Origin of the sequence: Volucribacter psittacicida (assembly GCF_004339025.1) — a bacterium.
In the GTDB taxonomy this organism is placed as follows: domain Bacteria; phylum Pseudomonadota; class Gammaproteobacteria; order Enterobacterales; family Pasteurellaceae; genus Volucribacter; species Volucribacter psittacicida.
This window is the reverse complement of the sequence record NZ_SMFT01000001.1, coordinates 173,015-230,685: the sequence shown is the minus strand read 5'-3', so window position 1 is coordinate 230,685 and position 57,671 is coordinate 173,015. Positions and strand designations below refer to the sequence as shown.

Sequence of the window (57,671 nt, the reverse complement as noted above, 5' to 3'; positions counted from 1 at the left end):
TGCACAAGAAATGCTAAATTTAGTAGCTTAATCCAATTTACTATATGGCATAAAAAATAAAATCCCTTATGAAAAATATCATAAGGGATTAATATAATTGATAAAAATTAGAAACTATAAGTTAAACCTGCAAAGTAAACAACAGGATCTAATTTAATTTCAACTTCATGCCGAACATTTGGTGCTGTATTAAATTTTGCAGTAGTTTTAATTCTTGTGTACCAAAGAGCGGTATTTAAATAGATATTGTCCGTTAATTTAATATCAATCCCTGCATTAATAACAGGTGCAAAGGAATGTTTATCCACAGAAACATTAGTGATAAGTGAATTAGTAGATTTAGCATTAAAGAAACGGGTATAGTTTAAACCTGCGCCAATATAAGGACGGCTACCCGCATCTTTATCTAAGAAATAATATTGTAAATATAGGCTAGGAGGAAGTTGTTTCACCTTTACTACTTCACCTAGATTACCTAGACCTACAACGCCAGCGCTCACTTTATGAGTAAAAGGTGTTGCACCTAATAGCTCCAAACCAATGTTATCTGTAAACATATAAGTCGCCGTTAAGCCCACTTGTGCATTATTATTCACATTAAGATTAATATCAGCATAAGGTGTTTTGGTTTCAGAAGTTGAGTTAGCATCAACAAAAACACCACCTAAACGAACATGCACACTTCCTGCTTCGTGAGCATTGGCAATGCCTGTAAATAATGATGCTGCAATTCCTAAGGCTAATATTGATTTTTTCATAATGATAATCCTCACTTATTTTTATTTAAGACAATGAAATTTAACCATACAAACTCTATGGTTAATTGCGGAGCTAATATACCCCATTTGAGTTATTAAAAATGTGATATAAGTCAAATTTATGAAATTTACTTAAATTATTTTTCTTGCCCTAGCATCATAAAAACAAAATCCAATAAAATTACAAATTTGATCTTAATCAAACGCTGATTTTTATCAGATTTAAGGCTATAATGCCCCATTTACTTTCATTGTATTGAGAATAGGAAAATGCAAATTAATTTTACCCATATTTTTCAAGATAGTTGGAATTTCATACGCAATCAACGTGTATTTGCTATGAGTTTTGCTATATTTTTCTTTTTATTAACCTTTACTACCCAAGCATTACTCGACACAATGTTGCCAGCTATTATGCAACAACTCCAAAATCAAAATGTCTCCCTTTCCTCGGAGCTACCTGCAAGTATCAATCAAACGGCTTCATTAATGACAAATTCAAATATTATGTTGATTTCCTTAATCAGCCAAATTATCAATAGCCTACTCTCTACTTGGGCATTAATTGCTATTCATCAAATTAGCCAGCATAATCAGTTTTCTTTCGCTCAAACCTTTACTCTCAGCATAAAATATTTTCTTGCGGTGTTAATTTTAAGTGTTTTAGTCATCTTTCCCTTACTTTATGGGGCGATTAATCTATTATTAGGCTCTTTATTGGGTTTAGTGCTTACCTTATTAGGAATCTATATATTCCTCCGTTTATGCCTATCGCCGTTAATTTATCTCTTTGAAAATAAATCATTTTTTTCTGCAATCCAATATTGCTGGCAACAAACCAATAAACGTTTAGGCACCTTGGCTATTTATTGTCTAATTGTGTATGTACTTTTTTCATTAATCGCTAATCAACTAGCAGGATTAAATCAAAATCTATTTATTCAAATCATTACCACTGCGTTACACAGTATCATTACTGTTTTTTCCTTGGTATTTAGCTATCGTTTTTATCATCTTTTTATTCATCAACGTTAGGATAAACTATGAAACAATTACTTGAATTTATCCCTTTAATTTTATTTTTTGCCGTTTATAAACTTGTTGGCGTACAACAAGCGGCGATAACCCTTGTGATTGCCACAATCATACAAATGATTATTCTAAAAATAAAATACCAACATATTGAAAAACAACAAAAAATTATGGCTATTGCAGTCGTCTTTTTTGGCTTATTGACCGCTTATTTTAATGATCTTGAATTCTTAAAATGGAAAGTAACTGTTGTTTACGCCATTTTTGCACTGGCATTAATCATTAGCCAATTCTTATTTAAAAAGCCTTTAATTCAACAGCTCTTGGCGAAAGAAATTCAACTCCCACAGTCAATATGGAATCGTCTAAATCTTGCTTGGGCAGGCTTTTTTCTCTTTTGTATGCTATTAAATATTTATATAAGCCAAGCCCTATCCGATGATCTCTGGGTTGATTTTAAAACTTTCGGTATTCTTGGTTTAACCCTGATTGCCACCTTTCTTACAGGGATTTACATCTACCGTTATTTACCCAAAGATCAACACAACAATACCAATAAAGAACAATCTAAATAGGAATATTTATGAGCCAGATAGATAAACAAAATCATCAACCCCGTACCCCACAGGGTAGCCTATTATTGCGTACCCTTGCTATGCCTTCGGATACTAACGCGAATGGTGATATTTTTGGTGGCTGGATTATGTCTCAAATGGATATGGGCGGTGCGATTCTTGCTAAAGAAATTGCTCATGGTCGCGTTGTTACTGTTTCTGTTGAAAGTATGAATTTTATAAAACCTGTTACCGTCGGTGATGTAGTATGTTGTTATGGAAAATGCCTTGCAGTAGGACGCTCCTCAATAAAAATTAAAGTAGAAGTTTGGGTTAAAAAAGTCTCTTCTGAGCCTTTTAATGAACGCTATTGTGTTACTGACGCTGTATTTACCTTTGTCGCTATTGATGAACAAGGTCGCTCTAGAGCAGTACCGAGAGAAAATAATAAAGAGTTAGAACAGGCTTTAGCCCTATTATAATGACGTTTTCTATTAAATTATTTTAAAGTGGAACAACGACTATAGTCGTTTCAATTTAAAATAAGACAAGGCGGTACGTCGAAAACAGTACAAGTAGTACGGCAAGACGTACCAACGCTGTATTATTTTAAAGTGGGACGACTATATAAAAAACACAACTTAACAAAAGGAAACATTATGTACTACATTATTTTTGCCCAAGATAAAGCAAATAGCTTAACACAACGTTTAGCCGTTCGCCCTCAACATCTCGCACGTTTAGAACAATTACAACAACAAGGTCGCTTATTAACCGCAGGCCCCTTACCTGCGATTGACGATGAAAACCCCGGCGAAGCAGGTTTCACAGGATCCACCGTTATCGCACAATTTGACAACCTCGATCAAGCACAACAATGGGCCGAAAGTGATCCCTATGTAAGTGCTGGCGTTTATGAACAAGTTATTGTCAAACCTTTCAAAAAGGTTTTTTAATCTACAAAATATCGCCACCAGATATTTGGTGGCGATAACTTAATATTTTTTGGTGTAACGGGCAAAATACTGGCTAATAATACCATCAAATTATTAAAAGTTATTTTTATTAAAAAATCATTTAAAAACAACCCCTTACAAATTGCATTTAATCCATTGTGATTAATTACTACTTAAGTTCACTAAATAAGCTTTCTAACCAATTTATTGTTTTTTCAATATTTAATTCTCGTATAACGCCCTATTAATCCTTTATATAAAATGAATAAGCCCTGTGGCGTATAATTATTCAGCCGTTGATAAAATAAGTCTAAATTTTTGAGGTCAAATCAGATAAGAGCTTTTTCTAGGGGAATATTTCTTTGCCTACTTTCTTTACACGAGCAAAGAAAGTAAGTCGCCAACGGCGAAAACCATTAACGAAGACGGAGAAATAACAGCAAAAAATCTCAAAACCAACCGCACTTTGTACCAAATAACATCACCTACTCATCTCCCAACCAAAATCACTGACACAAGTTCACTCTCAACCAATTTTTTGTTAAAATCGCTCCAATTTTTTGGCAATAAAATAATTTACACATAATGACAAGTAACTATCAAGCACAAGATATTCGTGTTCTAAAAGATCTTGAACCCGTTCAATTACGCCCGGGTATGTACACCGATACCACTCGTCCTAATCACCTTGGACAAGAAGTCATTGATAATAGCGTGGACGAGGCATTAGCGGGCTATGCTAATAAAATTGAGGTAATCTTGCATAGTGATCAATCCCTTGAAGTAATTGATAATGGACGGGGAATGCCCGTGGATATTCATCCTGTTGAGGGGGTTTCTGGCGTTGAACTGATTTTATGCAAATTACACGCTGGAGGAAAATTTTCTAATAAAAATTATCAATTCTCTGGCGGATTGCATGGTGTTGGGATTTCTGTGGTCAATGCCTTATCTGAGTTTGTTCGGGTTACCATTAAACGTGATGGGCAAATTTATCATATTGAGTTTGCTAACGGCGTAAAAACCAAAGAGCTTGAAATCATTGGCGCTTGTGGACGGCGTACCACAGGCACCACTGTGCATTTTAAACCTAATCCTCATTATTTTGATTCTGCTAAATTTTCCGTAAGCCGTTTACGTCATTTATTGCGAGCTAAAGCCGTACTTTGTCCAGGTTTACACATTAAATTTATTGATAAAATTAACCATAATGAAGAACAATGGCTTTACCAAGATGGCTTAAGCGATTATCTCAGCGAGGCAATAAATGGTTTCACCACATTACCTGAAACACCTTTTATAGGGAGTTACACTGGCGAGAAAGAAGCCGTAGATTGGGCATTATTGTGGTTACCTGAGGGCGGCGAGCTGATTGGAGAAAGCTATGTCAATCTTATTCCGACTCCATTAGGCGGTACCCATGTGAATGGTTTACGCCAAGGGTTATTAGATGCCATTCGTGAATTTTGTGAATTACGCAATTTGTTGCCTCGTGGGGTGAAACTCACGGCTGATGATATTTGGGATCGTTGCGCTTATATCCTTTCAATAAAAATGCAAGAACCTCAATTCGCAGGGCAAACAAAGGAGCGTTTATCTTCTCGCCAAGCGGCTGTTTTTGTCAATGCTGTGGTAAAAGATGCCTTTAGTTTATGGCTTAATCAACATGTTCACATCGCTGAGCAACTGGCAGAATTGGCGATTAATTCGGCTCAACGCCGTTTGCGTGCAGCGAAAAAAGTGGTGCGAAAAAAACTTGTGAGTGGCCCAGCTTTACCGGGGAAACTGGCTGATTGTAGCCAACAAGATATTGAACGAACCGAATTATTTTTAGTGGAAGGGGATTCTGCTGGTGGCTCAGCGAAACAAGCCAGAGATCGTGAATATCAAGCAATACTCCCCTTAAGAGGTAAAATTTTAAACACTTGGGAAGTGTCTTCTGAACAGGTTTTAGGTTCGGAAGAAGTCCATAATATTGCCATTGCCTTAGGCATTGATCCCGATAGCGATGATCTTTCGCAGTTACGCTATGGTAAGATCTGTATTTTGGCTGATGCGGATTCTGACGGTTTACATATTGCCACCTTGCTTTGTGCTTTATTTTTACGCCATTTCCCTAAATTAGTCCAGCAAGGGCACGTTTTTGTGGCAATGCCACCGCTCTATCGCATTGACTTAGGCAAAGAGGTTTTTTATGCCCTTGATGAAAGTGAGAAAGAGGCGATTTTAGCTCGCTTAGCAAGGAAAAAAGGTAAGCCTAATGTACAACGTTTTAAAGGCTTAGGGGAAATGAATCCGTTACAATTACGGGAAACCACCATGGATCCAAATACACGCCGATTAGTCCAGCTCACCTACGAGCAAGATCAAGAAACCCTTGAGTTAATGGATATGCTATTAGCCAAAAAACGAGCAGAAGATCGTAAAACCTGGTTGCAAGACAAAGGTGATCAATTAGATTTAACCTTATAACTGAACACTTTTGGCATTAATAATCATTGAATAAACAAGTTAAAGATAAAATTAATTATGACAACCCAGATAAACTATGACGGCATTGAGCAAATGCCATTGCGCACATTTACCGAGAGTGCTTATCTAAACTATTCTATGTACGTCATTATGGATCGTGCCTTGCCCTTTATCGGCGATGGGCTAAAACCTGTTCAACGACGTATTGTTTATGCCATGTCTGAATTAGGGCTTAATGCCACAGCGAAATATAAAAAATCTGCTCGTACCGTTGGTGATGTGTTAGGTAAATTCCACCCCCATGGCGATAGTGCTTGCTATGAAGCCATGGTATTAATGGCACAACCCTTTTCCTATCGCTATCCATTAATTGATGGACAAGGCAACTGGGGGGCGCCTGATGATCCTAAATCCTTTGCGGCAATGCGTTATACGGAATCTCGCTTAGCCAAAATTGCAGAAATCCTCTTAGCTGAACTTGGACAAGGTACAGTAGATTATCAAGCCAACTTTGACGGTACATTAGCCGAACCACAATATTTACCTGCTCGCCTACCCCATATTTTATTAAATGGCACAACAGGTATTGCAGTGGGTATGGCAACGGATATTCCTCCCCATAATCTGAACGAAATTGCTCAAGCCACCATCATGTTATTGGACAATCCTCAAGCGACCCTCGAGGATCTCTTAACCCTTGTGCAAGGCCCTGATTACCCGACTGAAGCGGAAATTATTTCTAACAAAAACGATATTCGCAAAATTTATGAACAAGGTCGTGGCTCCATTAAAATGCGTGCGGTGTGGAAAAAAGAAGAAGGCGAAATTATTATCACCGCCTTACCTCATCAAGCCTCGCCTGCAAAAGTTATGGCACAAATTGGCGAAATGATAACCAATAAAAAATTGCCAATGGTAGAAGATATTCGTGATGAATCAGATCACGAAAACCCTGTGCGTTTAGTCATCGTACCACGTTCTAATCGAGTAGATATTGAGGCTTTAATGAGCCATTTATTTGCCTCTACGGATTTAGAAAAAAGCTACCGTGTCAATATGAATATGATCGGTCTAGATAACAAACCTGCGGTAAAAAATTTAGTACAAATTCTCAATGAATGGCTAGATTTTCGCCGCACAACGGTAACGAGACGCTTACAATATCGCTTAGAAAAAGTGCTAGGCCGATTGCATATTTTGCAAGGTTTAATGATCGCCTTTCTAAATATTGATGAAGTGATCCAAATTATCCGTTATGAAGATGAACCAAAATCCGTCTTAATGACAAGGTTTAACCTTTCCGAACAGCAAGCCGAAGCGATTTTAAACCTACGTTTACGCCATTTAGCCAAATTGGAAGAACAAGAATTACAAGCAGAACAAGATAATTTAGCCAAAGAGCGGTCAAATTTAGAAAAAATTTTATCCTCGCAACAACGCCTTAATCAACTGATTAAACAAGAAATTCAACAAGATGCTAAAACTTACGCCAGCCCACGCCGTTCGCCATTAATTGAACGTGCGGAGGCGAAAGCCATTGCCGAAAGTGATATGACGCCAGCGGAACCTGTTACCGTTATCTTATCCGAAATGGGTTGGGTACGCTGCGCCAAAGGGCATGATATTGATGTGCAAGGCTTAAACTATAAAGCGGGCGATAAATACCTTGCCCATGCTTATGGGAAAAGTAACCAACCTGTGATTTTTATGGATAGCACAGGTCGCAGCTATGCTTTAGAACCCTTAAGTTTACCTTCCGCTCGCTCACAAGGCGAACCGCTAACAGGAAGATTAACCTTACCGACCGGGGCTTGTATCGAACAGGTCATTATGGAAAATGAACAACAACCATTATTAATGGCATCTGATGCAGGCTACGGCTTTATTTGTAAACAACAAGATCTCATTACTCGTAATAAAGCGGGTAAAGCGGTTATTAATTTACCTGATAATGCAAAATTATTGCCACCATTAAAAATTGAACAATATCATTCATTATTAGTCGCCTTAACTTCGGCAGGAAGAATGTTAATCTTCCCTATACAGGATCTGCCTGAGTTAAGCAAAGGAAAAGGCAATAAAATTATCAATATCCCAGCGAAATCAGCTCAACAACGCACAGAATTATTGGTGAAATTATTGCTAATTTCAGAACAAGCTCAACTCGTTTTCTATTCAGGTAAACGCAAAATCACCTTAAAACCTGAAGACTGGCAAAAATTCCGCACAGAACGAGGACGAAAAGGCGGACAACTACCAAGAGGCTTACATAGTTCTGCGACTATTGAAGTTGTTGAGGCAGAATAATAGGTAATAAAAAATCCCAAGGATCAGTTGGGATTTTTACTAAATAATTATCTCATTCTTTTTGTACAAAAAAAGAAAATAAGCTACTTCTTTGATAAAAGGATAAGCTCTGGCAAAGGCAAGATATTACCTACTCAAACAACCCCAATAACTCCGCCACCGTATAAAAAGAGCCAAAGATAATAAGATAATCCTGAGCTTGGCTATTTTTTAACGCCATTGCTAGTGCTTGTGTCATAGTTTCCACACAATAGCTATCAACCTTAGCGAGAGATTGTAAGTTTTTCTGTAACTGTTGGGCTGACTGCCCTCTTGTCCCTTGCAAACTCAAGCAATACCATTGATCGAGCACTGGTAATAAGGGTTTAAAAATACCTTGGCTGTCTTTATCTTGCAAAATACCACAAATGGCGACAATTTTGCTGTTCCTGTGTTGTGTCTTTATTGCTTGTAATTTTTCTGCCAAGTAACGAGCTGCGTGGGGATTATGTGCGACATCTAAAATTATTTGTGGTAAATCTTGTTGAGCAAATTTTTGTGCTAATCGTTGTTGCTGTTTAGCCGTTAAATATTGAAAACGCCCTGTTAATTGGACATTTTGTAATGCCTGATAAATGACGTTGTCTGGAATAACATAAGGCAGATAACTTAATACCGCTAATGCGGTGGCGGCATTAGCTAAAGGAATTTGGCATAATGGTAAATGTGCTAAGCGAGTATGCTGATTTTGCCAATACCAAGTATTGCCTTGTTGTTGAAAATGCCATTGTTGATCACGACAAGCAAGCTTACAACCTAATTGCTGGGCATAGTTTAACATTGACTGCGGAATATCTTTTTCACCAATGACCACAGGTTTGTTAGCACGAAAAATCCCCGCTTTTTCAAAACCGATTTGTTCTCTTTCTGCCCCTAAAAAATCCGTATGATCAATATCGATGGATGTGATAACTGCAATATCCGCATCAACGATATTGGTTGCATCTAAACGTCCGCCTAATCCCACTTCTAAAATCACAACATCAAGTTTAGCTTGCTTAAACAAATGCAGAGCGGATAAGGTAGAAAACTCAAAATAGGTTAGCGATTGATTTCGGTTTTGTTCAATAAAAGCAAAGGATTGGCTATGTTGTTGATCCGATAATTCTTGTTGCTCAATGCGTACTCGTTCATTATAACGTATCAAATGTGGCGATGAATAAACACCCACTTTTAAACCAATATCTGATAACAATTTTTCCAGTAAACGACAAGTTGTACCTTTGCCATTGGTACCGCCAACGGTAATCACGAATGGCGCTGGTTTTAATAAATCTAATTGTTTTGCTACAGAGGCTACACGATCTAAGCCGAGATCAATAGGCTTATAATGTTGTTGTTCTAAATAACAAAGCCACTCATTGAGTGGCGAATTTGCGTTTAATTGTGAATATTGCATAATTTTCCTAATGGTTAAATGCGTCTTGCTTGCCAATAAGCCTTACGCCAATAAGGGCTATTAAGGGAAGAATAAATCACGCCACCTTTGGTTGAGGCGTGTAAAAATTTATCCTCTTTCACATAAATCCCCACATGATAGCCGTTTGGCCCTCGTCCTGTTTTAAAAAAGACCAGATCGCCTGTTTGTATTTCGTGTTTAGCCACTGCTCTGCCTTGTTTAACCTGTTCTGTGGTCATTCGTGGTAATTGAATACCAAAACGATGTTGAAAGGTAACTTGGACAAAACCAGAACAGTCAATACCTTGACGGCTATTGCCACCAAGGCGATATCTTGTGCCAGCCCACTCCCGTTGTTGTTCACTAAGTAATGCAATGGTCATAATGGGATCATTTAATGATCCCTGATAACTCATAGGATTATTCTCCGAATAATCTTCATGATTTGACGATGAACAAGCCACTAAGGTAGAAAGAGCGGTCAAAAAAGACAATAATTTTAAATAATTTCGTCCTTGCCTAAGGTATTGCATAGAATTCTCCGTCATAAAATAGAGAGGCGTTTTACTTTAAAATAAGACAATATTGGTACGCCTCTCTGCACTATTTGTACTGTCTTCGGCGTACCATCTTGTTTTATTTCAAATCAAAACGACTATAAAACGAGGATATTTTTGCTGAGTAAAGGAAAATTAACCTTTTTGTTTTTCTACTCGGCTACGCAATTTTTGCCCCGCTTTAAATACCACCACTCGGCGAGCAGAAACCGCAACACTTTCTCCCGTTTTAGGATTACGCCCCGGGCGAGAAGCCTTATCCCTAAGTTCAAAATTACCAAATCCTGATAATTTAACATCAATACCAGATTCTAATGCGGTACGAATTTCCTCAAAAAAACTTTCCACAAGTGCTTTTGCTTGACGCTTGCTGAGATTAAATTTTTCCATTAAATTCTCAGCGATTTCTACTTTTGTTAATGTCATGGCTTAATCCCTCAAATAGGCGTTAAAACGTTGTTTTAATTCGGTAACCACTTGGCTAATGACAGCATTAATTTCTTCGTCACCGAGAGTTTTTTCACTATCTTGAATAATTAAACTTATTGCTAGGCTCTTATGCCCTTCTGCAACCCCAGTGCCTTGATAAACATCAAATAAGTTAATTTGTGCCAATTTCTCTCCAGCCACCTCACGACAAACTTCGAGGACATCAGATGCCGCAATATCTTGTTGCACAACCACCGCTAAATCTCGGCGATTTGATGGGAAACGTGAAATTTCTTTTGCATTAGCAACATCACGATGAGCAATGGCTCTTACAATGACTTCACAGGCAAAGACTTTGCCATTTAATCCCAACTTTTGGGTAATGCTTGGGTGGATTTGCCCAATAAAACCAATTTCTTGCCCCTCTAACATAATGGCAGCAGATTGTCCCGGGTGGAAAGCCGGATAGGTTTTTGCCACAAATTTCACTTTATTTGCCACACTGGTTAAGGCCAAAATATTTTCTAAATAGCCTTTTAAATCAAAGAAATCGGAATTTTCTGATTTACCTGTCCAATGCTCATTTAATCTTGCGCCAGTCATAATTGCCGAAAACACAAGCTCTTGGCGAATACCAAATTCCGCTTGGCTATCTGGGATAAAGCGTAAACCTGTTTCAAATAAACGCACACGATTTTGCTGGCGATTTTGGTTATAAAGCACAGCCTCTAATAATCCCGTTAATAATGAAACACGCATTGCTGACATTTCTGAGGAAATAGGATTTGGTAAGATCCAAGCAGGCTGTTCTGGGTGCAATAATCGTTGAACCTTTGGATTAACGAAACTATAAGTAATGGCCTCGTGGAAATCATTTGCCACTAAAGCCGTTTTGATTTGTTCAATATCAACATCAGATTCACGATGTTGCCCCATGGTTAAATGGGCTAATGGTGCTTGATTAGGAATATTGTTATAGCCATAAATACGAGCGACTTCTTCAATCAAATCTTCTTCAATGGCAATATCAAAACGCCATGAAGGCGAAGTGATCGTCCAAGATTCATCAGCGTATGATGGCTTAAAGCCTAAACGTTCAAAAATATCGGTTACGGTTTCAGTAGCGATATGATGGCCTAACACCTTATCTAATTGACTGCGGCGTAAGCTCACTTGATGAGAGGTTGGTAAATATTGTTGATTAACCACTTCACAAATTTCGCCTGCTTGCCCACCACAAATCTCAATAATCAAGGCTGTTGCTCGCTCCATCGCTTGATGTTGTAAAGTAAAATCAACACCACGTTCAAAACGATGTGAAGAATCTGTATGCAAACCATATTGACGAGCTCGTCCTGTAATGGCTAATGGGGCAAAGAAAGCGGATTCTAATAAAATATCTTGAGTTTCGCTATTCACGCCACTCTCTTTACCACCAAAGATCCCCGCCATTGCTAATGGACCTTTCTGATCAGCAATAATTAAGGTGTTAGGTTGTAAGCTCACTTGATTGCCGTCTAAAAGGGTTAATAACTCGCCCTCTTTTGCTAAACGCACTTGCACAGGTTGGGCAACTTTAGCGGCATCAAAGGCGTGCATTGGTTGACCTAACTCTAATAACACATAATTGGTAACATCCACAATTGGATCAATGGAACGAATACCACAACGGCGTAATTTTTCTTTTAACCATACAGGCGAATGAGCTTTAACATTCACGCCTTGAATGGCACGCAATAAATAACGTGGGCAAGCCTCTGGTGCTTGTACCTCAATTTGTACCTTTTCACTCGAACTCTGCTCACAGGCATTAAAGTGCGGTGGATTTAGCGAAAGTTTATTAGCGACACCAAGCTCACGAGCGATACCTGAAATACTTAAACAATCGGCACGATTAGGCGTCAAGCTAATTTCAATGCTCTTATCATCAAGCTGTAAATATTGGCGTAAATCCGTACCAATAGGGGCATCAACTGGCAATTCAATAATGCCATCATGATCCTCTGTGATACCTAGTTCACTATAAGAACAAAGCATACCTTCGGAAGGTTGTCCACGCAATTTGGTTTTCTTGATCTTAAAATTGCCAGGCAGCACTGCACCATCAACGGCACAAGCCACTTTAAGCCCTTGACGACAGTTTGGGGCACCACAAACAATATCTAATAATCTTTCACTGCCCACATTGACTTTGGTAACCCGTAATTTATCGGCATCAGGGTGTTTTTCACAAGCGACTACCTCGCCAACGACTACACCTGTAAACTCGCCAGCCACATTGGCAACATCATCAACTTCTAAGCCAAGCATAGTAATTTGTTCGCATAATTGTTCGGTGGTCATTGCTGGATTAACCCACTCACGAACCCATAACTCACTGAATTTCATTTATCTCTCCACCTAAAATTATTTAAATTGTTTTAAAAAGCGTAAATCATTTTCAAAGAATGAACGCAAATCTGTGACATTGTAACGCAACATCGTTAAGCGTTCCACGCCCATTCCAACGGCAAAACCTGAATATTCATTTGGATCAATGCCCACATTGCGTAGCACATTTGGATGCACCATACCGCAACCTAAGACTTCCAACCATTTACCATTTTTCCCCATGACATCAACTTCCGCAGAGGGTTCAGTAAAAGGGAAATAAGAAGGACGGAAACGCACTTGTAAATCTTCTTCAAAAAACGCACGCAAGAAATCATGTAACAAGCCTTTTAATTCGGCAAAGTTGGCGTGTTTATCCACAAATAACAACTCAATTTGATGAAACATTGGTGTATGGGTTTGATCATAATCATTACGATATACTCGCCCCGGCGCAATAATACGGATAGGCGGTTTTTTGTTTTCCATTGTACGAATTTGCACGCCAGAAGTTTGGGTACGCAATAATAATTCAGGATTAAACCAAAAAGTATCGTGATCCGCTCTTGCAGGGTGATGTTTTGGAATATTTAAGGCATCAAAATTATAATAATCACTTTCAATTTCTGGGCCTGTTTCAACGGTAAAACCTAATTCGGAGAAGAATTTCACCACACGGCGAATTGTAATATTAACAGGGTGTAGCCCACCAATTTCCACCTTACGCCCCGGCAAACTGACATCAATTTTTTCTTGAGCAAGTTTGGCATCTAACTCCGCTTTTTCCCATTCCGCTTTCTTGGCATTCCATAATTCTTGCACTTTTTGCTTGGCTTCATTAATTTTCGCCCCCACTTTTGGACGCTCTTCCGCCGCCACATCACGCAAGCCTTGCATTAAGGTAGTGAAATGCCCTTTTTTACCAAAAAACTCAACGCGAATTTCCTCTAACGCCGCTAAATTTTTATCCGCAATGGATTCTATTGCCTTATGTGCTTTATCAACGATCTCTTTTAGGTTTTGCATACCTGTCCTCTAAATAATAAATGATCTACGACAAGAAAAAAGCCTCCAAAATGGAGGCTTACAGTTTGAATCTTTAGGTTAACAAACTGATTGCCTCAATGACTTTATCAAGCCAAAAAGCCAAAATATCTATTGCTAACCTTATCAAAAATTCCTGTTATATTCATAGTCTCGTTTAAGATTTTATAAAATTGCTTTAATGATAATACTAAATAATTAAAAAATCACGTTTTTTCTATTAAAGAAAGAATTTGTTGTGCAACTTCTGGTTGTTGCCAATGCTCCCCTTGCTGAGGTAAACAACTTACTACGATGGGCTGCCCTAAATATTCAAAGGCGAGTTTAAAAGCGTGCAAATAAGTGCGGTCTGTTTTTACTTTATTTCCATATAGGCTATCTCCCAAAATAGGACTGCCTAAACTTTTCATTGCCACTCTAATTTGATGAGTTTTGCCTGTTTGTGGCTTTAGCACAAATAAACGTAAACAAGGAACAATGCTTAAGCTATAAAAACGGGTAATAGCAGGTTGCTCTCGACTTCTCAATAATTTCCAAGCTCCTGCTCTCGCTTTTTTCATATCGCCAATAATGGTTCCCTGTTTTTTATGCGGTTTATGATCCGATAATGCCAAATAGGTTTTATGAATACGATGCTCCGCAAATAAACGAGAAAGCTCCCTTGCCGCCTCAACATTTAAGGCAAAAATTAATAAACCTGAGGTTATCTTATCTAAGCGATGAACCAACCATAACTTTTCTTTTCCTAATTGACGAGCTAACAAAGTGGTCAGACCTGTTTCTTGATCATCTTTATGCACGCTGATTGCACAAGGCTTATTAATTATAATAAAATCCCGATGTGAAAATACAATGTCAAACATTTAATCATTAATCTTATTCGTTGTAATAGTTGGCTAAGCATAATATGAATATTTCCTTTGAGCAAATCTTTGATTACCTTGTTCCCTACATTATCCCTGTTATTATGTGGACATTAACCGTTACCATTACCTTTCGCTTAATTACCAAAAAGCAATCGGTGTCCGCTACCCTCTCTTGGTTAATGATCGTCTATCTTATCCCTATCGTTGGTATTTTGGCTTATTTAGTTATTGGGGAAATTAATTTAGGCAAAAGACGAGGTAATAGCTTTAAAAAGCTCCAGCCTAAATTTATGGCTTGGTTTGAACAATTTAAAACCTGTGGACATTTAATCAATACCAACAATAATTTGCTATACAAGCCTATTTTTGAGCTTGCCCAAAATCGCCTCGGTATTCCTTGTGTACTAGGTAATGAATTGCATATTTATGACACCCCTGAATCCATTATGCAAAGCATAATCCAAGATATAAACCAAGCACAAACCAGTATTAATATGACCTTTTATATTTGGTTTAATGGCGGTATGGTTGATGAAGTCATGCAGGCATTAGTTAAAGCTCGCCAGCGTGGCGTTGCCATTCATATTTTATTAGATTCTGTGGGCAGCCGTGCTTTCTTTAAAAGCCAAAATTATCAGTATATGCGACAACAAGGTATTGAAATTACCGAAGCGTTACATGTCAGCCTATTACGGGTTTTCCTACGCCGTATTGATCTCAGACAGCACCGCAAAATTATTGTGATCGATAATCAAATTGCTTACACAGGAAGTATGAATATGGTTGATCCAAGCTGTTTCAAACAAGATGCCCATGTGGGTAAATGGATCGATATTATGGTACGCATTACAGGGCCGGTGTCTTCACTACTTAATGCCCTGCATGCGTGGGATTGGGAAATTGAAAGCGAAAAAGCCCTGCCATTAATTCTTCCAGCCTGCCCAGAGATAACCAATAGCCAAAGCCATTCACACGCTGTCCAACTGATCGCCTCGGGACCGAGCTTTCCTGATGATCTTATGGCACAATCCCTGTCCTTAGCCATTTTTTCCGCACGCAAAAGCATTACCATTACCACACCTTATTTTGTACCAAGCCATGGCATTGTTGAAGCATTACGCATTGCTGCCTTGCGAGGGGTTGAAGTGAATTTAATCATTCCAAAACGCAATGACTCAGTTATGGTCAAATGGGCAAGTCGCAGTTTCTTTGATGAATTATTATCCGTTGGGGTAAAAATTTACCAATTTGAAAAAGGCTTACTGCATACAAAAAGTATGCTAATTGATAACAAACTGGCATTAGTGGGGACAGTAAATATGGATATGCGTAGCTTTATGCTTAATTTTGAAGTCACTATGGTGGTTGAAGACAAAAGTTTTGCCAATGAAATTGCGATATTACACGAAAATTATCTACAAACAGCCTCCCTACTTGATTATCAGCAATGGAAAACTCGCTCCCTTTATTCACGCATTGTAGAAAAAATCTTTTTCTTATTTAGCCCATTGCTTTAAACGCTATGTTTCACTTAGCAACAGGAACAACAAAGGTTATGACAAAAACATTAACGCTATATTTAGTTCGCCATGGACGCACAGAATGGAATGAACAAGGCTTATTACAAGGGGCAAAAAATTCTCCCCTTACCCCTCAAGGCATTGAGGGAGCCAAACGCACAGGACAAAAGCTCAAACAAATTGATTTTACCGCAGTTTATACTAGCCAATTACAACGCACCATTGATACTGCTCAATATATCCTAGCAGGCAAAAATAGCCCCATTATCCCCCTTGCTCAACTCAATGAACAGGATTTTGGTGCTTGGGAAGGACAATCCATTGCGGAACTCAAACAAACCGAAAACCAAGAATTTTATGCTATGCAACATCAACCAGAGGCTTATCAAGCCCTAAACGGCGGCGAAACCTACGCTCAATTAGCCCAACGTGTTGAACAAGCAATCCAACAAATTACCCAAAATCATCAACAAGGCAATATCCTTATTGTTTCCCATGGGCATACCCTACGTTTATTACTCGCCCTCATCAACAATATCCCTTGGCAACAACACCGCGACCCAGAACTGAGTGTATCCCTTGCCAATACGGCTATTAGTATTGTTAAATATCAAGAAAATGAAAATCATCGAGGGTATGTTATTGAATCGGTTAATGATATGGATCATTTATAATTTTTTCCAATTTAAAGTAAAACAAAATAATATTATAAATAGGTAGCAATAATACTGTGATCAAATTCTCATTTCTTAATAAAACTCTCTCTTATGCTTATATTTCCTCTTTTTACATTTGCAAATAATAAGTATTTCTATTATTGTTATTGCAGTGTTATCAAAATGTAGTGATAGCCCATCATATCCAAAGTGAGACAGCTATCCTATTAATTATCTTATATAAGAGGTTCATATAATGATTATTTCATCAGCCAATGATTATCGCAAGGCGGCACGCCGTCGTGTTCCCCCATTTATGTTCCATTATGCCGATGGTGGTTCCTATGCAGAACAAACATTACAGCGTAATGTCAGCGATCTTGCGAATATTGCGTTACGTCAACGTGTACTCAAAGATATGTCCGATCTCAATACAGAAATAGAATTATTTGGTGAAAAACTCTCAATGCCTGTAGCACTTGCACCTGTTGGCGCTTTGGGTATGTATGCGAGACGTGGCGAAGTACAAGCGGCGAAAGCGGCTGATAAAAAAGGCGTTCCCTTTACCCTTTCTACCGTATCCATTTGCCCGATAGAAGAAGTTGCTCCCGCCATAAAGCGCCCAATGTGGTTCCAATTATATGTATTGCGTGATCGTGGCTTTATGAAAGATGCATTACAACGTGCAAAAGCGGCGGGTTGTTCAACATTGGTCTTTACCGTAGATATGCCAACACCAGGGGCAAGATACCGTGATATGCATTCAGGTATGAGCGGTCCTTATAAAGAAATTCGCCGAGTATTACAAGCCGCCTTACACCCATTTTGGGCTTGGGATGTTGGGATAAAAGGCAAGCCCCATACCCTTGGCAATGTTTCTCATTATATGGGAAAACAAATTGGATTAGATGATTATATCGGTTGGCTCACCCAAAACTTCGATCCTTCTATTTCATGGAGAGATTTAGAATGGATTCGTGAGTTTTGGGACGGCCCAATGGTAATTAAAGGTATTCTTGATCCTGATGATGCCAAAGATGCGGTGCGTTTTGGCGCTGATGGTATTGTAGTGTCTAACCATGGTGGTCGCCAATTAGACGGTGTTTTATCCAGTGCGAGAGCCTTACCTGCTATTGCTGATGCTGTTAAAGGTGATATAAAAATTCTTGCGGACTCTGGTATTCGCAATGGACTTGATGTGGTACGAATGATCGCCTTAGGTGCTGATGCTTGCTTATTAGGCCGTGCATTTGTTTATGCCTTAGGTGCCGCTGGACAAGCTGGTGTAGAAAATATGTTTGATATTTTCCATAAAGAAATGAAAGTCGCGATGACATTAACCAGTAATCAAAAAATCAGCGATATTACTGCTGATGCCTTAGTGGATTTGAAATCGCTCTAATACCTAATAAGGCATAGGTTTCTATGCCTTGTTTAAATTAATTATTCCATAACAGGGATAACGCAATACCCCACATAATAATCCCAATCAATACTTCTAATATTTTCCAAGATTTCGGGTTTGCAAACAAAGGACGCAACATTTTAGCGCCATAACCTAAACTGAAAAAGAATAGGAATGAAGCCAGCATTGCTCCCACCGCAAAAGCATATTTCGCCATAAATTGCGTAGAAATGGCACCAATTAAAATCACCGTATCTAAATAAACATGGGGATTAAGCCAAGTAAAAGCCAGGCAAATTAAAATGATTTTACCTAGCTGTTGATGTTCTTGTCCTTGTGCTTGTAGGCTATTGTTATGCTTTATCGCGGTATGAAAACTTTTTAATCCATAAACGAAAAGGAATAACGCCCCAAAATAACGTGCTATTTCAACAATCAAAGGATATTGCTGAATAATTCGCCCAAAACCAAACACCCCTAATGAAATCAAAATCGCATCGGAGCAGGCACAAATCAAACACACCGTAAAAACATATTGGCGTTTGATACCCTGTTTAAGAACAAAGGCATTTTGTGCACCTATGGCAAGAATTAAAGACAATCCTACACCGAAACCAGAAAGTAAAGCAGATAAGGTCATAACCATCCTTAGGTAAATAACAATAATAAATGTTACAAAAAATTAACAAAAATGAGAAGATAATCAATGATCGAAAGTGCTAAAAATTTTATCAAAACGTACCGCACTTTTAATAATAGAAAAAATCTGCCCAATATAGGCAGATTTTATTTCTATTCCGTTATTTTAAAATTGATTTATTTTGCATTTTCTAATTCAGCTTCTTGTTCCTTATCTAAAGGTTTAAGGAATTTAAAGAATGCAAAAGTAACAATAACTGTTATTGCAAAAGCCACCCAAACAGCAACATCATAACTTAGATGTAAACCGATAGGCGCATAAGCGATGTAAGTTGTACATACCATCGTCATAAACATCGCAGGTAACGTACATACCCAATGGAATTTTTGATAACGATATAAATAAGCGGCAGCTGTCCACATCATTATCATTGCGGTAGTTTGGTTTGCCCAACCGAAATAACGCCATAATACTTGGAAATCCACACGAGAAATAATAAAGCCAAGTACAAATAAAGGAATGGCGATCATTAAACGTTTGGAGAATGAACGTTGTTCTAATTTAAAGAAATCCGCAATGAGTAAACGTGCTGCACGGAAAGCTGTATCTCCAGAAGTAATAGGCAATACCACCACCCCTAATACCGCAAGAATACCACCAAATAAGCCTAACATACCGATAGCTGAGTCATAAACCACTTTCGCAGGCGTACCTACATTAATCGCTTCATTAATGGCTTCTGGACTTTCATAGAAACTTAATCCAACCATACACCAAATTAAAGCAATCACCCCTTCCGCAATCATCGCACCATAGAAAATAAAGCGAGCTTCACTTTCATTTTTCGCACAACGTGCCATTAATGGAGTTTGTGTCGCATGGAAACCTGAAATCGCACCACAAGCAATAGTAATAAATAGCATTGGCCAAATTGGTAAGTTTGAGGTATTCATATTTTTAAAGAAATCCGTAATACCTACTTCCAAGCCCCAAAAACCAACATCTGGGAATAAGGTTCTAAAGAATGAAATATCATTTAAAATAAACCCAAAGAACATTCCAAAGGTCATAAAGAGCAACAATGCACCAAATAATGGATAGATACGTCCAATAATTTTATCAATTGGTAATAAGGTCGCAATAATGTAATAAATGAAAATAATCGCTGTCCAAGTTACCAAAATTGTGGCAGATCCTGAAGTCACTTCTTCATTAACAGCATTAGAACTTAAACTTCCTGCCCCTAATAATTCAGAAGTAATACTACTTAATAAGTTAGCAGGGCTTGCTACAAAGACCACGCCGACAAGAAGTAATAAAACAATGGCAAAAACATTCATAAAATGTTTTGCAGGTTGACCAATATATTTTCCCGTTAAATAAGGAATATTCGCCCCTTTATTGCGAATACTTAACATACCACAAAAATAGTCATGTACCGCACCAGCAAAAATACAACCAAATACAATCCATAACATCGCCACAGGCCCATATAATGCCCCCAAAATAGGGCCAAAAATAGGACCTGTACCAGCGATATTTAATAATTGAATTAACCAGATTTTCTTTTTAGACATTGGCACATAGTCAATGCCATCAGACATAGAATGAGCGGGAGTTAGGCGTTGAGGGTTGATTTTAAAAATTTTCTCTATTAAACCACCATAAAGAAAATAGCCAGCCACTAATAGCCCTACACAAAATAAAAACCATAACATAATAAAAACCTTAATAAAAACACTCCTAATTGAAGCAGGCGCATTTTAGCAGATTGTTATTTTATGTAAATAACTGCCATAAGGTATCCGTTAAAAACTGTGATCCATTACAAATATTTTTAGTATTTTTTGTTATTTTTTGAACAACAAATATTAGCTATTTCAATTTAAGATAATGATAAAAATTAAGGCATGAAAAATCATGCCTTAAATACTTTTTACACATTTTTTACAAATAGAGATTACCATTGGTAACCAATACTTGCTGCAACACCACTATCTCCACGCGTATTGGAATTCACTGAAAACTTAACGCCCAATTTACCATTATCGGATAAGCGAGAATATCCTACCGCAATCGCACTTTGCCCTTTATAAGCCCCTACCCCAGCGGATACCATAGATTTTCCTGGATGAGTGGCTTGATATAAACCAGACATTGCCATTGCACCAGCAATACCACCTCGTAAATCACGATCAACCTGATCAATATGACCCGCTAGTTGATTAATCGCTTGAGCATTACGGATAACCTGCTGATTTGTTGCGTGTAATTGACTACCATTTACAGCATCAGTACTGTTTTCTGATAACTCCCCTGGGGCAATATTGGTGATTTTCTTATTTCCAGCATTAATGCCAGACTCATTAATCGCCACATTGCCCACAGTAACAGAAGTAAAGCTAACGTCTTTTGCCGTAGCAACTCGATAAGTCTTACTACCATCTGTATTGCTGATTGTCGTAACCTCAATATTATCGCCTTGAGTAACCTTGGTGGTTGCCGCTGCAACGGCATCATTGATATTATCATAACCAGTGCCACCAATATTACTCATCGCAATATTGCCTTCTTCATTCATTGCAGCATTCCCCCCTAATAAAGTAATCATATCATCAGAAAAATTATAGACTTTATTAAGCTGACGACCATTTACCGCATCAGTGCTTGTTGCCGAAATATCACCAGCTTTGACACCAGTAATTTTATTATTGCCGTTATTTAAACCCGTATCTGTCAAACTTACCGCATTTGCTCCGCTACCCATGGTTATACTATTATTCGTAATCGTTGTGCTACCTGCCTTAAAGGTATTTGCGGATACACTGGTTAAACCTGTTAAATCTTTGGCTAATTTAACGGTTAAGGTATCAGAACCATTGGACACTACCCCAATATTATTATCGCTTAATTTGGTTTTATCGGCTTGTCCGCCGATAATTTTAGTTTCATTGCCCAAGGCTTGGGTAAATTTATTACTAGATGCGTTGCTATCTTGCACATCACCTGAATAAACTGTACCTTTTTCAATAGTAGCTTTATTAGTCGCAATATCTGCTTTGTTAGTTGCAATATCCGCTTTATTAGTTGCGACATCTGCCTTATTGCTCGCAATATCCGCTTTATTGGTTGCGATATCTGCCTTATTGCTCGCAATATCCGCTTTATTAGTCGCAATATCCGCCTTATTAGTTGCGATATCTGCTTTATTGGTCGCAATATCCGCCTTATTAGTTGCGATATCTGCTTTATTGGCCGCAATATCCGCTTTATTGGTTGCAATATCCGCCTTATTAGTTGCGATATCTGCCTTATTAATCGCAATATCCGCTTTATTGGTTGCAATATCCGCTTTATTAGTCGCAATATCCGCCTTATTAGTTGCGATATCTGCCTTATTAATCGCAATATCCGCTTTATTAGTTGCGATATCTGCCTTATTACTCGCAATATCCGCTTTATTGGTTGCGATATCTGCCTTATTGGTTGCGATATCTACCTTATTGCTCGCAATATCCGCTTTATTGGTTGCGATATCGGCTTTATTAGTCGCAATATCCGCCTTATTGGTTGCGATATCTGCCTTATTGGTCGCGATATTTGCCTTATTAGTTGCGATATCGGCTTTATTGGTCGCAATATCCGCTTTATTAGTTGCGATATCTGCCTTATTGTTTGCAACATCAGTTTTTAAGTTAACAATATCAGTTGCATTTGTGTTGGCTTTAGTTGCCGTATCCGTAATCATTTGTTTCGTATCTGCTGATAAGGAAACAGTATAGGTTGTTACATTGTTACTATCAGTTTGCGAACTAACCGTAATATCTGAGCCTGCCTGAACCGCTGCGCCTTTCGCATTAACCGTATAAATGGTTTGTCCATTTGTGCCGGCTTCAGCGGTAACGCTTTGAATATTGGTTCCTGCTTTTACTTCTGTTTTTGCCGCAGCAATAGCTTCATCAACCGTATCTTTTCCTGTCCCCCCAATATTGCTCATGGTAATGCTGCCATCTGTAGCAACCTCTGCATTACCGCCTAATATAGAAACAGTATCATTGGCAACATTCCCCAAGGTATTGGCTAAAGCAAATAATTGGCTACCATTTACAGCATCCGTAGAAGTAGCGGTTACTCGCCCTGCGGCGACATTAGTAATACGGCGAGAATTAAAGGAACTATCGCCATTGCTATTGCCTAAACTTAAGGTGCCTGACACCCAAGTACCGCTATTAAAATCATAATTTAAACCGTTAATTGTGGCATTTTCTACAGGATCTGGAAAACCTGTATCTGTATCCAATGGCTCCGTTTGTGAACCTGCCCCTAAGGCAATATCAAAATCATTATATGCCATGGCTCCTGAGCCAATAGCCACCGTACGTTTTACATTGCCACGATTATAATTGGCTCTATTACCAATACTGACATTATCATTGCCTGAAATATTTTGTCCTGCACTTACCCCTAAAGCAATATTATTACTGCCCGTTGAGTTTACGCCTGCACCATAGCCCACAGAAATCCCATTTTCCCCTGCGGCTTGGGCATTAACACCTGCCGCTAATGCTTTCTTGCCAGTAGCTCCACCTTTAGCATCAACAGAACCTGCATTCGTAGTAGCATCGCCTGCTGCTTGATTGGCTTCGCCTGTATTCACATGGAAATAATTAGTACGGTTAGCCGCTGTTTCCGCTGCTGTTTTGATTTCTTTAAGTTGTCCATAATTTACTGCATCTGTATCCGCCGTCCCTGCTGCCACGTTGGTAATTTTATTACCGCCGTTATTTAACCCTTGATTGGTTAAACTGACGGTTTCCTGACCATTACTCATAAAGCTAATGCCTTCACGAGTGTACAAACTAGATGTATCAATATTACCATCAGACAAATAAATTTGATTTCCTGTAATATCTAAGCTATTACCTAGATTATCTTCAAAACCAGCACTGCTCAACCCTGCTAAATTCTCAGATAATTTCACTGTGAGTTGATTGCCATCAGCCACCACGCCAATATTGTTATCCGTTAAGTTACTATCCGCTCCCCCAGCAATTTTCAAGGTTTCTCCGAGTTTACGTTTAACATCAGTACCAGTATCACCTGCAAAGGTTAAATCTTTATTGGCTAACTCATTTAATTGTTTGACATTCACCGCATCTGTATCTGCTGTTCCTGCTGCCACCTTGGTAATTTTATTACCGCCGTTATCTAAGCCTTCAGCACTTAAGCTCACAGGATCTTTGCTGGAATTAGGATCGATAAATAATGTACGCTCTGCACTGCGAATAGCCATTAGCTGATTTGCATCCGTCATTGTGGTTGCCGCTGCGGTAATAGACGTTTCATTACCCGCCCCATCAACAAAATTAGCACTGGTTAAATCCACTAAATCTTTCGCCAATTTAATGGTTAAAGTATCTGTACCATTAGAAACGACACCGATATTGTTATCACTTAATTTTGTTTTATCTGTTTGCCCGCCGATAATTTTGGTTTCTGCACCCAAGGCTTGGGTAAAGGTATTATTGGTTTCACTTGCTACATCGCCTGAATAAACAGTCCCTTTGTTACTTAGCGAAGTGTTAGCTTGATTAATCATCTCAGCGACATTGCTTGCGGTGGCAAAGTTATTGCCCGTTTTATCGGAAGACACGACACCATCTTTGGCAGATAACGTCGCCGTATTCACATCAAAGCTCACATTGGCATTATTGCCACTTGCCTGTACATTGGCAGTAGTTCCTGTGCCATTAACAAAATTCACTTGATTGCCTGCGGTAATGGCTTTCACCTTTTCACCGCTATGATTACCAATATTCCAGCCTTGTTGAAGTGCGGTGATATTTTCAGAATTTTTATTGATATTTTGTGTATGATTTGTTACCTCAGTTTGTAGCTGACTAATATTGGTTTTATTGTTTGCTACATCGCCTTGCAAAGCGGTAATATTGTTTGCATTAGTCGTTGCTTGATTTGCAGTATCAGTAATTGTTTTCTTAGTTGCTTCCGCTAAAGCAACGGTATAAGTGGTGATATTGTTTTGGCTGCTGGAAGTGATTGAAATATCTGAACCCGCCTCAACGGCAGCTCCTTTCGCATTAACTGTATAAATGGTTTGTCCATTTGTTCCGATTTCAGAGGTAACGCTTTGAATATTGGTTCCTGCTTTTACTTCTGTTTTGGCAGCCGCAATCGCCTCGTGAACATTATTTTTGCCTGTATTACCAATATTGCTCATGGTAATAGTGCCATCAGTCCCTACGGTTGCATTACCGCCTAAAATGGTTGTAGTGCTATTTGCCACATTGCCCAACGCATTAGCCACTAAATATAACTGGCTACCGTTAATGGCATCAGTTGAAGTGGCACTAATACGCCCTGCTGCCACATTGGTAATCGTGCGTTCTACGCCCGTTTTACCGATACTTAAGGTACTATTAGGATTGCTGCCTGAAAAACCACTATAGCTAATGCCATTAACCGTAGCTTGGCTTGTACCTACCGCATCACTGGTTTCTGAATTTGCTCCCAAGGCAATACTGTTGGCTTGGGAGGCTTTGGCATTGTTTCCTATCGCAATACCATCAGCTTTATCAACAGTTGCCGTATTCCCCATAGCAATGGCATTATTTGCCGCTTTATTTACCGTGGCACTTTTACCCATGGCAATGGCTTGTTTTGAATCAGTTATTTGTGCTGAATTACCTATAGCCATAGAATCTATACTACGATCAACACTAGATACTTTTTGAGAGGCTTTTTTGATCGCCGTTGTATTACCTGTTGCACCATCAGCAAAAGTAACCGTTGCTCCTGTACTCAGAACTTTCGCCCCCGTGCCCAAAGCAAGCGTATCATTCGCATTGGCTTGTGATGATTGCCCAATGGCAATCGCTCGTGTTCCCATACTTAATGCTGAATTCATGATGGCTAAAGAATCATCATTATAAGCACTGGCATCTTGCCCAATGGCAATTGCACGAGTTTTAGCCGCCACTGAATAAGCACCTAATGCAGTGGTCTCTCCCCCAAATGCTCTTGACCCACTACCAAACGCCGTAGATTGTGAACCTACTGATAAAGCATCGCCACCAATCGCTGTAGCGTAATTGCCTCGTGATTTTGCTTGATCACCAATGGCTATATTGCCACTTAACTGCTCTTTAGTAATAACCGTTTTACCGGCTTTCTGAGCATCCGTTGCAGAAAATACCGCCTCTGTTCGGCGATCGTAATAACCCGGATTTGCTCCAGAACCAATAGCAATATTATTTTCACCTAAAACATTGGTACCCGCAGCACGCCCTAATGCCACATTATCCTTAGCGACCTCTCCCAAATTCTGCCCAGCACTGGTGCCAATAGAAATATTAGAAATTAATCCCGTTTCAGTAGCATTTTTACTTCCTTTTCCTGCACCTTGACCAATGCTAATTGAACCCTGTGTAGGTGCATTACTTTCCGCACCAATAGCAATAGCATTCTCACCTGCCGCCGTAGCCCCACTGGTTTTAACGCTATCGGTTTCCGTAGAGCCAATCTGTACCGCTGCTTGCACTTGAAAAGAAGTCAATAATAATGCTATTGCGGATAAATGAAAAATTCGTTTTATTTGCTTATTAGGCTGATCCGTATGATGATCTGAATGGCAAGAAGATTTGATACAACCTTTACCAAGTTCAGAAGTAACGATGAATTGTTGAAAAGCTCTACTCCAAATAACTTTAAATACTTTATTCATATAAATATTACCTTAAAAATTTATACATATTCACGATATGCAACAAACATTAAATAAACAAAAATTAATCAGTTGACATAAAAAATGAGCATTTTATATAAATCACGACAGTATGCAAGGTAGGACCTCTTACCCCCCCCCCCGACAATAATCGTTAAAAACTATTAAAAAATATACAAAAGTAAAATAAATAACTATTTATCGGAAAAATGATAGATTTAAATTATCAAAAACAAGATATAATAGGTTTTATAAATCACTAAGATAGATAAAAACACATAAAATAAACATTCTTATGTTGAAATAAACAAGGGTATTTGAAGGATAAAATACGATATGATTCTTTTAATAAAAAAGAGCGGTCAAAAAAATTTTATTTTTAACCGCTCTTTTTATCAAAGGAATAACATTAAGCTTTAATTAAATTCAAAAACTACATTTTCAACCACTTATTAGTCAGTGTACCCGCAACCATTGCGCCATTTACATTTAATGCGGTTCTTCCCATATCAATTAGGGGTTCAATAGAAATCAGCAAACCAACTAATTCTAATGGTAAACCTAAGGTGGAAAGTACAACAATTGCGGCGAAGGTCGCTCCACCGCCAACGCCTGCAATACCAAAGGAGGAAATGGCAACAATAAGAACTAATGAAGCAATAAAATGTAATGTAAAGGGATCGATACCGACCATTGGGGCAATAATGACAGCTAGCATAGCTGGGTAAATTCCAGCACAGCCATTTTGTCCGATTGTTGCACCGAATGTGGCGGAGAAGTTTGCGATCACTGGGCGATTACCCAATTTATGAGTTTGCGTTTCAATGTTTAAAGGAATTGACGCTGCACTTGAACGTGAGGTAAAAGCAAAGGTTAAGGTTGGTAAACTTTGTTTAAAGTAATGCAATGGGTTGATGCCTGAAATGGCTAATAATAATCCCTGTACAATAAACATCAGAATAATCGCAGCATAAGAGGCAAGAATAAAATTGCCTAAATTAAGAATATCTACCCATTGAGATGTGGCTGCCATACGGATCATTAAGGCTAAGACGCCATAAGGAGTAAGGCGTATTACAAAGCGAACAACACGCATAATTAATTGATTTAAACTCTCTACCCCTTGAGCAATACGTTCACCAAGTTGTGGATTTTCTTTGCGTAGGCTTAAACTGGCGACCCCAAGAAAAGCGGAAAAGATGACAACGCTAATAATTGAAGTTGGGTTTGCACCTGTTAATTCTGCAAAAGGATTACGAGGGATAAAGGAGAGCAACATTGCAGGCAAGGTAAGCCCTTGTACTGTATCCACTCGGCTTGCTACTCGTGCCTGTGCGGCAGCTTCACGTTCTCCGCCCGTTAATGTCATACCAAGATGAGATAAATCAAAGAGATAAACCATTGCGACAGCAATTAATGCGGAAATTGCAGTGGTAATGAGGAGAACACTTAATACACTAATGCTGATTTTACCTAAGGCACTGGCTTGTTCTAATTTGGTCATTGCCGAGAGAATAGAAATAAAAATTAATGGCATAACAATCATTTGTAATAGACGTACATAGCCATTCCCCACGAGATTGATCCAATCAAGTAAGATATTAAGATGAGATGGAGCGGTGGTTTGTAAATAGATGCCGCCAAGCATACCGATAAGCATAGCGATAAAAACGCTTAAGCCAAGTTTTGCAGTTTTACGATAAATATAGCCTATGAGGATTAGGGCAAAAACAAATAAAATGAGGTTTAGGATTAACATTAAATACTCCATTAAACATAACCTTGAAAAAATGACTTACATTAAATAACTTTATGACGTTAGACAAATGACTTTTAGCTATGAGTTATAAATAAATATGCTATAAGGTTAATCTATAATCGCTCCACATAAAAATGCTCATAAAAATAGCCACAATAAAAAGTGGCTATGATCTGGTTTTATAGTCGTTTCAATTTAAAATGAGACAAGGCGGTACGCCGAAGACAGTACAAGTAGTACGGCGAGACGTACCAACGCAGTATCATTTTAAAGTGGGACGACTATATTTAATCAAGAACGATTATTCTATCCATTTAATAACATCTTCTGTGGCTTGGCGTGTTTTTTCTCTTGGTTGGTGTAGCCGATAGCCAAATAATGCCATCACACTAATACGGAATTCATCGCCGTTATATAGGTCTTGTTCCACGAGCAGATCATTGAGTTTATCATAAGGAAAGCCTTCCACTGGCGTGGAGTCAATGCCAATCATAGCCGCACTGGTCAGCATATTTCCTAAAGCAATATAGGTTTGTTTGGATGCCCAGTCATAATAAGCCCGTTCATTGCCCACAAGATTAGCTTCATTGCTAGCATATTGACGATAAAATTCCTGTCTTAATGCCACCACATCATCAGGCAAGTGATGAACATCTTTCATCATATGAGTAATATACTCGCTGTCGGCTAATAGGCTTGCTTGTTTTCTGGCTAAGATAATCACAACGTGGCTACAATCATTGATTTTATCTTTGAGTCCCCACGCATTGTCATGGAGCAATTGCTTAATCTTAGGGTTTTCAATCACCAAAAAACGCCAAGGCTCAAAACCAAAAGAGCTTGGTGATAAGCGGGCGGTTTCTAAAATAAAATCCATATCTTCACGAGAGACTTTTTTGCTTGAGTCATAGGCTTTACAAGCATGACGATAATGATAGGCATTGAGAATATCTTGTTTATTAATCATTGTTTTCTCCAATTAAAAATTTAACATCTATTATAGTGATCTTCTTTTATGAGATAGCGTCCATAATATACCAAAATATGCCATAAAATCTTATGATTTTTACTGATACATCATATCAGTATTATTGATATATTTGACAACATTGCTCTATTAAATGACGCAACCAAATATAAGCAGGATCACGATGCGTACGTTCGTGCCAAACCAAGGTTTTAGTAAATCCTTTAATGGGTAATGGTGGATCAAGATAATAAATATCAGGCAATGATTGCACCAAACGTTTTGGCACCACCGCCAATAAATCGCTTTGTTGCAACACCTCTGGCAAAATCAGAAAATGTTGTGAGGACAACACCACATTACGTTGTTTTCCTAATTCCGCTAATGCCTCATCAGTCACCCCACGAAAATGCCCCCCAGAATAAGAAAATAACGCTTGTGGATAGCGACAAAAATCAGCCAAACTCAATCGATTTTGTTGGGCTAAAGGGTGGTTATTACGCATGGCACACACATATTTTTCCTGATATAAATGACGAAAATGGGTATCCGCTGCCTGAAAATCCGCAGTCGTCAAGGCAAAATCAATTTGTCTTTTTTCCAATTGTTGAGGTACTAAGGCTTCATCAATATTCAATGTTGCTAATTTAATATTGGGGGCTTGGCGATTTAGCTCAATTAAAAAAGGCTTAATAATGGCACGCAAAGAATAATCCGTACAAGCAATGGTTACCACCATCTCTGCTTTAAGGGGATTAAACTCTTCAATTTGGAGTAATTGTTCTACCTCCTTTAAAATATTTTTAATGGGAACAGCTAAACCTAAAGCACGATTGGTTGGCTCAACACCACGTTGTACCCGAACAAATAACGGATCATCAAAACTCTCTCTTAAACGTAGCAACACACCGCTCATTGCAGGCTGGCTAATCGCTAGGCGTTCTGCCGCTTTACTCACACTACGTTCATCAAATAACGCATCAAAGGCTTTTAGCAAATTGAAATCAAGGGTTTTTAAGTTTTTCATAATAAATCCATATATCAGAATAAATGATATTGAATATATTTTATTATGATTTTACTTATATCTGCAAAGGGTTTTATACTGTCGTCATCAAAAGGCTTATCAACAAAGATAAGTGCGGTTGATAAATAAAAAATTTTATAATCATTCCACTTTAAAATGATACAGTGTTGGTATATTTCGCCGTACCGCCTTGTCTCATTTTAAATTGAAACAACGATGACATATTGAGGAAAATATTATGCAACATTCAATTCATTGGCCAGAAGGCTATATTCCAGGTTTTACGGATAATTTTTGTTCTAACGAAGTGATTATTGCCAATGCCGAAATAGAACAAGTTTGGCAATATTTAAATGATACAAAATATTGGCCACATTATTATACTAACGTAAGTGATATTCGTTTCTATCATGATTACCAAGGTACTGAGCTTTATCCACAAGCACGTTTCTTTTTCAAAACCTTTGGTTTTCCTGTTGAAGCAGAAATTACCGAATATATCCCCGCTCAAAATGGCGAACCTGCTCGCATTGCTTGGCATGGTTGGAGTGGCGAACAAGGGGCTGAAGACCGACTTGATGTTCATCACGCTTGGTTAATTGAACAACTTGACGGCGGACGAGTACGCATTCTGACCCAAGAAACACAAAACGGCAATCCAGCAAAAGAATTAGCAAAAACCGTCCCAAACCCAATGATCAACGGGCATCAAGAATGGCTTGATGGGATTGTAAGAAGTGTGAAAATGGGGTTGAGCCTTTAATTAGAAATTAAATTAGAAAGATTTCCTGTCAAAATAACAGGAAATCTTTTATTTGATCTAGAAAATTAAATATTTTGGTTATAGTTTAACAACTCAAAGGCTTTAAAGTATATCAAGTAATGTGTACTACTTTAGCCCTAAAATTTCTTATTTTCTAACCGCACTTATTAGTAATCCACCAACACCTCTTTTTCACTCACTGTGTCGCCGTAAACAGGTAATAAAGTTTTATCATAGGCTTGTTTTAATACGCCTTCTTTACCGAGTTTTTCAATTTCGTTATTAAGCCAGTTGAGTAATTCTGTGTCGCCTTTTTTTACTGCTGGAGCGATAAAATCTTGTTCGCCTAAATGTTTAATGCCGACAACATAACCGGGATTTTCTTTTGCCCAAGCAAATAATAAGGTATTATCGTGGGCTAAGGCATCGCCTCGTCCATCACGCAATGCTTCAAAGGTTTCGGTATTTTGTTCAAATTTTAAGGTTTTAATTTCTGGGTAATTTTTAGTGAAGTAAGTATCGGCGGTTGTGCCTTTATTTAATAATAAGGTTTTATCTTTTAATTGTTCAATATCGGTAATTTCTTTGCCCTCTGGCGAAACAACGCCTAAAGCAACTTGCATATAAGGTTTAGCAAAATCTACCACTTCTTGACGTGCTGGCGTAACAGTGAAATTCGCTAAAATAATATCTACTTTATTGGATTGTAAATATTCCACTCGGTTAGCCGCTTCTACTAAAACAAATTCCACTTTATTTTCATCGCCAAGTAAATCTTTGCCAATGGCTTTAGCTATTTCTACATCAAAACCTTGATTTTTACCTGTTTGATCAACATAACCAAAGGGTGGTTTATCGCTAAATACCCCAATTCTCACTTTATCCGCTTGTTTTAATTGTTCAAGGCGAGAAACTTGAGCGGTATTTTCCGTTTTATCGCCACAACCCACTAACGTGGCAAGTAATCCTGTGGCAAGTAATGCGGTAGCGGTTTTAAATATTTTGTTCATAGTCAACTCCTCTTGGTTCATAATTTAAGATGTTTAAAAAGGCTTTTGCACGATCTGAGTCTGGATTCGTGAAAAAACGTGCTGGACTGGATTGTTCAACAATCTGTCCTTTATCCATAAAGATAATTCGGTTGGCAACTTGTCTGGCAAAGGACATTTCATGGGTAACAATGAGCATTGTCATTCCCTCTTTGGCTAAACCTAGCACCACGTCTAAGACTTCTCTGACCATTTCGGGATCGAGAGCCGCGGTAACTTCATCAAATAACATAATTTCAGGGTTCATACATAAAGCTCGCACAATGGCAATGCGTTGTTTTTGTCCGCCTGATAATTCTCTTGGGTAGGCATTTTTGCGATCATATAAGCCCACTCGTTTTAATAAGCTATCTGCTTGTGCCTCCGCTTCTGCACGTTGGCGTTTTTGGACTTTTAGGGGACCGAGCAAAATATTATCAATTACGGATAAATGGGCAAAAAGTTCATAGCTTTGGAATACCATACCAATATGTTGTCTTGCTTCAACCCAAGAAATATCTTTGCCCAGTTCACCATAGTTTTGTAATAATAGCTGTCCGCTTTGTATGGGTTCTAAGCCATTAATACAACGTAAAAAGGTGCTTTTACCACAACCTGATGGCCCTAAAATGACCACCACTTCCCCTTTTTCAATGGTTAAATTAATACCTTGAAGTGCGGTCACTTTTCCATATTTTTTGACTACATTTTTAACGTCTAATAATGCCATATTAACTTTCCCAGCGTTTTTCTAATCGTTGTGAGAATAAAGAAAGGGGATAACAAATCATAAAATAAAGCAGAAAAATTACCCCATAAATCCATAAAGCCGCTGAAGGATCGGTAAATAACGCGGTTTCAATAATCTGTTGTCCCACTTTAATCACTTCTAATACCCCGATTAACATTGCTAATGAACTGGTTTTTATCATTCGAGTAAATAAATTAATCGCCCCCGGTGTTACGCGTTTTAGGCTTTGTGGTAATAAAATATAAATAAAAACCTGTCTTTGTGTTAAGCCTAAGGCTTGAGCCGCTTCAATTTGATGTTTTTCAATGGAGGTTAAAGCCGCTCGGACTAAGTCGCCCATTTCTGCCGTTCCCCAAAAAATAAACACCAAAATACACACCAATACGCCGTCTAAATGGGTATTAAACCATTTTGCCACACCAAAATAGGTAATAAAAAGTAGCACCAATAACGGAATAATGCGTACAATTTCTAAATATAAACGGCAAAGGGCTTTGATAAATCGGTTTTTACTGGTCATTACTACACCAAGTAATACCCCCAATAAACAAGCGAAAAAGACGGAAATAAACGCAATTTTGGCGGTTACCCATAATCCCATTAACAAACGTTCTAAGTTATTTCCCTCAAACAAAATACTAAGCCCCATATTTTGCTCTCCTTACTCGGCGTTCTAAATAACTTATAAAAATAGAAACTGGCAATAAAATAATTAAATAGAAGACCACTAATAAAAATAAGGCTTCATTGGTTTTATAATCCATACCAATAATTTCTTTTGCCATAAACATTAATTCTGCCACTGCAATAGCGCTAATAATGGAGGTTTCTTTCATTAAAAATAAACAGTTTGCCCCTATTGCTGGCGTGGCTATCGCCAAGGCTTGGGGAAAAATCACATAACGAAAGGCTTGTATTGGGGTAAGCCCAATACTTAACGCCGATTCAATTTGTCCTTTGCTCACCGCTTCTAAGCCCGCTCGTATAGCTTCTGCCATATAGCTGCCACCGAGAAAAGCCAAGCCTATAACCCCACAAGTAAAGCCATCTAACTTTATACCAATTTTGGATAAACCAAAATATAAGAAAAAAACTTGAATTAATAATGGGGTATTGCGTGAAATTTCAATATAAACTTTCGCGAGAGTGGCCAAGAATTTTACTTTGTAAGTGGTTAATACGGCACAAATCACACCGACAATCAAGGAAAATAAAATGCCCCAAAATGCCAAATGTAAGGTAATGAATGTTGCATCAATAAATTTAGGTAAGACGCTGCTAATATATTGCCAGTTCATAATAAACGCAAAAAGTTTTCTTATTGCAAGCCATTATAAACAAGGCATATATAATGAAAAAGAATGAATAGGTATTAATAATAACAAAACAGAATATTAATACCTTTTTATAATATGGTCGTTTTAATTTTTTAATTTAAAGTGGCACAACAATAATACTTAAGTTAATGTTTAATCACAGAATAAACCTTAAATTTTCCTGTTTTCGCCAGAACTTGATGTTGTCCGAAATGTTGATCTAATAAATCAGGATAAGGTAAAAAACTATTCGCCACTAAACGTAATTCGCCTCCGGCAAGCAAAAATTGTTTTGCTTGGCGAATGAGGTTTTCCACCGCAGTATAATCCGTTTCTATGCCATCATGGAAAGGAGGATTGGAAATAATCAAATTAAATTTGCCCTCAATATGGGAAAAAACATTACTGGCTTTCACTTGCCCTTGCAAATGATTTTCCTCAAGAGTGCGTTGTGCGGATGTTAATGCCATAGCGTGAATATCGGTCATTAATAATTCAACTTGTGGGTTATGGTATTGAATAAAACTGCCGATAACTCCCGCCCCACAGCCAAGATCCAAGACTTTACCTTGAATGGGTTGAGTCAGGGTAGAAAGTAATAATTCGGTACCTTGATCAAGGGCTTGACGACTAAATACCCCGGGTAAACTATAAATTTTGAGGGGGGCAAGGCTATGATGTTGATAAATATGCCAATAATCTGCCACATCAGCCCTGACAGGTTGGGTTAAACAAAAATGATAAAGGCTACAACGGCGAGCCGTATCAATTTTGGCAATGTCCCCATAAGGTGCAAGCATTTTTTCGGCGGATCGCACACCTGAACGATTATTGCCGACAATCAGCATTTGTTGCCCTTGGGGCGATTGTGCCAAAAGTTGCATTAATTGAAACTGAACTTCTTGTTTGTTTTTCGTCCAATAATAAAGGATTAATTCCGCTGGTTGAGCGGAAAGATCTTGATTAAAAAAAGAAGAAAAACTGACCGCACTTTTATCTAATTGTGAGCGGTCTCCAAAATAACAAGACCAAAGGCGTATTGATGAAGATTGTTGGGATAATTGTTGAGCAAAATCATCATTGACTGCCCCAGCAAATAACAGAGATTTATGTTTGATAAAATCAAGATGACGTTGTAGTACTTCGCTTTCTAATGACAACACAAGAAATTCCTTAATAGAGAAAAAAGCATAGTATATAGCAAATTCCTTAACAACAATATGGCTTACCTCTTACCCTAAACACATTTTTTGTTTACAATAACCGCCATTATTCCTAAACCTATATGAAATCAAATGAATCATCGGCGTGATATTTTATTACAACAAATGGGGATAACCCAATGGAAACTGCAACGTCCCGAGGTGTTTAAAGGGGCGATTCAGATGAATATTGCGGAAAATATCCGTTTGGTGATCATTAGTGATCAGGCAATAGCCAAAAGTGCGGTGTTATTACAAGATATTTTGCGAGCAATCAATATAGCTGCTCAAGATTGCCAACTTATTGCCTTTTCAAATTTTGCTCATCTGTCAATTAAGCCTGATAGAATTTATTGGCTACTGAGCGATGATCCGCAACAAATACAACAAGCCCAATCCCTTTGCCAACAAGCAACCGCCTTATGGCAATCGCCAAGCTGGCAAACTTTTCGGCAAAATGCACAAGCCAAAAAACAATTATGGCAAAGCATTTATCAAAGCCTTACTGATGATGAATAATATGATGAATAACCACAACGCATTTACCCTTTCTAGCATTGAAGAACAGGATTTTAAGCAACTTTATCAAATTGAACAATTAGCACATCTTGTGCCTTGGTCATTAGGTACTTTAAAAAATAATCAAGGCGAGAATTACCTGAACCTAAAACTGAGCCAACAAAATCAGATTGTGGCATTTGCCATTTGTCAAACCGTATTAGATGAGGCAACCTTATTTAATCTAGCGGTACACCCTGATTGGCAACAACAAGGATTAGGCAAGCAATTATTACAGCATTTATTTCAGCAATTACGCCAACAAGGTATTGCAACCCTATGGTTAGAAGTACGCCAATCCAACCATATTGCTCACCATCTTTACCAGCAAATGGGATTTAATGAGATTGATATTCGCAAAAATTATTACCCCACGCCAACAGGCGAACGAGAAAATGCCATTATTATGGCAATTCATCTATAAAATATGCTTTTTCCCCTTGAAATTTAACAAGTTAATAACCATTATAGGAAAGATTATCAACCTAACCACAAAGGACTTTTTTCGTTATGATGCGTATTCTTTTATTTTTAGCCACCAATATGGCGGTGCTTATTGTTTTCAATATTATTTTGAGCTTAACGGGGATTCAATCACAAGATGCCATGGGGTTATTAATCCTCGCCGCCCTATTTGGTTTTTCAGGCTCATTAATATCATTATTTTTATCCAAAACCATGGCAAAACGTGCAGTAAATGCACAAGTTATTGAAAATCCTAGCAATGAACAAGAACGTTGGCTAGTGAATACGGTACGCCAACAAGCACAACAAGCGGGCTTACCTATGCCAGAAGTGGCAATCTATCACTCCGCCGATGTGAACGCTTTCGCCACAGGCGCGAGCAAAAATAATTCCTTAGTAGCTGTGAGTACAGGCTTATTAAATCAAATGACCCGTGATGAAGCCGAAGCGGTATTAGCACACGAAGTCAGCCATATTAAAAGTGGCGATATGGTAACCATGACCTTATTGCAAGGGGTACTAAATACTTTCGTGATCTTTATTTCTCGCTTAATCGCCCGAGCGGTATCGAGTGGACGTGATGGCGAAAGTAGCAGCGGCACTTATTTCTTAGTAGCAATGGTACTTGAAGTGGTCTTTGGTTTCCTTGCTAGCATTATTGCAATGTGGTTTTCTCGTTATCGTGAATTTAAAGCGGACGCAGGCTCTGCTGAATTAGTGGGCAAAGAAAAAATGATCGCCGCCTTACAACGTCTGCAAAAATTGCATGAACCTGAACAATTAGAAGGACAATTAGCCGCATTTGCTATTAATGGCAAACGTGGTGGAATTGCCTCACTCTTTATGAGCCACCCACCGTTAGAAAAACGTATTGAAGCATTAAGAAATTTAAACCGCTTAAATGGCTAATTCCTCGTGAATAACCTTTACCCCATACTGCGCCAGTATGGGGTTTTAAATAATTATTATTTTGCTCATTAGGACAGCAACCCATGCAACACCATTACCAAGATTTAATCCGACTCTTTAATCAATGCTTTGCAGACCAATACCAAACCAAATTAGTCAAAGGCGGCGATGAACCCATTTATATTCCAGCCCATGCTCAACAACCCTATCACTGCATTTATTTTGCTCATGGTTTTTATAGCAGTGCATTACACGAAATTTCTCATTGGCTTGTAGCAGGTAAAGCTCGCCGACAATTAGAAGATTTTGGTTATTGGTATGAGCCTGATGGACGTAGTGCCGAACGGCAAAGAGAATTTGAGAAGGTAGAAGTCAAACCCCAAGCCATAGAATGGATCTTATCCACAGCGGCAGGCTATCGTTTCTTTGCTAGCCATGATAATTTATCGGGCAACCCCGGCGATGCCAATCCCTTTAAACAAGCCATTTATCAACAAGTAAAGCATTATGCTGAGCAAGGTTTGCCTAAACGCACCGCAATATTTCAACAAGCGCTCTGTGATTTTTATCAAACAGATCCCCATCTTGATTTAAGTAAGTTTGATGTAAGTCGGATTTAAGCTAAAAACTCAATTATTCTATCGTTCTTAATAAAAGACAGGGATTTTTTTAAGGGGGATAAGGAACGTTATTGGCTTTGTATTAAAGTGCGGTGCGTTTTAGAATAATTTTCCCAAATATGAATATTTTCAATCATTATCCCCCAGTCAATTTTTTCAAGTAACCTTTAATAGTCGTACCAATTTAAAATAAAACAAAATGGAACGGCTATAGATTAGTATTACAACAAACTTTACCTTATAATCAACACATTTTTTATCTTTAGAAGGACAAGAAATGAAAGCAAATAGCAAAGCCTTTTTGGTATTATTATTGGGAACATTATCCGCTTTTGGTCCCTTTGTACTTGATTTATATTTACCTGCCTTACCTGACTTAGCAGCATATTTCGCCACGCATACCTCAATGACACAATTAAGTTTAACTTCGGCGATGATAGGATTATCAGTAGGGCAATTATTACTTGGACCGATTAGTGATAAGTTTGGGCGTAAAAAACCCTTAATGCTCTCCTTAGTGATCTATATCTTAAGCTCATTCTTATTGATCTATTCCCCTAATATTGAAAGTTTTATTTTTCTCCGCACTATACAAGGCTTATCCGCAGCAGGCAGTGTCGTGATCTCTCGTGCCGTGGTTACAGATCTCTATCGAGGCAAAGAAATGACCCGCTTCTTTGGATTATTAATGACCGTAAACGGCATGGCACCCATATTATCGCCTATACTTGGCAGCTTCTTGCTCAAATACATTGATTGGCAAGGCATTTTCGCATTCTTAACCCTAATCGGCGTTTTATTATTTGTAATCTGTTTCCGCTTAAACGAATCATTAATTGAACAAAAACGCTTAACCACCAGCACATTTGCCAGTTTTGCTATATTCGGAAAAATCTTCCGTAATCAACTTTTTATCACTTATGTCCTTATGCAATCCATTGCTTTTGCCGCAATGTTTGCTTATATTTCCGCCTCTCCTTTTATATTACAAACCCATTATCAACTTTCAGCCTTCGCCTTTAGCTTATGCTTTGCCGCCAATGGAACAGCATTATTATTAGGTTCTAATGTTGGCGGTCGTATCCGCAATAAACAGGCTTTATTATGGGGAAGTTTAGGCATTTTAATCAGCTGTATTTATCTCACTTTCGCCTTAATTGGTCAAATTAACGTTTGGTTGGTGGAATTAGGATTATTTACCTTATTATTATTTATTGGCTTTATCTTACCAGCCATTTCCGCTCTTGCTATGGATAGCGAACGAGAACAAGCGGCAGCGCCTCCGCATTATTAGGTTTTTTCCCTTTCTTTGCTGGCGCAATAGTATCGCCCTTAGTAGGCTTAGGTAATATTTTTTATTCTACCGCCATCACAATGCTTTTATCAGGTGTCATTACCTTTATGATTTATTTAAGGGTTAAGAAAGAGATTAAGGATTAAAAAACTGTTTTGGTATAGGGTTAAATATACAGTACTTAACATTAAATGCGGTGGTTTTTGAATTATTTCGTCCATTACACTAGTAAGTTGCCAACGACAAAATCCGTTAGCAATAACGGAGAAATAACAGTGAAAAAATAATCCCAAAACCCACCGCACTTTATTTTAAATCAATATCCTCTTATTTTTATAAAGCAAACAAAAAGCCCTCTAATATAGAGGGCTTGATAATATTAATTAAAAATCATTATTTTTTTAGAACCAATACAACAGATTCCCCTGCCACAACTTCGCCAGCTTTCTTTTCAATATGGCTAATTTCGTCCATATTAGAAATAACTACTGGGGTTAATACCGATTTTGCTTTTGATTCTAATAATGGTAAATCAAACTCAATAATGGTTTCACCACGTTTAACCTGTTGTCCTTCTTGGGCAATACGCGTAAAGCCTTCACCTTTTAATTCAACGGTATCAATACCAAAGTGAACAAATAATTCAATCCCTTCGTTTGATTCCATTGAAAACGCATGATTGGTTTCAAAAATTTTACCAATTACACCATCAACAGGCGCAACAATTTTGTTACCCGTTGGACGAATAGCAATACCATCGCCTACAATTTTCTCTGAAAAAACAACATCAGGTACATCTTCAATATTGACAATTTCGCCAGAGAGTGGGGCGAATACTTCTACATCAACGGCTTTATTTTCTTTTGAACCAAATAATTTATCAAATAATCCCATTATTTTTATCTCCTACCAAGTGATATTTGTTCGCATTTTAACGCAAAAAAATCAATTTGTATCTAATTTAATGCTTTTTCTGCTAAAAAATCTGCCACTAATTGTTCAATATCGGCACTTGTTGGTTGGCTTAATGCTTTATCGGCAAGGGCTTTCGCTTCAGCAAACTCAACATTGCGAATTAATTTTTTAATACGAGGAACAGAAATCGCACTCATACTAAATTCATCTAATCCCATACCTAATAGCAAAATAGTGGCTTTTTCATCGCCAGCTAATTCGCCGCACATACCTGTCCATTTCCCTTCTGCGTGAGAAGCCTCGATAACTTGTTTAATTAAAGCAAGTACCGCTGGATTCATTGGGTTGTATAAATGTGAAATCATTTCATTACCACGATCCACCGCTAAGGTATATTGGGTTAGGTCATTGGTGCCAATACTAAAGAAATCTACTTCTTTTGCTAAGAATTTTGCATTCATTGCGGCAGCAGGTGTTTCAACCATTACCCCAATTTGAATATCTTCATCAAAGGCTTTGCCTTCATTGCGTAATTCTTGTTTTAAGGTTTCAATCACCGATTTTAATTCACGAATTTCTTCTACTGAAATAATCATTGGGAACATAACGGCGAGTTTACCAAAGGCAGACGCACGCAATACTGCTCTTAATTGAGCATTAAGAATTTCTCGGCGATCTAAAGCAATACGAATTGCTCGCCAGCCTAAAAATGGATTCATTTCTTTTGGTAAATCCAAGTAAGGTAAATCTTTATCGCCACCAATATCCATGGTACGCAAAATCACTAAGCGTCCGTCCATTGCCTCAACCACTTCTTTATAGGCAATAAATTGCTCTTCTTCCGTTGGGAGGTGATCACGATCCATAAATAAGAATTCGGTACGATATAATCCTACCCCCTCTGCACCATTACGATGTGCTCCCTCGCAATCACGAATGGTACCAATATTAGCAACCACATCAACACGATGTCCGTCTAGGGTAAGAGCAGGTAAATCTTTTAATTTTACTAACTCTGCCTTTTCTTCATTAATTTGTTGTTCCAAGGCACGTAAACGATCGATCTCTTCTTGTGATGGATTAACATAAACGGCATTATTAATGGCATCTAAAATTAAATAATCGCCAGAATTGACTAACGCAGTTACATTATTTGTTCCCACGATAGCTGGCAATTCTAAAGAACGTGCCATAATAGAAGTATGTGATGTTCTTCCGCCAATATCTGTAATAAACCCTAACACTTTATCAAGGTTTAATTGAGCGGTTTCAGACGGAGTTAAATCATAAGCCACTAAAATTGACTCTTCATTAATATCGCCTAAATCCACAATATGCATACCTAAAATATTTTTGATTAAGCGATTACCAATATCACGAATATCGCCTGCACGCTCTTTTAAGTATTCATCATCAATTTCGGACAGCATTGCCACTTGTTGATCAATGACCTTACTTGCCGCCACACCTGCATTCACTTTATGGCTACGCAAATAGTCCAAAATTTCTTCTTCTAATTCTTCATCTTCTAAAATCATCAAATGACCTTCAAAGATGGCTTCTTTTTCTTCCCCTAAGGCTTGACGGGCACGCTCTTTAATCGCTGTTAATTGTTGAACCGCCGCATCACGCCCTGAATAAAAACGTGCAACTTCTGTGTCAATCTGATCTTCTGTAATTTTTTGAAAATCAAGCACAATTTTTTCTTCTTTAAGCACCAAGGCTTTACCGAAAACAATACCCGGAGAAGCTAAAATTCCTGAAATCATTATATGACCCTTTTATGAGTAAAATAAAATGCTTAACGCGAAATACACAAAATAATGCCACAATATTTTGTGGCAACATCATTATTCTAAGGTTGGAATAAGGGCAACAAGATGCTCGACTGCTTGTTGTTCATCTTCGCCTTCAGCAGAAATGGTAATCACAGTGCCTTGCGTTAAGCCTAAGGTTTGTAGTTTAAATAAACTTTTCGCACTGGCACTTTTTCCGCCTGAAGTTACAGTAACATCCGCAGTAAAGGCTTTCGCTTCTTTCACAAATTGCGCAGCAGGACGAGTGTGTAAACCGTTTGGTGCAGTAATTTCAACATCTTTTGAATACATAATGTTTTCCTCTATAAAAATAGTCAATAAAAATTCGTTACATATAGCACAATAGCAAATAAAAAATACCAAGATAAATGGCTATATTTTCTATTTATTTTATGAATAAAAATAAATCCCGTGCCTAGTATGATTATTCCAATAAAATAATCAACAATAATCCAATAAAAATTTGAGCTAGTCCACAAAAAAAAGCCATTATAGAATATTTTTTAGACAAAATTTAGCTTTTTTCCTATATTTTAATCAATCATTCAAGGGATCAAGCACAAAATGACGTTGAGATTTTGTTTCACTTAAACTTGCCACCACACGATGATAATTCTCAAAGCGTATGGGGTGAATTTTCCCTTGTTCCACCGCTTGTTTTAAGGCACAACCGGGATCGGTTTGATGTTTACAATCCCTAAATTTACAAGTACCCAGAAAATATTGAAACTCACGATAGCCTTTAGCGATTTGCTCTTGCTCCAAATGCCATAAACCAAACTCACGAATCCCGGGGGAATCAATTAAGGCTCCCCCTTGTGGTAAATGATATAAACGTGATGAAGTCGTGGTATGTTGCCCTAATCCTGAGGTTTCACTGACTTCGTTCGTCTGTGCATTTACATCAGGTAAAAGATGATTAACCAAGCTAGACTTCCCTACCCCAGATTGCCCAACAAAAATTGAACATCCCTCCGCTAAAAGTGCGGTCAGTTTTTGCATATTTTCCCCTGTTTTCGCTGAAATCAACAGGGTTTGATAACCAATGTCTTGATAAATCTTTAGCTGTTGCTCTACCTCTTCACGTTGTTGATCTGTCAATAAATCCGCTTTATTAACCACAATAATCGGAGAAATTTGTACGGTTTCGCATACCACCAAATAACGATCAATAATATTCAAGGATAATGTAGGCAAGACCGCCGAGACAATAATAATACGATCAATATTCGCCGCAATTACCTTTAAGCCATCATAATAATCCGGGCGACAAAGCTCGGTTTGGCGAGGCTCAACGGCTTCAATAACACCACTAATCCCTTGCAAATGCTGATGACCTTGCCGCCATAATACCCTATCCCCCACAACCACATTGGCTAAAGTACGGCGTAAATTACAACGAAAAATATTCCCTTGTTGATCCTCGACATCCGCATGAGCAAAATAACGTGTAATCACCAAGCCCGGCTGTGGCTCGCCAAGTAAATCATCTTGCCAAAGTTCCTCATATTCACTATTTGAGCGATGACGATGCAAGGTTTTCGCTTTATTAGAACGAATACGCCGTTGTTGGTTTTTAGTGAGTTTTGTTTTTGCCATAGTAAAAATAAATATTCTCTTTGCTAGCACGATCGCAAAAAATCCAAAAGAGCGGTCGTTTTTTTATGTATTTTTGATTAAAATAGCCCAAAATTCGTATAAGGATACACTATGTTACAAGATAAACAAAACCTAATCTGGATTGATCTGGAAATGACAGGGCTTGATCCCAACAAAGAACGCATTATTGAAATTGCCACCATCGTGACCGACAAAGATCTGAATATTTTAGCGGAAGGTCCTGTCCTTGCTATTCATCAACCTGATAGCTTGCTCAATGCCATGAGTGAATGGTGTGTAAAGACGCATAGCGCCAACGGCTTAATTGAGCGTGTAAAACAAAGTAAACTTAATGAGCGAGCCGCCGAACTACAAACCCTTGATTTTCTTAAAAAATGGGTACCTAAAGGTTGCTCTCCGATTTGTGGTAACAGTGTCGCCCAAGATAAACGCTTTCTTTACCAATATATGCCTGATCTCGCCGATTATTTCCATTATCGCCACTTAGATGTCAGTACCTTAAAAGAATTAGCCAGCCGCTGGAAACCAGAAATCCTCGCAGGTTTTAGCAAAAAAAATACCCATCTCGCCCTTGATGATATTCGTGAGTCTATCGCAGAATTGGCGTATTATCGGCAGAATTTTATTAAATTATAGCTCTTTTATCATCCTTTCAATTTAAATAAGACAAGGCGACAGTCCGAATACAGAACAAAGAGTACAGCGAAGCGTACTAACGCTCGCTGTATAATTTAAAGTAAAGCGATTATAAAATCCATCAATCCACCAAAAACAACGCCGCTGCACCTCGCACGCCACCTGAATCGCCGTGTTTGGCTTTTTTAATTAACGGCACATTGGCACTACGCATTAAATGAGGGGGTAAGGCTTTGGGTAGAGCTTGATATAAATAATCAAAATTAGATAAGCCACCGCCTAGCACAATAACATTAGGATCAAGTGCGGTAATAATATTGCCTAAGGAAATTGCCGCTAGCTCAATAAAAATTTTCACAAAATCCACCGCACTTTGTTGCCCTTGGTAGAAATGTTGAATAATTTGTTTTGCCGATAAAGGTTCGCCGACGAAATCACGATACAACATTTCAAAACCACGCCCTGATAAATAATTATCCAAGCAAGCCACATTACCACAACCACACTGATAAATCGGGGCTTTATCCCAGCCTAATAATTTCAAGGCATGATAATTTAGCTGTAAATGCCCCAACTCCCCTGCCATACCTGTTTGCCCAGAATGAATTTTGCCATTAAACACTAAACCGCCACCAAAGCCAGTGCCTAGGATCAAACCTAACACAAAAGGATATTGCTGATTATCAGGATCCCAAGCCTCAGAAAGGGCAAAGCAATTTGCATCATTTTCTGCCCGCACTTCTCGCTCTAAACGTTCCGCTAAATCTTTTAAGATAGGGCGATTATCCGCCGCACGAATATTGGTAATTTCAGCCAAGCCCGTTGTGTGATTAACAAAGCCCGGAATACCTAGCCCCACCGAACCTTGGCAAGCAAATTGCCGATCCGCTTTCTTTACTAATTCCACTATCGCCCTTAGCCATTGTTCATAATCTTCTTTAGGGGTTTCAATACGTTCACTGTGTTGTTTTTCTAGCTGTTGATTAAACACCGCTAATTCAATTTTCGTACCGCCAATATCTAAACCGTATAGCATAAACTCACCTCAAACTAAAAAATTTTTGCTATTTTAACCGCACTTTATATAAATTACATTGTTTTTTGCCTTCATTTTAATAATAGATTTAACAGAATACTTAAATATAGAAAAAAGCATAAGAAAAAATAACAAGAGTAAATCACTAAGGTATATAATGGCTAAATTTCTTTTATCGTTTATCAAACAAATGACAAACAATTAAAAAATAGGATAAATAATGACCAAAATACAACGTGTTACTGAAGCGAATTTACCCACTGAGTTTGGGCTTTTTCGCATTGTGGGCTTTGAGTTTCCTGATACCAAAAAAGAACATATTGCTTTAGTTTATGGCGATATTAGTAATCCTGAGCAACCTGTCCTTGCTCGTATTCATTCGGAATGTTTAACGGGCGATACCCTATATAGCTTAAAATGTGATTGTGGTTTTCAGCTAGAAACCGCTTTACGGCAAATTAGTGAAGAAGGGCGTGGCGTATTAATTTATCATCGAGAAGAAGGACGTGGGATCGGGATTATCAATAAAATCCGAGCTTATGCTTTGCAAGATCAGGGTATGGATACCATTGAGGCAAATTTAGCCTTGGGCTTTGCCGCTGATGAGCGTAATTTTTCTGTTTGCGCTGATATTTTTGAGCTATTGGGGGTAAAAGCGGTACGCTTGCTGACCAATAATCCTGAAAAAATTGAAACCATGAAACAAGCGGGCATTAATGTGGTAGAACGTGTGCCGTTAAATGTGGGGGAAAATCGTTACAATACCCAATATTTAGACACCAAAGCCAAAAAAATGGGGCATTTTATTGTGCATAATCAGCAACAACATTTATTAAATTGCCCTTATTGTCAGGAAGAAATTCCAAAAATTAAACAAAAATAACAAATAATTCTGCTCAATTCCTAACAGGAATAAGTAGTTTTTAATTAACTATAATTAGTTCCATTATAGTCGTTTCAATTTGATATAAGACAAGTCAGCACGCCGAATACAGTACAAAGAGTACGGCGAGGCGTGCCAACACGGTCTAATTTAAAAAAGGGCGGTAGTATTTTTGCCTTTTTTTATTCCTCTAATCCACTTTAAACTTAACCAAACGATTAGCATTGGTCGCAACAGTAATTGAGGATAATGCCATGGCAAGCCCTGCTAGCATTGGATTTAATAAAATACCAAAGAAGGGATATAAAATGCCAGCGGCAATGGGTATGCCTAAGCTATTGTAAATAAAAGCACCAAATAAATTTTGTTTCATATTACGTAATGTGCCTTTTGCTAAAGCTAAACTATCCGCTACGGCATTCATACTAGGACGCATTAGGGTTATTTCTGCGGTTTCAATGGCAATATCACTGCCTCCTCCCATTGCCATACTCACATTGGCTTGAGCTAAAGCGGGGGCGTCATTAATACCATCACCGACCATTAAAACTTGATGCCCCTGTTGTTGTAGCTGTTGGATATGTTGGGCTTTTTGTTCTGGTAATACGCCTGCAATAACCTGATCCAAGCCGAGCTGTTGTGCAATCGCTTGTGCTGTTTTTTCTTGATCACCTGTTAGCATAATTAAATGATAACCTTGCTGATGTAAACGTTTTATCGCCACTTTGCTGTCTTCTCTTAGGGGATCCGCTATGGCAAACAATACAACCAGCGTTTGATCTACACTGAGAAAAACTACCGTTGCACCTTGTGCTTGTTGTTGAGCAATAAAATCTTGGGCAATTTCCGTTGAAATATGATGTTGTTGCAATAATTTTTCATTACCTAGCAATAAAGTATGCTGTGCGACTTGGCCTTTTACTCCCAATCCTTTTAGGGTTGTGAAATGCTCAACAGGCAATAAGGGCTGTTGATTTTCTTCGGCAAACCTCAATATGGCTTTAGCTAAAGGATGATTAGCGGATTGCTCTAAACTTGCTGCTAATTGGATTGCCTTATGTTGTTGAAAATCAGGACTACAATATACTGCGGTAACACGAGGCATACCTTGTGTTAAAGTGCCTGTTTTATCAAAAACAAGGGTATCAACACTTGCTGCTTTTTGTAAGGCATCTGCATCTCTGATTAAAATCCCCCATTCCGCTGCTCGCCCTATTCCTGCAATAATTGACATAGGTGTCGCCAATCCTAAAGCACAAGGACAAGCAATAATCAATACGGTTGTGAATGTAACTAACGCATAATCAGGATAAACAAAATACCAGAGTATGGCGGTAAGTATGGCGATGACTAGCACCGTAGGTACAAAAATACTGGCTATTTTATCAGCTAATTGCCCTATTTGTGGCTTACTACTTTGTGCTTTCCGCACTAATTTGATGATATTGGCTAATTTGGTACGATGACCAATTTCTTGCGCCAAAATGACCGCACTTCCATCATTAACCATTGTTCCTGCCGACACTTTATCGCCTTGCTGTTTTTCTACGGCGAGCGGTTCGCCCGTTAACATAGATTCATCAACCCATAATGTTCCTTGTTGTACAATGCCATCTACCGCAATGCGATCGCCTGTTAACACTCGCAATTTCATTCCTGGCACAACTTGTTCTAAGGGTAAGATTTGCTCTTGGTTATCAAGCAATACACGAGCAGTTTTTGGGGTTAAATCAATTAATTGTTCAAGGGCTTTTGAGGAATGTTGTTTCGCTCTCGTTTCCAACATTTTTCCCAAATTGATTAAACCAATGATCATCGCACTGGCTTCAAAATAAAGATGGCGGCTATCTGCTGGAAACCATTCTGGTTTGAGAACAATCATCAATGAATATAGCCAAGCTGTCCCTGTTCCCAGTGCAACTAAGGTATCCATTGTGGCGGTTTTATGGGTTAAGGCTTGATAAGCACGCCAATAAAAATGACCGCCAGCATAAATCATTACGGCGAAAGTGATAATGGCGATAATGAACCAAAAAACACGATTCTCCGCCGTCAATGCCATTTCGCCAGTCAATAATCCCCAAAGCATTAATCCCCCCCCTAACACAAGGGCAACAATAGCTTGGGATTTTCTTTTTGTTATTTCTTGTTGTGCTTGGCGTTGCTGTTTTTCTCGTCTTATTTGCTCATTTTCAATACATTCTGCACCATAACCCGCTTGCTGCACCGCTTGAATAAGCTGTTCTGCCTTTGCATTTCCTTGGATCAATGCGGTTTGTTCTGCCAAATTAATTTGAACAGATGAGACTTGTGCTACCGCTTCTAAGGCTTTTTGTACCTTAAGCACACAAGCCGCGCAATTAAGCCCGCTTAACAATAAATAAACCTGATCCTTATCTTGCTCTACTACCCTTGGATCAGAATTTATCAAAACAGTATCATGAGGTAGTAGATTATCCTTTGCGTTTTCTTCTCCTGAGATTGATGCCCCATAATCTTGTTGCGTAATCGCATCAATTAATAACTGAGGATCAACATGACCAGTGACTTTTGCGGAAGTCAGCGTTACCTCTGCTTGCTCAACCCCCTCAATTTCCTCAAGGATTTTTTTGACCGCTTTTACACAATGTCCACAAGACAAGCCCGTTAAATTAAGTTGAATAATTGGCATAAAAACTCCTTTCTCTTTTTGTATCGCCGTCCCTCTTTATAGCCCTTTCAATTTAAAATGAAAGGGTACGACCGAGGCATACCAAGGCTGTATCATTTTAAAGTGGGAAGACGATAAATTGAAACAGTTATAATCTTGGTATAAGATAAACCCTCCCCTAAGGTTAAGGTCAAGTTTTTTATATGAATATTACTCAAGTGGCTAAACTCACTCAGCTTAGTCCTAAAGCAATCCGTTTTTATGAGGAAAAAGGCTTAATTACTGCCCCTTCTCGTGCCAGTAATGGCTATCGCCAATATCAACAACAACATATTGCTGAGTTACGTTTATTACATCAAGCAAGAACAGTGGGGTTTTCTCTAACAGAAGCCAAACAATTATTACAGCTTTATCGCAATCCCAAACGCCGTAGTGCGGAAGTCAAGCAATATACGTTACAAAAAATCGCGGATATTGAACAACAAATCCAACATCTAAACCAAATGAAAGATTATCTCCAACAATTAGCCGAACAATGTCCTGGCAATAATGATGAATATTGTCCAATTATTGAAGGCTTAGCTTGTTCTTCTTCGCCATAAAGATCATCTAGCCAAGTCAATGATTTGATCATATACTTAGTGCTTTTATATCACTTATCTTAATCTTGAGTTATGGGAGCATTAACACAATCACATTTTGCGACGGAAAATAAGCAACATTTTACCCATTGCGGTGAATGTGATGCCCTTGTTACTGTACCTCAACATCTCAACAAGCAGCAACGTGCCTTATGCCCACGTTGTCAGCATACTTTAGCAACAGGAAATCATTGGGATTTACGCCGTTGTGCCATTATTGCTTTATCCATATTGATCTTAATGCCTTTTGCCTTAACCTTTCCATTATTAAGCATAGATTTATTGGGGGTATCGGTACAAGCCTCAGTTTGGGGCGGCGTATGGAAAATGGCAACAGAACATTATCCCTATACAGCATTCTTAGTTTTTATTTGTGCTGTGGTTATGCCCCTCTTTTTTGCTTTATTAGTCATTATGTTACGCCTTGCTCAATTATTAAAAATAAAACCGCGTAATCTATTATTAACCATTAACCATATTAAACCTTGGGTAATGTTAGATGTTTATTTGGTTTCATTAGGGGTTGCCGCCTTTAAAGTACGAGAATATGCCAGCTTAGAAATGGATATTTATTTAATCGCATTTGTTTTTATGGCATTGTTGACCACATTATTATTTATCAAAATTGATACAAAAGCCCTTTGGAATGACTTTTATCCACAACAACCGCAACTCGAAGAAATTTGTTTAAAAAAACCACCGCACTTTTGTCATCACTGTGAATACAGTTTTAATCAGCCGAGTTTTGATCGTAAAAAGCGAGAAATTTGTCCCCGTTGTCATCAATCTACTGTTATGGATAAAAATTTAATTTTACAAGGGACTTGGGCAACCCTTATTGCTGGATTGATTATGCTTATTCCTGCCAATTTGTTACCCATATCAACAGTCTATCTCAACGGTGCGCCATCTTCTGATACCTTAATGTCAGGTGTGATTTCCTTTATTGATATGGGCAGTTATTTTGTGGCTTTTGTGGTTTTTACGGCGAGTATTTTTGTACCTATAGGCAAAATTATTATTTTGCTTTATCTACTTTGTAGCGTCCATTTTGAATGGACACATTCCATAAAATGGCAGATGAGATTATTACATATCGTCCATTTTGTGGGGCGTTGGTCTATGCTGGATTTATTTGTGCTTTCTTTAATGATGTCCTTAGTGTCAAGAGGACAAATCATTAGTTTTTCTGTCGGGCCAGCGGCACTTTATTTTGGCATTGCCGTTTTTCTCACTATGATTTCAACTTCACTTTTTGATAGTCGTTTACTTTGGAAAATTTATGACAAACAAACACACAGAAAAAAATGATCCTCAACCATATCAAAATGCCTATATTCGTCAAATTAAACGTATATCGCCATTTTGGTTATTACCTATTATCGCATTATTTATTGGAGCAACCCTCTTCTTTCAAATTATTAAAGAACAAGGGACAACGATTACCATTATTTTTAATAATGGCGATGGATTAGTGGCTGGAAAAACCCAAGTCCGTTACCAAGGTTTACAAATTGGCGAAGTGAAAAAGGTAAATTTTGCCGATGACTTAAAACACGTTGAAGTTACCGCCAATATTTATCCTGAGGCTCGCTCAATTTTACGGGAGCACACCAAATTTTGGATTGTGCAACCTAGTGCTTCTCTAGCGGGCATCTCGGGCTTAGATGCTTTAGTTTCTGGAAACTACATTACCTTACAACCCGGTGATGGCGAACCTGCCGACCAATTTATCGCCGAGAATGAGGGGCCTATTGCCGAAGTTCATCAAGGCGATTTACTTATCCATTTAATCGCCGAAGATCTTGGCTCAATTTCGGCAGGCGCCTCCGTTTATTTCAAAAAAATGCCCGTAGGAAAAATTTATGATTATCGCTTAACACAAGATCAACAAAAGGTTGAAATTGATGTGGTCATTGAAAAAAATTATGCCAACTTGGTGAAAAAAGATAGCCGTTTTTGGAATATTAGTGGTATTCAAGCGGATCTTAGCCTAGCGGGTTTATCCGTTAATGTGGACAGTTTAAATGCCGTTGTACAAGGTGCTATTTCCTTTGATTCGCCAACTGAAAGCCCTGAGGCACAAGCTAATCAACAATATACCTTGTATCCGAATTTACAAGCGGCTAAACGAGGAATTAGTGTAAATGTGAATTTACCAAATATTACAGGTTTAGAAGCTAATAAAACCCTCGTGTTTTATCAAAATATGCCAGTGGGATTATTATCTGAATTAAAAATTAATGAAGATGAAGCGGATCAAAACCGTATTGAAGGAACATTACTTATTGATCCTAATATGGCAAATTTATTACGGGAAAATAGTGAAATTGTACTAAGAGATAAAAAAATAGGGCTTGCAGATTTAGCCAACCTTGATGATTTATTTAAAGGTCGTTCCTTTGAAATTATCCCAGGTGAAGGTAAAGCAAAATACGATTTTGACGTGATCAAACAATCTGAATTATTGCTGAAAAGACCTAATACCCTATTACTCACCTTAACGGCACCAGAAAGTTATGGTATCGATGAAAGCCAACCTATTTATTATAATGATATTGTTATTGGCGAAGTGGTAAAACGTCATATTGATGTTGAGCAAGTTCAATTCCAAATAGCCATTGCTGCGGAATATCGTCATTTAGTGGTGAAAGACAGTAAGTTTATTGCCAGCTCAAACCTTGATATTTCCCTTGGATTAGATGGATTAAAAGTAGAAGCTGCCTCACCAAGTAAATGGCTAGAGGGTGGCATACGTTTAATAAAAGGACAGGCAAAACAGGGAACTGCACTAACAAGTTATCCTTTATATAAAAATCAAAGCTATGCTGAAATGGAAATGACAGGTAATCGGTTAACTCCAAGCATTACATTAACAACATCTGCATTGCCTAATATTAGTGCGGATTCAATCCTGTTATATCGCCAATATGAGGTGGGTAAAGTCCTTGATATTCGTCCAACCTCAAAGCATTTTGAGGTAGATGTATGGATTTATCCAAAATATCGTCATTTATTAACCAATAAAAGCCGTTTTTGGGTAGAAAGCCCAACTCAAGTAGATATTACCCCTAATGGTATTAGCGTCCAGGCCTCTCCACTAGGGCGAGCATTAAAAGGGGCTATTAGCTTTGATAATTTTGCTCAACCTCTCGCTCAGCAAACCCTTTATGCTAACGCCTTATCAGCACGCTCAGCAGGGCAAGAAATTACCTTAATCACAGATAATGCGAGTAATCTTGGTAAAGGTATGAGTTTAAAATATATGGGATTAACCATTGGTGAAATTTCTCAAGTGGATTTTAGCCAGAAAAATAAACGTATTGTGGCTAAAGCCTTGATTCAACCAGAATATTTAGATCTTGTGGCAAGAGAAAACAGTAAATTTAAAATTATTTCCCCACAAATCTCCGCAGGAGGTATTGAAAACTTAGATAGCCTATTACGTCCTTATATTGATATTGAAGCAGGATCTGGCGGGCGAAAAACAGAATTTACACTTTGGCAAAATACACCAACGGCAAGCAAATATAATAATGGCTTTCCATTAATATTAGAAGCCTCAAATGCTATGAACCTCACTGAAGGTGCACCAATATTATACCGAGGTGTTGAAGTGGGTATAATACAAAATATTGAAATTAACAAACAAGGCGATCGTGTGTTAATTCATATTTTAATTAGCAACAAGCACCGCTATTTAGTCCGCCAAAACTCTGAATTTTGGCTAGCATCAGGCTATAACTTTGAACTTGGCTGGCAAGGTGCAGAATTTAATACGGGTTCCATTCAACAGCTACTCAAGGGCGGAATATCCTTCTCCACCCCATCTGGCACAGTAGTTCAACCCGAAGCAAAAGCCAATCAACGCTTCCTGCTAAGACAACAACGCCCAGAACAAGCAAGAGAATGGAATCAGGCGGTAATGCCTTGAGAATAAATTAAATAAATTAGGGCTTAAAAGCCCTATTTTATATAGAGTTTCCGACGAATCTTACGCAACAACAAAAACAACCAAGGCCATAATAAACCACTGACTATTGCGCCAAATATTTCTTGCCAATTAAATACGGCGGTATGTAAAAATAATTCAATAAAAAAAATACCGAAACGTATCAGGATGACAAAAAGGATCATTAATAAGCTCTGTTGCCAAAGGGAAAGATTGCGTAAAATCAAGTGATTGGCACTAATAAGATAAGTAAAAACAGAAAGAATTAAAGCATGAACGCCTAAATTAGAGCCGAGTATAAGATCCCATAAAACGCCTAAGATAAAAGCACTCCCAATGCTAATTTTATTGGGCGTTGCCATTGCCCAATAAGTGAGCACCATAATCAGCCAAGCAGGGCGAAAACTTTGCAAACTTGTTGGCCAAGGCATAATTTCTAATGTGAGTGCGATAATAAAAATACTGAGCAAAATTGCCCATTGCAAAATAAGATTTCCTTTCATTATTGCTCTCCTGTGGTTTGATTCAAGCTATCAAAGGGTAGGTTTTCTTCTACATTTATCGGCACATTTTCAAATTCAGGCGGTTCAACCATATCATTTGGTTCAGGTTCAACCTGTTGATCCAAATTTTGTTTATTTTCATTATTATCTTGGATTTTCTCTTTTTGCTGGGAAAAACGTTGGCGTACTGCATTACGTACTTCTTCTGGCGATAAGGCATTCGCTTTGCGTAAATCTTCATTGGTTGGCCATAACAATAAGACATAACGTAATCGTTCTAATGAGGCAAGTGGTTTAACTGTGACGGTGGCAAAATAATTTTGTCCACTACGAGAAATGCTATTCACTGTTCCTACTGGGTAACCTTCTGGGAAACGTCCCCCTAAGCCTGAGGTAACTAATAAATCACCTTTTTGAATATCAACACTTCTCGGGACATTTTCTAACATTAATTCATCATTACGCCCTGTTCCTGTGGCAATAACTCGCACATCATTCCTTAATACTTGTAAAGGAATACCATGAGTCACATCAGTAACGAGCAAAACTCGGCTAGTATTGGTTCCCACTGAAATCACTTGTCCTACAACACCTTTTTCATCAATAACGGGTTGCCCAACATAAACCCCGTCACTTTCTCCTTGGTTAATCACAACTTGCTGACGATAAACATCGGTTTCTGCGGTTAAAACTTCCGCAATTTTCTTATATTCATCTTGTCGTAGTGGTGAATTAAGTAATAAACGTAACCGTTGGTTTTCAACCTTTAATTGATCCAATAATAATAGTTCTGCATTTTTTTCACGCAACTGTTGGCGTAAAATACGATTTTCTATTTGTAATTTGGAAGTATCCACCAAATTATCGGACACTTCATCAAGGACAGAACGAGGAGAGTTTGCCAAATAATACAAACCTTCAACCGCCGTTTCCATCACTGTTCGCGCTTTTATCATGGTATGATTTTGCCCATCAGAAATCATCAATGCGATAGAGGCTAGCACAGCAAGTGCCAATCGAAGACCTAATGGTGGTGCTTTGGCAAAAATAGGTTTCATAAGCTATCCATTTAAAATACAAAAAGTGCGGTCAGTTTTACCGCACTTTTTTACTTACCTTGTTAAATTACAGTTCATCACTAAAAATATCGCCACCATGCATATCGATCATTTCTAATGCTTCACCGCCTCCTCGTGCTACACAGGTTAATGGATCTTCAGCAATAATCACTGGCACGCCAGATTCTTTAGATAATAAAATATCAATATTGCGTAATAATGCCCCGCCCCCTGTTAGCACCATACCACGCTCAAAAATATCCGCCGCCAATTCTGGTGGACATTGTTCTAATGCAGTACGTACCGCAGTAACAATGCCATTTAAAGGTTGTTGAATGGCTTCTAATACATCACGTGAGGTTAATTTAAATGTTCTTGGCGCGCCTTCCGATAAATTATGCCCATGAACTTCCATTTCAAGGATTTCATCATCATCTTGTAAATAGGCTGACCCCAGCTCTTTTTTAATCCGCTCCGCTGTGGCTTCCCCAATGGAAGAGCCAAAAGTACGGCGAACATAAGCAATAATGGCTTCATCAAAACGATCACCACCGATACGTACAGAAGACGAATAAACCACACCATTTAAAGAAATAACTGCGACTTCGGTTGTACCACCACCAATATCAATTACCATAGAACCCGTTGCCGTTGATACAGGCAATTTAGCCCCAATAGCTGCAGCCATAGGTTCTTCAATCAAATAAACCTCTCTTGCGCCTGCCCCAATAGCTGATTCCTTGATGGCACGGCGTTCCACCTGCGTTGCCCCAGCGGGTACACAAACTAAAACCCGAGGGCTTGGACGCATAAAATTACTACTATGCACTTGTTTAATGAAATATTGCAACATTTTCTCTGTTACAAAAAAATCGGCAATCACACCATCTTTCATTGGGCGAATTGCCACAATACTTTTTGGTGTACGCCCTAACATCATCTTCGCTTCTTTCCCTACCGCCGCAATACTTTTTAACGAGCCCACACGATCTTGGCGAATTGCCACCACAGAAGGTTCATCTAAAACAATACCTTGACCTTTTACATAAATTAATGTGTTAGCTGTTCCTAAATCAATAGAAAGATCATTTGAAAATAAACCACGAATTTTTTTAAACATAATAAGCCCATTAAAAATAAATGATTAAACTAATAAATACTGGCATATTTATAGCCGTTTCAATTTAAAACAAAGCAAAGCGACACCTGAAAACAGTAAAAAAGTACAGTGAAGCGTGCCAATAAGGTATTATTTTAAAACCAAACGACTATACATCAAAAATTGGCACACAATTTACCAAAAAATCACTATTTATAACAGAAAAATTTATGATTTTTCTCTGTAAAATGCTGTAAAAAATAAATTATAATCAAGGCAAACCTAATCTTCATTATTTAGGAGAAAACTCAATGTCAGTTGTATTAGATAATCTCATTGGCTTATTAAAATTAGAAAAAATTGATGATTTCTTATTTCGTGGTGCAAGCCAAGATCTTGGTTTGCGCCAAGTTTTTGGCGGTCAAGTGGTTGCACAAGCCTTATCAGCCGCTATGCAAGTTGCTCCACAAAATAGAATCTTACATTCTTGCCACGCCTATTTTCTTGCCCCTGGCGATAGCCAATATCCCATTATCTACGATGTAGAAACCCTAAGAGAAGGGCATAATTTTACCGCCTTGCGAGTAAAAGCCATTCAACATAATCAAGCAATTTGTCATATCACCACCTCATTTCAAACCCCAGAACAGGGATTTGAACACCAATCTACGATGCCAAATGTTGAGCCACCAGAAGCCTTAACCTCTGAAAATGCATTATTACAGCAACTCGCACCTCTAATCCCAGAACCAATTCGCTCAAAATTTACCGCTGAGCGTCCTTTTGATATTCGTACTAAATATATGAATAACCCTTTTAAAGGGAATATTATGCCAGCAGAACAATTTGCTTGGTTTAAAGCCAATGGTCAAGCCCCTTTAGAGCAAAAAATTCAACAATGTTTACTGGCTTATTTTTCCGATTTTCATTGCCTGTTAACCGCATTACAACCTCATGGTAAAGGATTTTTGGAAGCTGGAATGAAAGTGGCAACCATTGATCATGCTATTTGGTTTCATCGTCCATTTGATCTCAACCATTGGTTATTACACGCCATTGAAAGTAATAATGCTTGTGGTGCAAGAGGGCTAAGTCGAGGGCAAATCTTTGATCAGCAAGGGCGTTTAATCGCCACAACCCAGCAAGAGGGGCTTATTCGTTATCAACAAGCAAGTTAATTTAAATCAACTTTAAAAAACCAACTCTTTTCTATTTTCATATAAACTATACTTTTAATGATGCAGAAACTTGATACGAATTATTTAACAAAGAAATTATTACCTCGTCATATTGTTATATATAAACAAATTAGTTCAACCAACCAATATTTGCTTGAACATATTAAACAATTAAGCAAAGGCACCATTTGTTTAGCGGAACAACAAACCGCAGGGCGTGGGCGGCGTGGGCGACAATGGCACTCGCCTTTGGGTTGTCAAATTATTATGAGTTTATAT

General features: G+C 38.2%; 50 protein-coding genes (2 of these 50 running past the window's edge). 23 read left to right on the top strand and 27 right to left on the bottom strand.

The window, feature by feature from the left end; genetic code table 11:
- Positions 1-31, top strand: the 3' portion of a protein-coding gene (gene recN / locus EV694_RS01050; protein ID WP_132688013.1) for a DNA repair protein RecN. It extends 1,649 nt beyond the left edge of the window; the window shows 31 of its 1,680 coding nt (coding positions 1,650-1,680); its start codon lies off the left edge, out of view; its stop codon occupies positions 29-31.
- A gap of 76 nt (positions 32-107) precedes the next feature.
- Here the strand turns inward: recN and EV694_RS01045 are convergent, their stop codons facing one another.
- Positions 108-758: an OmpW/AlkL family protein gene (locus EV694_RS01045; protein WP_132688010.1), complete on the bottom strand. Its 651-nt coding sequence runs from the start codon at positions 756-758 to the stop codon at positions 108-110.
- A gap of 270 nt (positions 759-1,028) precedes the next feature.
- Here EV694_RS01045 and EV694_RS01040 point away from each other — a divergent pair, with 270 nt between their 5' ends.
- The 6 genes from EV694_RS01040 (at position 1,029) to parC (ending at position 8,079) form a co-directional block, all read left to right on the top strand.
- A complete protein-coding gene (locus EV694_RS01040) occupies positions 1,029-1,793 on the top strand; it encodes a YciC family protein (RefSeq protein WP_132688007.1) in 765 nt (254 codons plus the stop codon).
- A gap of 8 nt (positions 1,794-1,801) precedes the next feature.
- Positions 1,802-2,365 carry a septation protein A gene (locus EV694_RS01035; protein WP_132688004.1) on the top strand — a complete coding sequence of 188 codons (564 nt, stop codon included), beginning with the start codon at positions 1,802-1,804 and terminating at the stop codon, positions 2,363-2,365.
- A gap of 8 nt (positions 2,366-2,373) precedes the next feature.
- Positions 2,374-2,826 carry an acyl-CoA thioester hydrolase YciA gene (gene yciA, locus EV694_RS01030; RefSeq protein ID WP_132688001.1) on the top strand — a complete coding sequence of 151 codons (453 nt, stop codon included), beginning with the start codon at positions 2,374-2,376 and terminating at the stop codon, positions 2,824-2,826.
- Between the two features lie 177 nt (positions 2,827-3,003).
- Positions 3,004-3,300 (top strand): YciI family protein, encoded by a 297-nt coding sequence (locus tag EV694_RS01025; protein WP_132687999.1) that lies wholly within the window; start codon positions 3,004-3,006, stop codon positions 3,298-3,300.
- Positions 3,301-3,885: 585 nt separating this feature from the next.
- Positions 3,886-5,772 (top strand): DNA topoisomerase IV subunit B, encoded by a 1,887-nt coding sequence (parE, locus tag EV694_RS01020; protein WP_132687997.1) that lies wholly within the window; start codon positions 3,886-3,888, stop codon positions 5,770-5,772.
- Positions 5,773-5,829: 57 nt separating this feature from the next.
- The gene (parC, locus tag EV694_RS01015) at positions 5,830-8,079 is read left to right on the top strand and encodes a DNA topoisomerase IV subunit A (RefSeq protein WP_132687994.1); all 2,250 of its coding nucleotides are present in this window, start codon (positions 5,830-5,832) and stop codon (positions 8,077-8,079) included.
- Between the two features lie 130 nt (positions 8,080-8,209).
- Here the strand turns inward: parC and folC are convergent, their stop codons facing one another.
- The 6 genes from folC to EV694_RS00985 form a co-directional block, all read right to left on the bottom strand.
- Positions 8,210-9,517 carry a bifunctional tetrahydrofolate synthase/dihydrofolate synthase gene (gene folC, locus EV694_RS01010; RefSeq protein ID WP_132687992.1) on the bottom strand — a complete coding sequence of 436 codons (1,308 nt, stop codon included), beginning with the start codon at positions 9,515-9,517 and terminating at the stop codon, positions 8,210-8,212.
- Positions 9,518-9,531: 14 nt separating this feature from the next.
- Positions 9,532-10,050: an NlpC/P60 family protein gene (locus EV694_RS01005; protein ID WP_132687990.1), complete on the bottom strand. Its 519-nt coding sequence runs from the start codon at positions 10,048-10,050 to the stop codon at positions 9,532-9,534.
- 159 nt (positions 10,051-10,209) lie between these two features.
- Positions 10,210-10,500, bottom strand: coding sequence for an integration host factor subunit alpha (locus EV694_RS01000; RefSeq protein ID WP_132687987.1), 291 nt, complete (start codon positions 10,498-10,500; stop codon positions 10,210-10,212).
- A gap of 3 nt (positions 10,501-10,503) precedes the next feature.
- Positions 10,504-12,891 (bottom strand): phenylalanine--tRNA ligase subunit beta, encoded by a 2,388-nt coding sequence (pheT, locus tag EV694_RS00995; RefSeq protein WP_132687985.1) that lies wholly within the window; start codon positions 12,889-12,891, stop codon positions 10,504-10,506.
- 18 nt (positions 12,892-12,909) lie between these two features.
- On the bottom strand, positions 12,910-13,899 hold the full coding sequence (pheS, locus tag EV694_RS00990) for a phenylalanine--tRNA ligase subunit alpha (protein WP_132687982.1): 990 nt from the start codon (positions 13,897-13,899) through the stop codon (positions 12,910-12,912).
- A 224-nt stretch (positions 13,900-14,123) separates the two neighbouring features.
- Positions 14,124-14,780, bottom strand: coding sequence for a TIGR01621 family pseudouridine synthase (locus EV694_RS00985; protein WP_132687980.1), 657 nt, complete (start codon positions 14,778-14,780; stop codon positions 14,124-14,126).
- A 44-nt stretch (positions 14,781-14,824) separates the two neighbouring features.
- Here EV694_RS00985 and cls point away from each other — a divergent pair, with 44 nt between their 5' ends.
- From cls to lldD, 3 genes are all read left to right on the top strand, one after another.
- Positions 14,825-16,300: a cardiolipin synthase gene (gene cls / locus EV694_RS00980; RefSeq protein WP_132687978.1), complete on the top strand. Its 1,476-nt coding sequence runs from the start codon at positions 14,825-14,827 to the stop codon at positions 16,298-16,300.
- Between the two features lie 38 nt (positions 16,301-16,338).
- Positions 16,339-16,977: a histidine phosphatase family protein gene (locus EV694_RS00975; protein ID WP_132687975.1), complete on the top strand. Its 639-nt coding sequence runs from the start codon at positions 16,339-16,341 to the stop codon at positions 16,975-16,977.
- Positions 16,978-17,215: 238 nt separating this feature from the next.
- On the top strand, positions 17,216-18,361 hold the full coding sequence (gene lldD / locus EV694_RS00970) for an FMN-dependent L-lactate dehydrogenase LldD (protein WP_132687973.1): 1,146 nt from the start codon (positions 17,216-17,218) through the stop codon (positions 18,359-18,361).
- A 37-nt stretch (positions 18,362-18,398) separates the two neighbouring features.
- Here the strand turns inward: lldD and EV694_RS00965 are convergent, their stop codons facing one another.
- The 6 genes from EV694_RS00965 to EV694_RS00940 form a co-directional block, all read right to left on the bottom strand.
- The gene (locus EV694_RS00965; protein WP_132687971.1) at positions 18,399-19,004 is read right to left on the bottom strand and encodes a LysE/ArgO family amino acid transporter; all 606 of its coding nucleotides are present in this window, start codon (positions 19,002-19,004) and stop codon (positions 18,399-18,401) included.
- A gap of 176 nt (positions 19,005-19,180) precedes the next feature.
- The gene (locus tag EV694_RS00960; protein WP_132687968.1) at positions 19,181-20,722 is read right to left on the bottom strand and encodes a carbon starvation CstA family protein; all 1,542 of its coding nucleotides are present in this window, start codon (positions 20,720-20,722) and stop codon (positions 19,181-19,183) included.
- Between the two features lie 242 nt (positions 20,723-20,964).
- Positions 20,965-26,745 carry a YadA-like family protein gene (locus EV694_RS00955; RefSeq protein ID WP_132687966.1) on the bottom strand — a complete coding sequence of 1,927 codons (5,781 nt, stop codon included), beginning with the start codon at positions 26,743-26,745 and terminating at the stop codon, positions 20,965-20,967.
- A gap of 433 nt (positions 26,746-27,178) precedes the next feature.
- Positions 27,179-28,504, bottom strand: coding sequence for an L-cystine transporter (locus EV694_RS00950; protein WP_132687964.1), 1,326 nt, complete (start codon positions 28,502-28,504; stop codon positions 27,179-27,181).
- Between the two features lie 301 nt (positions 28,505-28,805).
- Positions 28,806-29,471 carry an NAD(P)H-dependent oxidoreductase gene (locus EV694_RS00945; protein ID WP_132687962.1) on the bottom strand — a complete coding sequence of 222 codons (666 nt, stop codon included), beginning with the start codon at positions 29,469-29,471 and terminating at the stop codon, positions 28,806-28,808.
- Between the two features lie 121 nt (positions 29,472-29,592).
- The gene (locus tag EV694_RS00940; protein ID WP_132687959.1) at positions 29,593-30,498 is read right to left on the bottom strand and encodes a LysR family transcriptional regulator; all 906 of its coding nucleotides are present in this window, start codon (positions 30,496-30,498) and stop codon (positions 29,593-29,595) included.
- Between the two features lie 238 nt (positions 30,499-30,736).
- Here EV694_RS00940 and EV694_RS00935 point away from each other — a divergent pair, with 238 nt between their 5' ends.
- Entirely contained in the window at positions 30,737-31,261 is a 525-nt protein-coding gene (locus EV694_RS00935) for an SRPBCC family protein (protein WP_132687957.1), read from the top strand.
- Positions 31,262-31,428: 167 nt separating this feature from the next.
- Here the strand turns inward: EV694_RS00935 and EV694_RS00930 are convergent, their stop codons facing one another.
- From EV694_RS00930 to rsmC, 5 genes are all read right to left on the bottom strand, one after another.
- Positions 31,429-32,271: a cysteine ABC transporter substrate-binding protein gene (locus tag EV694_RS00930; RefSeq protein WP_132687955.1), complete on the bottom strand. Its 843-nt coding sequence runs from the start codon at positions 32,269-32,271 to the stop codon at positions 31,429-31,431.
- Positions 32,255-33,019 carry an amino acid ABC transporter ATP-binding protein gene (locus tag EV694_RS00925; protein WP_132687952.1) on the bottom strand — a complete coding sequence of 255 codons (765 nt, stop codon included), beginning with the start codon at positions 33,017-33,019 and terminating at the stop codon, positions 32,255-32,257. Before EV694_RS00925 ends, EV694_RS00930 begins: the two co-directional genes overlap by 17 nt.
- A 1-nt stretch (position 33,020) precedes the next feature.
- Entirely contained in the window at positions 33,021-33,689 is a 669-nt protein-coding gene (locus tag EV694_RS00920; protein WP_132687950.1) for an amino acid ABC transporter permease, read from the bottom strand.
- On the bottom strand, positions 33,679-34,338 hold the full coding sequence (locus EV694_RS00915) for an amino acid ABC transporter permease (RefSeq protein ID WP_132687947.1): 660 nt from the start codon (positions 34,336-34,338) through the stop codon (positions 33,679-33,681). The genes EV694_RS00920 and EV694_RS00915 overlap by 11 nt, the downstream gene beginning before the upstream one ends.
- 164 nt (positions 34,339-34,502) lie before the next feature.
- On the bottom strand, positions 34,503-35,519 hold the full coding sequence (gene rsmC / locus EV694_RS00910) for a 16S rRNA (guanine(1207)-N(2))-methyltransferase RsmC (protein WP_132687945.1): 1,017 nt from the start codon (positions 35,517-35,519) through the stop codon (positions 34,503-34,505).
- Positions 35,520-35,651: 132 nt separating this feature from the next.
- Between rsmC and EV694_RS00905 the strand changes: the two genes are divergently transcribed.
- The 5 genes from EV694_RS00905 to EV694_RS00885 all read left to right on the top strand — a co-directional run bounded on the left by EV694_RS00905 (position 35,652) and on the right by EV694_RS00885 (position 39,404).
- Positions 35,652-36,077 (top strand): DNA polymerase III subunit psi, encoded by a 426-nt coding sequence (locus EV694_RS00905; RefSeq protein WP_132687943.1) that lies wholly within the window; start codon positions 35,652-35,654, stop codon positions 36,075-36,077.
- A 4-nt stretch (positions 36,078-36,081) separates the two neighbouring features.
- Positions 36,082-36,540, top strand: coding sequence for a ribosomal protein S18-alanine N-acetyltransferase (gene rimI / locus EV694_RS00900; RefSeq protein WP_132689162.1), 459 nt, complete (start codon positions 36,082-36,084; stop codon positions 36,538-36,540).
- A gap of 86 nt (positions 36,541-36,626) precedes the next feature.
- Positions 36,627-37,490: a protease HtpX gene (gene htpX / locus EV694_RS00895; protein ID WP_132687941.1), complete on the top strand. Its 864-nt coding sequence runs from the start codon at positions 36,627-36,629 to the stop codon at positions 37,488-37,490.
- Positions 37,491-37,573: 83 nt separating this feature from the next.
- Positions 37,574-38,110 (top strand): elongation factor P hydroxylase, encoded by a 537-nt coding sequence (locus EV694_RS00890; protein WP_132687938.1) that lies wholly within the window; start codon positions 37,574-37,576, stop codon positions 38,108-38,110.
- Positions 38,111-38,387: 277 nt separating this feature from the next.
- Positions 38,388-39,404 carry a multidrug effflux MFS transporter gene (locus EV694_RS00885; protein WP_341538819.1) on the top strand — a complete coding sequence of 339 codons (1,017 nt, stop codon included), beginning with the start codon at positions 38,388-38,390 and terminating at the stop codon, positions 39,402-39,404.
- A gap of 393 nt (positions 39,405-39,797) precedes the next feature.
- Here the strand turns inward: EV694_RS00885 and crr are convergent, their stop codons facing one another.
- The 4 genes from crr to rsgA all read right to left on the bottom strand — a co-directional run bounded on the left by crr (position 39,798) and on the right by rsgA (position 43,735).
- Entirely contained in the window at positions 39,798-40,298 is a 501-nt protein-coding gene (gene crr, locus EV694_RS00880; protein WP_132687936.1) for a PTS glucose transporter subunit IIA, read from the bottom strand.
- A 62-nt stretch (positions 40,299-40,360) separates the two neighbouring features.
- Positions 40,361-42,088, bottom strand: a complete 1,728-nt coding sequence (gene ptsI, locus EV694_RS00875; protein WP_132687934.1) for a phosphoenolpyruvate-protein phosphotransferase PtsI — start codon at positions 42,086-42,088, stop codon at positions 40,361-40,363.
- Positions 42,089-42,169: 81 nt separating this feature from the next.
- Positions 42,170-42,427: a phosphocarrier protein Hpr gene (gene ptsH, locus EV694_RS00870; RefSeq protein ID WP_132687932.1), complete on the bottom strand. Its 258-nt coding sequence runs from the start codon at positions 42,425-42,427 to the stop codon at positions 42,170-42,172.
- Positions 42,428-42,673: 246 nt separating this feature from the next.
- Entirely contained in the window at positions 42,674-43,735 is a 1,062-nt protein-coding gene (gene rsgA, locus EV694_RS00865) for a small ribosomal subunit biogenesis GTPase RsgA (protein ID WP_132687929.1), read from the bottom strand.
- Positions 43,736-43,846: 111 nt separating this feature from the next.
- Here rsgA and orn point away from each other — a divergent pair, with 111 nt between their 5' ends.
- A complete protein-coding gene (gene orn, locus EV694_RS00860) occupies positions 43,847-44,392 on the top strand; it encodes an oligoribonuclease (protein WP_132687927.1) in 546 nt (181 codons plus the stop codon).
- Positions 44,393-44,513: 121 nt separating this feature from the next.
- Here the strand turns inward: orn and nagK are convergent, their stop codons facing one another.
- Entirely contained in the window at positions 44,514-45,428 is a 915-nt protein-coding gene (gene nagK / locus EV694_RS00855; protein ID WP_132687925.1) for an N-acetylglucosamine kinase, read from the bottom strand.
- A gap of 220 nt (positions 45,429-45,648) precedes the next feature.
- Between nagK and ribA the strand changes: the two genes are divergently transcribed.
- Entirely contained in the window at positions 45,649-46,311 is a 663-nt protein-coding gene (gene ribA, locus EV694_RS00850; protein WP_132687922.1) for a GTP cyclohydrolase II, read from the top strand.
- Between the two features lie 190 nt (positions 46,312-46,501).
- Here ribA and EV694_RS00845 read toward each other — a convergent pair whose 3' ends face one another.
- Positions 46,502-48,982: a copper-translocating P-type ATPase gene (locus tag EV694_RS00845; RefSeq protein ID WP_132687920.1), complete on the bottom strand. Its 2,481-nt coding sequence runs from the start codon at positions 48,980-48,982 to the stop codon at positions 46,502-46,504.
- 182 nt (positions 48,983-49,164) lie between these two features.
- On the opposite strand from EV694_RS00845, the gene cueR reads away from it, so the two are divergent.
- The 3 genes from cueR (at position 49,165) to EV694_RS00830 (ending at position 53,536) form a co-directional block, all read left to right on the top strand.
- Positions 49,165-49,563: a Cu(I)-responsive transcriptional regulator gene (cueR, locus tag EV694_RS00840; RefSeq protein WP_132687918.1), complete on the top strand. Its 399-nt coding sequence runs from the start codon at positions 49,165-49,167 to the stop codon at positions 49,561-49,563.
- A gap of 72 nt (positions 49,564-49,635) precedes the next feature.
- Positions 49,636-50,913, top strand: coding sequence for a paraquat-inducible protein A (locus tag EV694_RS00835; protein ID WP_132687916.1), 1,278 nt, complete (start codon positions 49,636-49,638; stop codon positions 50,911-50,913).
- On the top strand, positions 50,885-53,536 hold the full coding sequence (locus EV694_RS00830; RefSeq protein ID WP_132687913.1) for a PqiB family protein: 2,652 nt from the start codon (positions 50,885-50,887) through the stop codon (positions 53,534-53,536). The genes EV694_RS00835 and EV694_RS00830 overlap by 29 nt, the downstream gene beginning before the upstream one ends.
- A 32-nt stretch (positions 53,537-53,568) precedes the next feature.
- Here EV694_RS00830 and mreD read toward each other — a convergent pair whose 3' ends face one another.
- The 3 genes from mreD to EV694_RS00815 form a co-directional block, all read right to left on the bottom strand.
- Positions 53,569-54,057, bottom strand: coding sequence for a rod shape-determining protein MreD (gene mreD / locus EV694_RS00825; RefSeq protein WP_132687911.1), 489 nt, complete (start codon positions 54,055-54,057; stop codon positions 53,569-53,571).
- The gene (mreC, locus tag EV694_RS00820; protein ID WP_132687909.1) at positions 54,057-55,115 is read right to left on the bottom strand and encodes a rod shape-determining protein MreC; all 1,059 of its coding nucleotides are present in this window, start codon (positions 55,113-55,115) and stop codon (positions 54,057-54,059) included. The genes mreD and mreC overlap by 1 nt, the downstream gene beginning before the upstream one ends.
- 67 nt (positions 55,116-55,182) lie before the next feature.
- Positions 55,183-56,238 (bottom strand): rod shape-determining protein, encoded by a 1,056-nt coding sequence (locus tag EV694_RS00815; protein WP_132687907.1) that lies wholly within the window; start codon positions 56,236-56,238, stop codon positions 55,183-55,185.
- A gap of 287 nt (positions 56,239-56,525) precedes the next feature.
- Between EV694_RS00815 and tesB the strand changes: the two genes are divergently transcribed.
- Together tesB and birA are read left to right on the top strand one after the other, a co-directional pair.
- Positions 56,526-57,392 (top strand): acyl-CoA thioesterase II, encoded by an 867-nt coding sequence (gene tesB, locus EV694_RS00810; RefSeq protein WP_132687904.1) that lies wholly within the window; start codon positions 56,526-56,528, stop codon positions 57,390-57,392.
- A gap of 57 nt (positions 57,393-57,449) precedes the next feature.
- Positions 57,450-57,671: the beginning of a bifunctional biotin--[acetyl-CoA-carboxylase] ligase/biotin operon repressor BirA gene (gene birA, locus EV694_RS00805; protein ID WP_132687902.1), read on the top strand. 549 nt of this gene lie beyond the right edge of the window; the window shows 222 of its 771 coding nt (coding positions 1-222); its start codon is at positions 57,450-57,452; its stop codon lies off the right edge, out of view.

Bases quoted from the DNA above. Each gene is read 5' to 3' on its own strand.
- EV694_RS00940 (WP_132687959.1), bottom strand. From the start codon at position 30,498: ATGAAAAACTTAAAAACCCTTGATTTCAATTTGCTAAAAGCCTTTGAT.
- EV694_RS00975 (WP_132687975.1), top strand. From the start codon at position 16,339: ATGACAAAAACATTAACGCTATATTTAGTTCGCCATGGACGCACAGAA.
- EV694_RS01045 (WP_132688010.1), bottom strand. From the start codon at position 758: ATGAAAAAATCAATATTAGCCTTAGGAATTGCAGCATCATTATTTACA.
- EV694_RS01005 (WP_132687990.1), bottom strand. From the start codon at position 10,050: ATGCAATACCTTAGGCAAGGACGAAATTATTTAAAATTATTGTCTTTT.
- rsgA (WP_132687929.1), bottom strand. From the start codon at position 43,735: ATGGCAAAAACAAAACTCACTAAAAACCAACAACGGCGTATTCGTTCT.
- EV694_RS01025 (WP_132687999.1), top strand. From the start codon at position 3,004: ATGTACTACATTATTTTTGCCCAAGATAAAGCAAATAGCTTAACACAA.
- EV694_RS00830 (WP_132687913.1), top strand. From the start codon at position 50,885: ATGACAAACAAACACACAGAAAAAAATGATCCTCAACCATATCAAAAT.
- EV694_RS00845 (WP_132687920.1), bottom strand. From the start codon at position 48,982: ATGCCAATTATTCAACTTAATTTAACGGGCTTGTCTTGTGGACATTGT.
- lldD (WP_132687973.1), top strand. From the start codon at position 17,216: ATGATTATTTCATCAGCCAATGATTATCGCAAGGCGGCACGCCGTCGT.
- EV694_RS00930 (WP_132687955.1), bottom strand. From the start codon at position 32,271: ATGAACAAAATATTTAAAACCGCTACCGCATTACTTGCCACAGGATTA.
- ptsI (WP_132687934.1), bottom strand. From the start codon at position 42,088: ATGATTTCAGGAATTTTAGCTTCTCCGGGTATTGTTTTCGGTAAAGCC.
- tesB (WP_132687904.1), top strand. From the start codon at position 56,526: ATGTCAGTTGTATTAGATAATCTCATTGGCTTATTAAAATTAGAAAAA.
- EV694_RS00935 (WP_132687957.1), top strand. From the start codon at position 30,737: ATGCAACATTCAATTCATTGGCCAGAAGGCTATATTCCAGGTTTTACG.
- EV694_RS00920 (WP_132687950.1), bottom strand. From the start codon at position 33,689: ATGGGGCTTAGTATTTTGTTTGAGGGAAATAACTTAGAACGTTTGTTA.
- ptsH (WP_132687932.1), bottom strand. From the start codon at position 42,427: ATGTATTCAAAAGATGTTGAAATTACTGCACCAAACGGTTTACACACT.
- nagK (WP_132687925.1), bottom strand. From the start codon at position 45,428: ATGCTATACGGTTTAGATATTGGCGGTACGAAAATTGAATTAGCGGTG.
- crr (WP_132687936.1), bottom strand. From the start codon at position 40,298: ATGGGATTATTTGATAAATTATTTGGTTCAAAAGAAAATAAAGCCGTT.
- ribA (WP_132687922.1), top strand. From the start codon at position 45,649: ATGACCAAAATACAACGTGTTACTGAAGCGAATTTACCCACTGAGTTT.
- pheT (WP_132687985.1), bottom strand. From the start codon at position 12,891: ATGAAATTCAGTGAGTTATGGGTTCGTGAGTGGGTTAATCCAGCAATG.
- EV694_RS00960 (WP_132687968.1), bottom strand. From the start codon at position 20,722: ATGTTATGGTTTTTATTTTGTGTAGGGCTATTAGTGGCTGGCTATTTT.
- orn (WP_132687927.1), top strand. From the start codon at position 43,847: ATGTTACAAGATAAACAAAACCTAATCTGGATTGATCTGGAAATGACA.
- EV694_RS01035 (WP_132688004.1), top strand. From the start codon at position 1,802: ATGAAACAATTACTTGAATTTATCCCTTTAATTTTATTTTTTGCCGTT.
- mreD (WP_132687911.1), bottom strand. From the start codon at position 54,057: ATGAAAGGAAATCTTATTTTGCAATGGGCAATTTTGCTCAGTATTTTT.
- parE (WP_132687997.1), top strand. From the start codon at position 3,886: ATGACAAGTAACTATCAAGCACAAGATATTCGTGTTCTAAAAGATCTT.
- parC (WP_132687994.1), top strand. From the start codon at position 5,830: ATGACAACCCAGATAAACTATGACGGCATTGAGCAAATGCCATTGCGC.
- mreC (WP_132687909.1), bottom strand. From the start codon at position 55,115: ATGAAACCTATTTTTGCCAAAGCACCACCATTAGGTCTTCGATTGGCA.
- EV694_RS00950 (WP_132687964.1), bottom strand. From the start codon at position 28,504: ATGTTAATCCTAAACCTCATTTTATTTGTTTTTGCCCTAATCCTCATA.
- folC (WP_132687992.1), bottom strand. From the start codon at position 9,517: ATGCAATATTCACAATTAAACGCAAATTCGCCACTCAATGAGTGGCTT.
- EV694_RS00915 (WP_132687947.1), bottom strand. From the start codon at position 34,338: ATGAACTGGCAATATATTAGCAGCGTCTTACCTAAATTTATTGATGCA.
- yciA (WP_132688001.1), top strand. From the start codon at position 2,374: ATGAGCCAGATAGATAAACAAAATCATCAACCCCGTACCCCACAGGGT.
- rimI (WP_132689162.1), top strand. From the start codon at position 36,082: ATGAATAACCACAACGCATTTACCCTTTCTAGCATTGAAGAACAGGAT.
- EV694_RS00890 (WP_132687938.1), top strand. From the start codon at position 37,574: ATGCAACACCATTACCAAGATTTAATCCGACTCTTTAATCAATGCTTT.
- EV694_RS01040 (WP_132688007.1), top strand. From the start codon at position 1,029: ATGCAAATTAATTTTACCCATATTTTTCAAGATAGTTGGAATTTCATA.
- EV694_RS01000 (WP_132687987.1), bottom strand. From the start codon at position 10,500: ATGACATTAACAAAAGTAGAAATCGCTGAGAATTTAATGGAAAAATTT.
- cls (WP_132687978.1), top strand. From the start codon at position 14,825: ATGAATATTTCCTTTGAGCAAATCTTTGATTACCTTGTTCCCTACATT.
- EV694_RS00945 (WP_132687962.1), bottom strand. From the start codon at position 29,471: ATGATTAATAAACAAGATATTCTCAATGCCTATCATTATCGTCATGCT.
- EV694_RS00905 (WP_132687943.1), top strand. From the start codon at position 35,652: ATGAATCATCGGCGTGATATTTTATTACAACAAATGGGGATAACCCAA.
- EV694_RS00985 (WP_132687980.1), bottom strand. From the start codon at position 14,780: ATGTTTGACATTGTATTTTCACATCGGGATTTTATTATAATTAATAAG.
- EV694_RS00925 (WP_132687952.1), bottom strand. From the start codon at position 33,019: ATGGCATTATTAGACGTTAAAAATGTAGTCAAAAAATATGGAAAAGTG.
- EV694_RS00955 (WP_132687966.1), bottom strand. From the start codon at position 26,745: ATGAATAAAGTATTTAAAGTTATTTGGAGTAGAGCTTTTCAACAATTC.
- htpX (WP_132687941.1), top strand. From the start codon at position 36,627: ATGATGCGTATTCTTTTATTTTTAGCCACCAATATGGCGGTGCTTATT.
- EV694_RS00965 (WP_132687971.1), bottom strand. From the start codon at position 19,004: ATGACCTTATCTGCTTTACTTTCTGGTTTCGGTGTAGGATTGTCTTTA.
- EV694_RS00885 (WP_341538819.1), top strand. From the start codon at position 38,388: ATGAAAGCAAATAGCAAAGCCTTTTTGGTATTATTATTGGGAACATTA.
- pheS (WP_132687982.1), bottom strand. From the start codon at position 13,899: ATGCAAAACCTAAAAGAGATCGTTGATAAAGCACATAAGGCAATAGAA.
- cueR (WP_132687918.1), top strand. From the start codon at position 49,165: ATGAATATTACTCAAGTGGCTAAACTCACTCAGCTTAGTCCTAAAGCA.
- EV694_RS00835 (WP_132687916.1), top strand. From the start codon at position 49,636: ATGGGAGCATTAACACAATCACATTTTGCGACGGAAAATAAGCAACAT.